Origin of the sequence: Halomonas beimenensis, from assembly GCF_002549795.1 — a bacterium.
Classification (GTDB): domain Bacteria; phylum Pseudomonadota; class Gammaproteobacteria; order Pseudomonadales; family Halomonadaceae; genus Halomonas; species Halomonas beimenensis.
Genome location: NZ_CP021435.1, coordinates 1,004,108 through 1,057,887, shown reverse-complemented (window position 1 = coordinate 1,057,887; position 53,780 = coordinate 1,004,108). Strand labels below are relative to the sequence as shown.

Annotated in this window: 62 protein-coding genes (2 of these 62 running past the window's edge); 28 read left to right on the top strand and 34 right to left on the bottom strand. The window is 68.9% G+C overall.

Going from position 1 to position 53,780, the window contains the following annotated elements; translation table 11 throughout:
* The 4 genes from BEI_RS05005 to BEI_RS04990 form a co-directional block, all read right to left on the bottom strand.
* Positions 1–322: the 5' portion of a YqcC family protein gene (locus BEI_RS05005; protein ID WP_097788483.1), read on the bottom strand. Its footprint begins 11 nt before the window's first position; the window shows 322 of its 333 coding nt (coding positions 1–322); its start codon is at positions 320–322; its stop codon lies beyond the left edge, outside the window.
* A 66-nt stretch (positions 323–388) separates the two neighbouring features.
* Positions 389–1,144, bottom strand: a complete 756-nt coding sequence (locus BEI_RS05000; protein WP_097788482.1) for an amino acid ABC transporter ATP-binding protein — start codon at positions 1,142–1,144, stop codon at positions 389–391.
* Positions 1,141–1,815: an amino acid ABC transporter permease gene (locus BEI_RS04995; RefSeq protein ID WP_097788481.1), complete on the bottom strand. Its 675-nt coding sequence runs from the start codon at positions 1,813–1,815 to the stop codon at positions 1,141–1,143. The genes BEI_RS05000 and BEI_RS04995 overlap by 4 nt, the downstream gene beginning before the upstream one ends.
* An 18-nt stretch (positions 1,816–1,833) precedes the next feature.
* Positions 1,834–2,592 carry an amino acid ABC transporter substrate-binding protein gene (locus tag BEI_RS04990; protein ID WP_097788480.1) on the bottom strand — a complete coding sequence of 253 codons (759 nt, stop codon included), beginning with the start codon at positions 2,590–2,592 and terminating at the stop codon, positions 1,834–1,836.
* A gap of 329 nt (positions 2,593–2,921) precedes the next feature.
* Here BEI_RS04990 and BEI_RS04985 point away from each other — a divergent pair, with 329 nt between their 5' ends.
* The 4 genes from BEI_RS04985 to BEI_RS04970 all read left to right on the top strand — a co-directional run bounded on the left by BEI_RS04985 (position 2,922) and on the right by BEI_RS04970 (position 5,869).
* The gene (locus BEI_RS04985; RefSeq protein WP_097788479.1) at positions 2,922–3,965 is read left to right on the top strand and encodes a DUF3549 family protein; all 1,044 of its coding nucleotides are present in this window, start codon (positions 2,922–2,924) and stop codon (positions 3,963–3,965) included.
* Between the two features lie 4 nt (positions 3,966–3,969).
* The gene (locus BEI_RS04980; RefSeq protein WP_097788478.1) at positions 3,970–4,407 is read left to right on the top strand and encodes an ATP-dependent zinc protease family protein; all 438 of its coding nucleotides are present in this window, start codon (positions 3,970–3,972) and stop codon (positions 4,405–4,407) included.
* A gap of 27 nt (positions 4,408–4,434) precedes the next feature.
* Complete coding sequence (gene rimK / locus BEI_RS04975; RefSeq protein WP_097788477.1) at positions 4,435–5,343, top strand: 30S ribosomal protein S6--L-glutamate ligase; 909 nt, start codon at positions 4,435–4,437, stop codon at positions 5,341–5,343.
* 79 nt (positions 5,344–5,422) lie between these two features.
* The gene (locus BEI_RS04970; RefSeq protein WP_097788476.1) at positions 5,423–5,869 is read left to right on the top strand and encodes a DUF2383 domain-containing protein; all 447 of its coding nucleotides are present in this window, start codon (positions 5,423–5,425) and stop codon (positions 5,867–5,869) included.
* Here BEI_RS04970 and BEI_RS04965 read toward each other — a convergent pair.
* The 7 genes from BEI_RS04965 to BEI_RS04935 all read right to left on the bottom strand — a co-directional run bounded on the left by BEI_RS04965 (position 5,790) and on the right by BEI_RS04935 (position 12,653).
* On the bottom strand, positions 5,790–6,503 hold the full coding sequence (locus tag BEI_RS04965) for a SanA/YdcF family protein (RefSeq protein WP_097791001.1): 714 nt from the start codon (positions 6,501–6,503) through the stop codon (positions 5,790–5,792). The two genes, BEI_RS04970 and BEI_RS04965, sit on opposite strands and share 80 nt — an antisense overlap.
* A gap of 56 nt (positions 6,504–6,559) precedes the next feature.
* Positions 6,560–7,132 carry a putative Fe-S cluster assembly protein SufT gene (gene sufT, locus BEI_RS04960; RefSeq protein ID WP_097788475.1) on the bottom strand — a complete coding sequence of 191 codons (573 nt, stop codon included), beginning with the start codon at positions 7,130–7,132 and terminating at the stop codon, positions 6,560–6,562.
* Positions 7,133–7,140: 8 nt separating this feature from the next.
* A complete protein-coding gene (locus BEI_RS04955) occupies positions 7,141–8,382 on the bottom strand; it encodes an aminotransferase class V-fold PLP-dependent enzyme (RefSeq protein ID WP_097788474.1) in 1,242 nt (413 codons plus the stop codon).
* A gap of 4 nt (positions 8,383–8,386) precedes the next feature.
* Entirely contained in the window at positions 8,387–9,736 is a 1,350-nt protein-coding gene (gene sufD / locus BEI_RS04950; protein WP_097788473.1) for a Fe-S cluster assembly protein SufD, read from the bottom strand.
* The gene (sufC, locus tag BEI_RS04945; protein ID WP_097788472.1) at positions 9,733–10,485 is read right to left on the bottom strand and encodes a Fe-S cluster assembly ATPase SufC; all 753 of its coding nucleotides are present in this window, start codon (positions 10,483–10,485) and stop codon (positions 9,733–9,735) included. The genes sufD and sufC overlap by 4 nt, the downstream gene beginning before the upstream one ends.
* A gap of 193 nt (positions 10,486–10,678) precedes the next feature.
* Positions 10,679–12,121, bottom strand: a complete 1,443-nt coding sequence (sufB, locus tag BEI_RS04940; protein WP_097788471.1) for a Fe-S cluster assembly protein SufB — start codon at positions 12,119–12,121, stop codon at positions 10,679–10,681.
* Positions 12,122–12,191: 70 nt separating this feature from the next.
* Complete coding sequence (locus BEI_RS04935; protein ID WP_097788470.1) at positions 12,192–12,653, bottom strand: SUF system Fe-S cluster assembly regulator; 462 nt, start codon at positions 12,651–12,653, stop codon at positions 12,192–12,194.
* 392 nt (positions 12,654–13,045) lie between these two features.
* Here BEI_RS04935 and BEI_RS04930 point away from each other — a divergent pair, with 392 nt between their 5' ends.
* The 8 genes from BEI_RS04930 to BEI_RS04900 all read left to right on the top strand — a co-directional run bounded on the left by BEI_RS04930 (position 13,046) and on the right by BEI_RS04900 (position 19,734).
* Positions 13,046–13,711: an ABC transporter permease gene (locus BEI_RS04930; RefSeq protein WP_097788469.1), complete on the top strand. Its 666-nt coding sequence runs from the start codon at positions 13,046–13,048 to the stop codon at positions 13,709–13,711.
* A gap of 37 nt (positions 13,712–13,748) precedes the next feature.
* Positions 13,749–14,909: an ABC transporter ATP-binding protein gene (locus BEI_RS04925; RefSeq protein ID WP_097788468.1), complete on the top strand. Its 1,161-nt coding sequence runs from the start codon at positions 13,749–13,751 to the stop codon at positions 14,907–14,909.
* Positions 14,910–14,913: 4 nt separating this feature from the next.
* On the top strand, positions 14,914–15,645 hold the full coding sequence (locus tag BEI_RS04920) for an ABC transporter permease (protein WP_097788467.1): 732 nt from the start codon (positions 14,914–14,916) through the stop codon (positions 15,643–15,645).
* A 73-nt stretch (positions 15,646–15,718) separates the two neighbouring features.
* Positions 15,719–16,600, top strand: coding sequence for a glycine betaine ABC transporter substrate-binding protein (locus BEI_RS04915; RefSeq protein ID WP_097788466.1), 882 nt, complete (start codon positions 15,719–15,721; stop codon positions 16,598–16,600).
* 79 nt (positions 16,601–16,679) lie between these two features.
* Positions 16,680–17,990: an MmgE/PrpD family protein gene (locus BEI_RS04910; protein WP_097788465.1), complete on the top strand. Its 1,311-nt coding sequence runs from the start codon at positions 16,680–16,682 to the stop codon at positions 17,988–17,990.
* 101 nt (positions 17,991–18,091) lie between these two features.
* Complete coding sequence (locus tag BEI_RS19385; protein WP_265331683.1) at positions 18,092–18,220, top strand: hypothetical protein; 129 nt, start codon at positions 18,092–18,094, stop codon at positions 18,218–18,220.
* A 53-nt stretch (positions 18,221–18,273) separates the two neighbouring features.
* Positions 18,274–19,116, top strand: coding sequence for a nitrilase-related carbon-nitrogen hydrolase (locus tag BEI_RS04905; RefSeq protein WP_097788464.1), 843 nt, complete (start codon positions 18,274–18,276; stop codon positions 19,114–19,116).
* A 105-nt stretch (positions 19,117–19,221) separates the two neighbouring features.
* On the top strand, positions 19,222–19,734 hold the full coding sequence (locus BEI_RS04900; protein ID WP_097788463.1) for a gluconokinase: 513 nt from the start codon (positions 19,222–19,224) through the stop codon (positions 19,732–19,734).
* Positions 19,735–19,884: 150 nt separating this feature from the next.
* On the opposite strand, the gene BEI_RS04895 is transcribed toward BEI_RS04900, so the two are convergent.
* From BEI_RS04895 to BEI_RS04855, 9 genes are all read right to left on the bottom strand, one after another.
* Complete coding sequence (locus BEI_RS04895) at positions 19,885–20,796, bottom strand: 2-dehydro-3-deoxygalactonokinase (protein ID WP_097788462.1); 912 nt, start codon at positions 20,794–20,796, stop codon at positions 19,885–19,887.
* Positions 20,793–21,449 (bottom strand): 2-dehydro-3-deoxy-6-phosphogalactonate aldolase, encoded by a 657-nt coding sequence (locus BEI_RS04890; protein WP_097788461.1) that lies wholly within the window; start codon positions 21,447–21,449, stop codon positions 20,793–20,795. The genes BEI_RS04895 and BEI_RS04890 overlap by 4 nt, the downstream gene beginning before the upstream one ends.
* 4 nt (positions 21,450–21,453) lie before the next feature.
* Positions 21,454–22,602, bottom strand: coding sequence for a galactonate dehydratase (dgoD, locus tag BEI_RS04885; protein ID WP_097788460.1), 1,149 nt, complete (start codon positions 22,600–22,602; stop codon positions 21,454–21,456).
* A 52-nt stretch (positions 22,603–22,654) separates the two neighbouring features.
* Complete coding sequence (locus BEI_RS04880; protein WP_097788459.1) at positions 22,655–23,956, bottom strand: TRAP transporter large permease; 1,302 nt, start codon at positions 23,954–23,956, stop codon at positions 22,655–22,657.
* Positions 23,956–24,552 (bottom strand): TRAP transporter small permease subunit, encoded by a 597-nt coding sequence (locus BEI_RS04875; RefSeq protein ID WP_097788458.1) that lies wholly within the window; start codon positions 24,550–24,552, stop codon positions 23,956–23,958. The genes BEI_RS04880 and BEI_RS04875 overlap by 1 nt, the downstream gene beginning before the upstream one ends.
* A 57-nt stretch (positions 24,553–24,609) precedes the next feature.
* Positions 24,610–25,629 (bottom strand): TRAP transporter substrate-binding protein, encoded by a 1,020-nt coding sequence (locus BEI_RS04870; RefSeq protein WP_097788457.1) that lies wholly within the window; start codon positions 25,627–25,629, stop codon positions 24,610–24,612.
* Positions 25,626–26,414, bottom strand: a complete 789-nt coding sequence (locus tag BEI_RS04865) for a FadR/GntR family transcriptional regulator (protein WP_097788456.1) — start codon at positions 26,412–26,414, stop codon at positions 25,626–25,628. The genes BEI_RS04870 and BEI_RS04865 overlap by 4 nt, the downstream gene beginning before the upstream one ends.
* Before the next feature lie 199 nt (positions 26,415–26,613).
* Complete coding sequence (locus BEI_RS04860) at positions 26,614–27,222, bottom strand: TetR/AcrR family transcriptional regulator (RefSeq protein WP_097788455.1); 609 nt, start codon at positions 27,220–27,222, stop codon at positions 26,614–26,616.
* 50 nt (positions 27,223–27,272) lie between these two features.
* Positions 27,273–28,292, bottom strand: coding sequence for a DMT family transporter (locus BEI_RS04855; protein ID WP_193765156.1), 1,020 nt, complete (start codon positions 28,290–28,292; stop codon positions 27,273–27,275).
* A gap of 140 nt (positions 28,293–28,432) precedes the next feature.
* On the opposite strand from BEI_RS04855, the gene BEI_RS04850 reads away from it, so the two are divergent.
* The 3 genes from BEI_RS04850 to BEI_RS04840 all read left to right on the top strand — a co-directional run bounded on the left by BEI_RS04850 (position 28,433) and on the right by BEI_RS04840 (position 31,055).
* Positions 28,433–28,909, top strand: coding sequence for an Lrp/AsnC family transcriptional regulator (locus tag BEI_RS04850; RefSeq protein ID WP_097788453.1), 477 nt, complete (start codon positions 28,433–28,435; stop codon positions 28,907–28,909).
* 230 nt (positions 28,910–29,139) lie between these two features.
* Positions 29,140–30,045, top strand: coding sequence for a complex I NDUFA9 subunit family protein (locus BEI_RS04845; RefSeq protein ID WP_097788452.1), 906 nt, complete (start codon positions 29,140–29,142; stop codon positions 30,043–30,045).
* A 20-nt stretch (positions 30,046–30,065) separates the two neighbouring features.
* On the top strand, positions 30,066–31,055 hold the full coding sequence (locus BEI_RS04840; RefSeq protein WP_227644580.1) for a ribose-phosphate diphosphokinase: 990 nt from the start codon (positions 30,066–30,068) through the stop codon (positions 31,053–31,055).
* Between the two features lie 12 nt (positions 31,056–31,067).
* On the opposite strand, the gene BEI_RS04835 is transcribed toward BEI_RS04840, so the two are convergent.
* Together BEI_RS04835 and BEI_RS04830 are read right to left on the bottom strand one after the other, a co-directional pair.
* Complete coding sequence (locus tag BEI_RS04835) at positions 31,068–32,120, bottom strand: hypothetical protein (protein ID WP_227644578.1); 1,053 nt, start codon at positions 32,118–32,120, stop codon at positions 31,068–31,070.
* A 28-nt stretch (positions 32,121–32,148) separates the two neighbouring features.
* Positions 32,149–32,490, bottom strand: coding sequence for a zinc ribbon domain-containing protein YjdM (locus tag BEI_RS04830; RefSeq protein ID WP_097788451.1), 342 nt, complete (start codon positions 32,488–32,490; stop codon positions 32,149–32,151).
* 132 nt (positions 32,491–32,622) lie between these two features.
* Here BEI_RS04830 and BEI_RS04825 point away from each other — a divergent pair, with 132 nt between their 5' ends.
* Positions 32,623–32,826, top strand: coding sequence for a YjfB family protein (locus BEI_RS04825; protein WP_097788450.1), 204 nt, complete (start codon positions 32,623–32,625; stop codon positions 32,824–32,826).
* Here the strand turns inward: BEI_RS04825 and BEI_RS04820 are convergent.
* Positions 32,817–33,158, bottom strand: coding sequence for an antibiotic biosynthesis monooxygenase family protein (locus BEI_RS04820; RefSeq protein WP_227644576.1), 342 nt, complete (start codon positions 33,156–33,158; stop codon positions 32,817–32,819). The two genes, BEI_RS04825 and BEI_RS04820, sit on opposite strands and share 10 nt — an antisense overlap.
* Positions 33,159–33,276: 118 nt before the next feature.
* Here BEI_RS04820 and BEI_RS04815 point away from each other — a divergent pair, with 118 nt between their 5' ends.
* Positions 33,277–34,221 (top strand): 2-dehydropantoate 2-reductase, encoded by a 945-nt coding sequence (locus BEI_RS04815; protein WP_097788449.1) that lies wholly within the window; start codon positions 33,277–33,279, stop codon positions 34,219–34,221.
* Here BEI_RS04815 and BEI_RS04810 read toward each other — a convergent pair.
* Positions 34,218–35,330, bottom strand: coding sequence for a CapA family protein (locus BEI_RS04810; protein ID WP_097788448.1), 1,113 nt, complete (start codon positions 35,328–35,330; stop codon positions 34,218–34,220). The two genes, BEI_RS04815 and BEI_RS04810, sit on opposite strands and share 4 nt — an antisense overlap.
* Positions 35,330–35,767 (bottom strand): nucleoside deaminase, encoded by a 438-nt coding sequence (locus tag BEI_RS04805; protein ID WP_097788447.1) that lies wholly within the window; start codon positions 35,765–35,767, stop codon positions 35,330–35,332. The genes BEI_RS04810 and BEI_RS04805 overlap by 1 nt, the downstream gene beginning before the upstream one ends.
* 193 nt (positions 35,768–35,960) lie before the next feature.
* Between BEI_RS04805 and BEI_RS04800 the strand changes: the two genes are divergently transcribed.
* Positions 35,961–37,067: a histone deacetylase family protein gene (locus tag BEI_RS04800; RefSeq protein ID WP_097788446.1), complete on the top strand. Its 1,107-nt coding sequence runs from the start codon at positions 35,961–35,963 to the stop codon at positions 37,065–37,067.
* Here BEI_RS04800 and BEI_RS04795 read toward each other — a convergent pair.
* Complete coding sequence (locus BEI_RS04795) at positions 37,064–37,822, bottom strand: VIT1/CCC1 transporter family protein (protein ID WP_227644574.1); 759 nt, start codon at positions 37,820–37,822, stop codon at positions 37,064–37,066. The genes BEI_RS04800 and BEI_RS04795 overlap by 4 nt on opposite strands.
* A 141-nt stretch (positions 37,823–37,963) precedes the next feature.
* On the opposite strand from BEI_RS04795, the gene BEI_RS04790 reads away from it, so the two are divergent.
* Positions 37,964–38,551, top strand: a complete 588-nt coding sequence (locus tag BEI_RS04790; protein ID WP_097788445.1) for an NADPH-dependent FMN reductase — start codon at positions 37,964–37,966, stop codon at positions 38,549–38,551.
* 38 nt (positions 38,552–38,589) lie between these two features.
* Here BEI_RS04790 and BEI_RS04785 read toward each other — a convergent pair whose 3' ends face one another.
* On the bottom strand, positions 38,590–38,922 hold the full coding sequence (locus BEI_RS04785) for a DUF2798 domain-containing protein (RefSeq protein WP_097788444.1): 333 nt from the start codon (positions 38,920–38,922) through the stop codon (positions 38,590–38,592).
* 133 nt (positions 38,923–39,055) lie between these two features.
* Here BEI_RS04785 and BEI_RS04780 point away from each other — a divergent pair, with 133 nt between their 5' ends.
* Positions 39,056–39,982 (top strand): LysR family transcriptional regulator, encoded by a 927-nt coding sequence (locus BEI_RS04780; RefSeq protein ID WP_097788443.1) that lies wholly within the window; start codon positions 39,056–39,058, stop codon positions 39,980–39,982.
* On the opposite strand, the gene BEI_RS04775 is transcribed toward BEI_RS04780, so the two are convergent.
* Positions 39,979–40,383 carry an MAPEG family protein gene (locus BEI_RS04775; RefSeq protein ID WP_097788442.1) on the bottom strand — a complete coding sequence of 135 codons (405 nt, stop codon included), beginning with the start codon at positions 40,381–40,383 and terminating at the stop codon, positions 39,979–39,981. The two genes, BEI_RS04780 and BEI_RS04775, sit on opposite strands and share 4 nt — an antisense overlap.
* 47 nt (positions 40,384–40,430) lie before the next feature.
* Entirely contained in the window at positions 40,431–40,793 is a 363-nt protein-coding gene (locus tag BEI_RS04770; RefSeq protein WP_097788441.1) for a thiol-disulfide oxidoreductase DCC family protein, read from the bottom strand.
* 133 nt (positions 40,794–40,926) lie between these two features.
* Between BEI_RS04770 and BEI_RS04765 the strand changes: the two genes are divergently transcribed.
* Positions 40,927–42,654, top strand: coding sequence for a M14 family metallopeptidase (locus tag BEI_RS04765; protein ID WP_097788440.1), 1,728 nt, complete (start codon positions 40,927–40,929; stop codon positions 42,652–42,654).
* A gap of 83 nt (positions 42,655–42,737) precedes the next feature.
* Positions 42,738–43,688 carry an IS481 family transposase gene (locus BEI_RS04760; RefSeq protein WP_097788439.1) on the top strand — a complete coding sequence of 317 codons (951 nt, stop codon included), beginning with the start codon at positions 42,738–42,740 and terminating at the stop codon, positions 43,686–43,688.
* On the opposite strand, the gene rloA3 is transcribed toward BEI_RS04760, so the two are convergent.
* Positions 43,685–44,248, bottom strand: coding sequence for a retropepsin-like aspartic peptidase RloA3 (gene rloA3 / locus BEI_RS04755; RefSeq protein ID WP_097788438.1), 564 nt, complete (start codon positions 44,246–44,248; stop codon positions 43,685–43,687). The two genes, BEI_RS04760 and rloA3, sit on opposite strands and share 4 nt — an antisense overlap.
* A 271-nt stretch (positions 44,249–44,519) precedes the next feature.
* On the opposite strand from rloA3, the gene BEI_RS04750 reads away from it, so the two are divergent.
* From BEI_RS04750 to BEI_RS04740, 3 genes are all read left to right on the top strand, one after another.
* On the top strand, positions 44,520–44,930 hold the full coding sequence (locus tag BEI_RS04750; RefSeq protein WP_097788437.1) for an archease: 411 nt from the start codon (positions 44,520–44,522) through the stop codon (positions 44,928–44,930).
* Between the two features lie 62 nt (positions 44,931–44,992).
* Positions 44,993–46,423, top strand: coding sequence for an RtcB family protein (locus BEI_RS04745; RefSeq protein ID WP_097788436.1), 1,431 nt, complete (start codon positions 44,993–44,995; stop codon positions 46,421–46,423).
* A 115-nt stretch (positions 46,424–46,538) separates the two neighbouring features.
* Complete coding sequence (locus BEI_RS04740) at positions 46,539–47,498, top strand: zinc metalloprotease HtpX (RefSeq protein WP_097788435.1); 960 nt, start codon at positions 46,539–46,541, stop codon at positions 47,496–47,498.
* Positions 47,499–47,524: 26 nt separating this feature from the next.
* Here BEI_RS04740 and BEI_RS04735 read toward each other — a convergent pair whose 3' ends face one another.
* The 4 genes from BEI_RS04735 to BEI_RS04720 all read right to left on the bottom strand — a co-directional run bounded on the left by BEI_RS04735 (position 47,525) and on the right by BEI_RS04720 (position 51,327).
* Entirely contained in the window at positions 47,525–47,956 is a 432-nt protein-coding gene (locus tag BEI_RS04735; RefSeq protein WP_097788434.1) for a c-type cytochrome, read from the bottom strand.
* A gap of 118 nt (positions 47,957–48,074) precedes the next feature.
* Positions 48,075–48,710, bottom strand: a complete 636-nt coding sequence (locus BEI_RS04730; RefSeq protein WP_097788433.1) for a hypothetical protein — start codon at positions 48,708–48,710, stop codon at positions 48,075–48,077.
* A gap of 134 nt (positions 48,711–48,844) precedes the next feature.
* Positions 48,845–49,750: a ribose-phosphate diphosphokinase gene (locus BEI_RS04725; protein WP_097788432.1), complete on the bottom strand. Its 906-nt coding sequence runs from the start codon at positions 49,748–49,750 to the stop codon at positions 48,845–48,847.
* Positions 49,750–51,327 carry a thymidine phosphorylase family protein gene (locus BEI_RS04720; RefSeq protein WP_097788431.1) on the bottom strand — a complete coding sequence of 526 codons (1,578 nt, stop codon included), beginning with the start codon at positions 51,325–51,327 and terminating at the stop codon, positions 49,750–49,752. Before BEI_RS04720 ends, BEI_RS04725 begins: the two co-directional genes overlap by 1 nt.
* Positions 51,328–51,594: 267 nt before the next feature.
* Here BEI_RS04720 and BEI_RS04715 point away from each other — a divergent pair, with 267 nt between their 5' ends.
* The 3 genes in view from BEI_RS04715 to BEI_RS04705 are tightly spaced (at most 37 nt apart) and all read left to right on the top strand, a layout consistent with a single transcriptional unit that may run on beyond the window.
* A complete protein-coding gene (locus BEI_RS04715; RefSeq protein ID WP_097788430.1) occupies positions 51,595–52,260 on the top strand; it encodes an ABC transporter permease in 666 nt (221 codons plus the stop codon).
* 37 nt (positions 52,261–52,297) lie between these two features.
* Positions 52,298–53,443, top strand: coding sequence for an ABC transporter ATP-binding protein (locus tag BEI_RS04710; protein WP_097788429.1), 1,146 nt, complete (start codon positions 52,298–52,300; stop codon positions 53,441–53,443).
* A 3-nt stretch (positions 53,444–53,446) separates the two neighbouring features.
* Positions 53,447–53,780 carry the start of an ABC transporter permease gene (locus tag BEI_RS04705; RefSeq protein ID WP_097788428.1) on the top strand. The gene runs 398 nt beyond the window's last position, so the window shows 334 of its 732 coding nt (coding positions 1–334); the start codon lies at positions 53,447–53,449; its stop codon lies beyond the right edge, outside the window.

Below are 53,780 nucleotides of genomic sequence, written 5' to 3'. Positions count from 1 at the left end.
TGACCAGCCGGTCAATATGCTCGACCACCTTGCACATCAAGACCCGTTCGCTGGTGCGGGCGCCCTCCTGGATCAGGTAGGCGTCGACGGCGGGGGCCACGTCGCAGGTCGCCGGCATGGGAGCACGAGCTTCCACCAGCGCTTCGAGCCGGGCGATGAACACGAAGCGCAACCACTGGGGCAGCGCCATGGTGTCGATGCAGAACGGCTGGGTGCTGTCGAAGGCTTCCGGCTCGGGGCGTTCCATGCGCCACATGTCGGCGGCCTTCATGGTGGACTCGAGCTCCCTCAGCGCCTGCTCGAGTTCCTCGTGAACGGTCATGGGATGTCCCTCCGGTCTGACTGTCCCTTCATTATCCCGCGCGTGCCCCGCCCCTTCCACCCCCGATCAGGTGGAGACGGCGGGTTGAGCGGCCAGTACCTTGCGTAGGAAGTCCCGGGTGCGTGGATCCCGGGGAGCATTGAACAACTGGGAGGGCGGCCCCTGCTCGACGATGCGCCCGCCCTCCATGAACACCACCCGGTCCGCCACGTCACGGGCGAAGCCCATCTCGTGGGTCACCACCAGCATGGTCTGACGTTCCGCGGCGAGCCGCTTCATCAGCGCCAGCACCTCCTCGACCCACTCCGGGTCCAGCGAGGAGGTCGGCTCGTCGAACAGGATCACCTCGGCCTGGGCCGCCATGGCCCGACCGATGCCGACCCGCTGCTGCTGGCCGCCGGAGAGCGATGCCGGATAGGCATCGGCCTTGTCGGCCAGGCCGATGCGCTCGAGGATCTCCCGGGCCCGGGCGTGAGCCTTGGCCTTGGGCCAGCGGTTGACCACGATCAGCCCCTCGGCGATGTTCTCCAGCGCCGTCTTGTTGGCGAAGAGCGCATAGTTCTGGAACACGAAGGCGGTGCGCCGCCGCGCCGCCAGGATGTCGGCCTTGGTGGCGCGGGTGACATCGACGTCCAGGTCGCCGAGGGTCAGCCGACCGGCGTCGGGCCGCTCCAGGAAGTTCAGGCAGCGCAGCAGGGTCGACTTGCCGGTGCCCGAGGGGCCGATCACCACGATGATCTCGCCCTGCTCGATCTCGAGATCGATGCCGTCGAGCACGGTGGTGTCGCCGAAGCGCTTGACGAGATTGGCTACCTTGATCATCTGCGATACGCCTCGTTGAGCCGCCACTCCAGCCGCCGCTGGCACCAGGCCAGCAGCTCGACGATCCCCCAGTAGATCACCGCCACGGTGATGAAGGCCTCGAAGTACAGGAAACTGCCGGCGGCCTCCTTCTGGGTCGCGCCCATCAGCTCGGTGACCCCCAGGGTGAACGCCAGGGAGGTAGCCTTGATCATGTCGATGAAGTAGTTCATCAGGGTCGGCACGGCCACCCGTGTCGCCTGGGGGAGCACGATGCGGCGCATCAGCTGGCCGTTGGTCATGCCGATCGACAGCGCCGCCTCGGTCTGGCTGCGATCCACGCCGACGATGGCGGCGCGGATCGACTCCGCCATGTAGGCGGCGAAGTGCAGGGTCAGCCCCATGATGGTGGCGGTGATGCCGTCGATCTGGGTGAGGAAGGCCAGGACCTGGGGCAAGCCGTAGTAGAAGAGGAACAGCTGAACCAGCAGCGGCGTGCCGCGGAAGAAGGAGATGAACAGCAGGGTCGCGCCGTTCAGCCCCGGAATCCCCAGCACCCGGATCACCGCCAGGCCACAGGCCAGCACCAGGGCCAGCACCATCCCGGCCGCCGCCATGGCCAGCGTCAACGGCAGGTAGCTGAGCAGGATGGGCACCAGCCCCAGCATGTAGTCGAAATCGAGAACGCTCATGTCGGGCGTCTCAGCTCCTCAGGGACGAGTGATGTCGGTACCGAACCAGCGCTGGGAGATCTCGGCCAGGGTGCCGTCCTCGCGCAGGGCGGCCAGGGCCGCATCCACCTCGTCGCGCAGGGCGCGATCGGCCTCGGTGTCCCGGAACGGCAGGGCATTGCGAATCTCGGAGAAGGGCTGGCCGGCGAGCTGCAGGGGCAGGGGCTTCTCCTGGATCACCTGGCTGGCGCTGACCCGGTCCATCACGAAGGCATCCACGCGGCCCAGGGCGGTGTCCTGCTCGATGTTGCTCTCGTAGGTGCGGATGTCGATCTCGTCGGCATAGGGCAGCTCGCGCAGCAGCTGCTCGTAGTTGGACCCCAGGTTGACGGCCACGGTCTTGCCGCGCAGGTCCTCGACGCCCTCGATGGTCTCGTTGCCTGCCTTGACCACCACCTGAGCCCCGTCATAGACGTAGGGCTGGGTGAAGACGTACTTCGCCTGGCGCTCCTCGGTGATGGTGATCTGGTTGGCGATGGTGTCGATGCGGCCGGACTCCAGCATGCCGAAGAGCCCGGAGAAGTTGGCGGTCACGAACTCCACCTCGGCGCCCATCTCCTCGGCCACCGCCTCCATGACGTCGACCTCGAACCCCTTGAGGGTATCCTGCTCGACGAAGGTGAAGGGGAAGTAGCCGCCGGACATGCCGACCTTGATGGTGTCTTCCTGGGCCGAGGCGCCGCCGGCGAAGGCGATGGCGCCGGCGGACAGCATCGTCAGGGCGAGGGAACGTAGCATGAGGGTGCCTCCAGTGGCTGAAAAGAGTGACATGGAATAACCAACACTTCGTGTTATTCCATTTTTACACATACCCTAGGAAAAATCCCGGGGCACGACCAATAGCCGTCAATTATGCCTGCTATAGTCGCCGTGCGCAGGATGTTCATTCACAGCAAGGCTGAACGTCCCTGTGGATAACCCCTGGAAACCTCGTCCGAGGCCGCTGGCCATGGGCGCCGACGAGGATTGATCAGGAATTGATCAACCGTCTCTCCCCGAGGCCCTTGCCGGGCTGACAGGATGCGGGGGGCGCGGTAGAGTGCACGGTCCGAGACAGGGGAGACAGCATGCAGCCGATCCACAGCCTTCATGATTTCTTCGTGCGCACCGGGGCCGAGCTCAGGCTCTACCACCTCGGGCGCCGCGTCGAGCCCTGCGACCTCGCCACCCTGGCGGCGCTGGAGCACGATGCCCAGCCCTGGCCACAGCCCTGGCAGGGCACGGCCCGGCTGGCCATGGTATTTCGCATCGGCGAGCTGACGGACCCGCTGATCTGGTTCCTGGCCCTGCCGCTGGACGAGCAGGGCCGTCTGGATCCGGCGCCCCGCGACGCCTTCCTGCAGCGCCTGCTGGAGACCCTGGGCCGCAACGTCCAGGGCCTGGGGCGGGAAGACGGCGAGGCGGTCGACAACCTGATGAAGGACAACCCCCTGGCGTTCACTCCCGCCCTGCCCTTCCAGGCGGTCCTCCATGCCCGGGCGAACCGCGACCTGGGCCTGCCGGCGAGCCAGCACCTGGAACCGGCGGAAGCCTACCTGGAGGGGCAGCAGGAACTGGACTGGCGGGCCCTCGGGTTGCAGGGCCTGGCCGACTTCGCGGTGCGCATGGACGTCGCCCAGGCGGCACGCCTGGCCGAGCGCCTGCCGTCGCTGCCCGACGAGGTGCTGGCCTCGCTGTGTTACTGTCTGGAACACGTCGCGGTGCCCGGCGTGCTGGCCGAGGCGTTGCGGGCTCGCGGCGAGGCGGCCGCCAGGGCCGGCGACGTCGAGGGCTTCTGCGCCTGCGTGCGGGCCGTGGCCGGTGCGGAGCCCGATCTCGCCGGCGACTGGTTCGACGCCCTGCTGGCCGACCCGGACGCCTGCGGCCCGGACCTGCTGGCGGCGATGGCGGCGCGCGGCTGGCGCCACCTGGAGCACGGCGAGCGGCTGCCTCACTTCCTGACTCGGCTGGCCGAGTCGCCCCAGGCGGACTTCACCGCGGTGGCTCGGGACCTGGCCCTGATCCCGCGGCTGCGCCTGCCGGTACTGATGACGCTGCGCGAGGCGGCCCCGGATTCCGCGATCGGGTGTCGGCTGGCCGGACTGTCACGTCGAGGGTCCCACGAGGAGTGATGAGATGAGGGAGATGCCCTACCAACCCAAGGCGGTGATCGGGCGCCGGGAGATGGTGGCCCTGCCGGAACTCGGCCTGATCCTGTGCGCCAAGGCCGACACCGGGGCGCGCACCTCGGCGCTGCACGCCGAGGACATCGAGTCCTTCGAGGAGGACGGCCACCTCTGGGTGAGCTTCACCACCCGGAGCGGGGGGCCGTCCAGCCCGGCCCATGTGTATCGCCTGCACCTCCACGACCGACGACGGGTCACCAGCTCCAACGGCCAGGCCGAATGGCGCTACGTGATCCGCACCCCCATGCGGCTGGGCGAGCTGGAGTTCCCGGTGGAGCTGACGCTCGCCGACCGTCGCAACATGCGTCATCCCATGCTGCTCGGACGCCGCGCCCTGCGCCGGCTCCTGGTGGCGCCCGGCGCCGGCTTCCTGCACGGCGAACCCTGACCCCCGGCCCACGGCAACGGAGGCCTCATGCATATCGCGCTGCTCTCACGCAATCGCAAGCTCTATTCCACCCGCCGGCTGCTCGAGGCCGCCGAGCAACGGGGGCACACCGCGCGGGTGGTCGATACCCTACGCTGCTACATGAGCATCGCCTCGCACCATCCCTCGATCCACTACAAGGGTGAGGAGCTGGAGCCCTTCGATGCGGTCATCCCGCGCATCGGCGCCTCCATCACCTTCTATGGCTGCGCCGTGCTGCGCCAGTTCGAGATGATGGGCACCCAGGTGCTCAACGACAGCGTGGGCATCACCCGCTCCCGGGACAAGCTGCGCTCCCTGCAGCTGCTGTCCCGCAAGGGCATCGGCCTGCCGGTCACCGGCTTCGCCCACTCCCCGGACGACATCCCCGACCTGATCACCATGGTCCGCGGCGCCCCCCTGGTCATCAAGCTGCTGGAAGGCACCCAGGGCAACGGCGTGGTGCTGGCCGAGACCAACCAGGCCGCGGAGTCGGTGATCCAGGCCTTCATGGGCATGAAGGCGAACATCATGGTCCAGGAGTACATCAAGGAGGCCAGGGGCGCGGATATCCGCTGCCTGGTGATCGGCGACAAGGTGGTCGCCTCCATGAAGCGCCAGGCCGTCGAGGGCGAGTTCCGTTCCAACCTGCATCGCGGCGGCAGTGCCAGCGTGATCCGCATCACCCCGGAGGAGCGCTCCACGGCGATCCGCGCCGCCAAGGCCATGGGGCTGAAGGTGGCCGGGGTCGACCTGCTGCGTTCCAACCATGGGCCGGTGATCATGGAGGTCAACTCCTCCCCCGGCCTGCAGGGCATCGAGACCGCCACCGGCAAGGACATCGCCGGCCTGATCATCGAACACCTGGAGAAGAGCTCGACGCCCCGACGCAAGGTGCCGCCCAAGCCTAAAGGCTAACGCAATTATTTGCCCGGTGGGGGTGGCAAAAGACCGGCGACACCCCCACAATCTGCGTCACCGGAGGAGGTGACCGCCCATGTTTCTCGACAATCGCCAGGTGGCGATGGACAGCGTCCTCGAGGCGCTGGCCGACAGCATCGACTACTTTCAGGACAACCACGAACGCCTGAAACCGACCCTGCGCAAGGCCCTGCAGCCTTACTTCGAAGCGCGGGCGGCGTCGATGCGCGAGTTGCAGGAACTGGCCCGCAAGCACCTGGATCTCCTCCCCCGCGACGCCGACGTCGAGCGCGACGACTACATGTGGCTGTGGAGCCGGCTGAAGAGCTTCGTCGGCGACGACAGCCAGGTGCTGATCAACGAACTCCTGGAGCAGGAACGGGTGCTGATGCAGGCCCTGTCGACCCTGTTCACCCATCCCCTGCCCGAGCCCATCGAGCCGGTCATCGAGGACTGCTGGAAGAACTGTCGCGCGTTGATTCGCGAGCTGTACCGCCAACAGAAGAAGCACCAGCGGCGTTGACGGCTTCCGGCAGGATCTCAAGCGGCTCCTGCGGCCCCAGGAAATGGGGCTCGCGCCCCCACAGGTAGAGATCCCCCAGGGTCGCCACCCGCGCGACCCATTCCCGTGCCCGCAGCCACAGGGTCCCTTCCGACGGCCGTTCGGGCGCCGCGCAGCCGCGGGTCTCCAGGCCCAGCGCCCGGGCGATGAACAGCGCCCGGGGCAGGTGCCAGGACTGGGTGATCAGCAGGGCCTCGTCCACCTCGAAGACGTCCCGTGCCCGTGCCAGGGTATCGAAGGTGCTGAAGCCGGCGTAGTCCAGGGTCATGGCGGCGTCCGGCACCTGACGCCCGCGCAGGTCCCGCCACATGGTCACCGGTTCGTTGTAGTAGCGGGTGCTGTTGTCGCCCGAGAGCAGCAGGTGCGCCACCCGACCTTCCAGGAGCAGCCAGGCCGCGGCCTGCATGCGTCCCTCGAAGTGCGGGTTGCGAGTCCCGCGGCGGGTCCAGTGGGAGGTACCGAAGACGATCCCCACCCGTTCGGGACGACACGTCTCGAGGCGATGATCGATGCGGCCGCGGGTCTCGGCGAGGACCCAGACATTGCCGCCCACGAACAGCAGCGTCGCCAGGAGCGCGAGCGCTCCCAGCGACATCAGCATCCACCTGGCGGCTTGCCACAGCGTCCTGGTCAATCGACCTCCCCGCCCACCTAGAACATTCCGAGCTCGAGCTTCGCCTCGTCGGTCATCATCTCGCGGCTCCAGGGCGGGTCGAAGACGATCTCGGTGTGGACCTGGCTGATCTGGGGGGCCCCGAGGATCTTGTTGCGGGCATCGGCGGCGATGACGTCCCCCATGCCACAGCCCGGGGCGGTCAGCGTCATGCGGATGGTGACGATGCGCTCGCCGGTGATCAGCCGCTCGATGCGACAACCATAGACCAGCCCCAGGTCGACGATGTTGACCGGGATCTCGGGGTCGAAGCAGGTCCGCAGCTGATCCCAGACGAACCGCTCGATCTCCTCCTCGGAGGCGTCCTCGGGCAGGGTCGGCCGGGGCAGGGCCTCGAGGCCCAGGGCATCGAGATTGCGGCCCTCGATGAGGTAGAGCCGTCCCTCGTGGCCCACGCTCACCGAGCTGCCCTTGGCCTGCATGACGCTGACCTCGCTGTCCTCTGCCAGCGTCACCGTCTTGCCGAAGGGAATGGAGATGGCCTCGACGTCGCGCTGCAGGGGCAGGGTCTGCCCCTTGTGCAGGGTCGCCAATGGATCCTTGTCGCTCATGAGACTCCTTATCGCAGCATGCCCACGACGCGCTCGAGGCCCTCGACGAAGACATCGACTTCCTCGGGGGTGTTGTAGGCGGCGAAGGAGGCGCGGCAGGTGGCGTCCACCCCGAACGAGGACAGCAGCGGCTGGGCGCAGTGGTGCCCGGTACGGATCGCCACGCCGAGCTGATCGATCAGCAGCCCGATGTCCTGGGCGTGGGCACCGTCGACCACGAAGGACAGCACGCCGGCCTTGTCCGGCGCGGTGCCCAGGATACGCAGGCCATCGATGCCGGCCACGCCTTCGGTGGCGTGCTGGAGGAGCCGCGACTCCCAGGCGGTGATCAGCTCCAGGCCGATCTCGCCCACCCACTGCAGTGCCCGGCCCAGGGCAATGACCTCGGCGATGGCCGGGGTGCCCGCCTCGAACTTGTGGGGGATGTCGGCGAAGGTGGTGGGCGTCTCGAAGGACACCATCTTGATCATCTCGCCGCCGCCCTGCCAGGGCGGCATGGCCTCGAGCAGCTCGGCGCGGCCATAGAGCACCCCGACGCCGGTGGGCCCGTAGACCTTGTGGCCGGAGAAGGCGTAGAAGTCGGCGCCGATCTCACGGACGTCGATCGACTGATGCGGGGCCGCCTGGGCGCCGTCGACCAGGATCAGGGCGCCGTGTTCGTGGGCCACCCGGGCCATCTCGGCCACGGGGTTGATGGTCCCGAAGGCGTTGGAGACGTGATTGACCGCCACCAGCCGCGTGCGCTCGGAGATCAGGTCGCGATAGGCCGCCTGGTCCAGGACGCCGCGCTCGTCCACCGGGATCACCTTGAGAGTGAAGCCCAGCTCGCCGGCCAGCAGCTGCCAGGGCACGATGTTGGAGTGGTGCTCCATGCGCGAGATCAGGACCTCGTCGCCGGGCCCCAGGTTCGCGCGCCCCCAGCTGTTGGCCACCAGGTTGATGGCCTCGGTGGTGCCGCGGGTGAAGACGATCTCCCGGGTCTCGGCGGCATTGAGGAAGGACCGCACCGTCTCCCGGGTCCCCTCGAAGGCCGCGGTGGCTTCGTCGGCCAGGGTGTGCAGCCCGCGATGGATATTGGCGTTGTAGCGGCCATAGTAGTCGTCGAAGACCTCGATCACCTGGCGCGGCGTCTGGCTGGTGGCCGCATTGTCGAGGTAGACCAGCGGCTTGCCATGGACCTCCCGATCGAGGATCGGGAAGTCGCGACGGACCCGGACCACGTCCAGCAGCAGATCGCTGAAATCGGCCATGGGCTTATTCCTCGTTGAGGGCCGCGGCGGTCTCCACCAGCCCGGCCAGGTTGAAGCGCTCCGGCAGCTTGCCGGCCACGGCGAGCTCCACGCGTTCGGCCACGGCGTCGAGGTCGACCAGCTCCATCGCCGCGCCGGCGAAGGCCAGGGTCAGCAGGCCACGGGCGGTCTGCTCGTCGATGCCCCGGGTGCGCAGGGCGTAGACCGCCTCCTCGTCGAGCTGGCCGGTGGTGGCGCCATGGGCGCACTTGACGTCGTCGGCGTAGATCTCGAGCTCCGGCTTGGTGTCGACCTCGGCGCGGTCGGAGAGCAGCAGGTTGGCGTTGCTCTGCTCGGACTCGATCTTCTGGCTGTCGCGCTTCACCACCACCCGGCCGTTGAAGACGCCATGGGCACGATCGTCGAGGATGCCCTTGTAGTTCTCGCTGGACCGGGTATGGGGGGCGTTGTGGTTGACCAGGGTATGGTTATCCACGTGCTGGCGGCCCTGGCCGTAGAAGAGGCCATGGAAGGCGGCCTCGGCGCCCTCGCCGTTGAGGTCGCTGATCAGGTCGGTGCGCACCAGGCCGCCGCCCAGGTTCAGGTTGAAGGAGGTATAGCGGCTGTCGCGGGCCTGCTCGACGTGAATGCTGGCCACGTGGCGATCCCGGAGCGGGGCTTCCTGCAGCTTGTAATGGGTCAGGATGGCGCCACGGTCGAGGATGACCTCCTCCACCAGGTTGGTGAAGTTGGCGGCCTCGCCCTCGCCCACGTGGTGCTCGATCAGGGTGGCTTCGCTTCGGCCACCGGCCTCGACCAGGATGCGCGGGTGGCTCATCACCTCCCGCTCGCCGGACCGGGACAGGAACTGCAGCACGATGGGCTTCTCCACCACGGTGCGTGGCGCCAGCCGGACCACGGCCCCCTCCTCCATGAAGGCGGTGTTGAGGGCGGCGAAAGGCGAGAACTCGACGCCGGTCAGCCGGCCGAGCGGGCCGCCCACGGCTTCGTGGTTGTCCTCCAGCGCCTGGGACAGCGGCAGCACCTGCACGCCGGCCGGCAGGTCGCCGAGATCCGACAGGGCGGGGGCGTAGACGCCATCGACGAAGGTCAGCCGATGGGCCTCCAGCGGCAGGGTCAGGGCCGCCGCGGTGGCCGGGGAGAAGTCGGCGTCGTCGGCCAGCACGAAGTCGCCGGAGGCGATGTCGCGCACGTCGGTGTACTTCCATTCCTCGATGCGCCGGTGCGGGAAGCCGAGCGCCTCGAAGCGGGCGGCGCCGGCCTGGCGCCGGGCGGCGATCCAGGTCGGCTCGGGGCCGCGGGCGGCCGCGGCCTCGGCCAGGCGGTCGAGGAAGCGCTGCACGTCTTCGTTCATGCCGCGGAGCCCTCCAGGAGCCAGTCGTAGCCACGATCTTCGAGTTCGCGGGCCAGGTCGGCGTCACCGCTCTTGACGATGCGGCCGTCGACCAGGACGTGCACACGGTCCGGCACGATGTAGTCGAGCAAGCGCTGGTAGTGGGTCACCAGCAGGATGCCGCGGTCCTCGGCGCGCAGGGAGTTGACGCCCTTGGCGACCACCTTCATGGCGTCGATGTCGAGGCCGGAATCGATCTCGTCGAGCATCGCCAGCTTCGGCTGGAGCACCAGCATCTGCAGGATCTCGTTGCGCTTCTTCTCGCCGCCGGAGAAGCCCTCGTTGACGGCACGCTGCAGGAAGCTGGCGTCCATCTTCATGAAGGCGATCTTCTCCTTGATCAGCTTCATGAACTCCGGGGCCGGGATCTCGCCCAGGCCTTCGGCCTCGCGCTTGGCGTTGAGCGCCGCCTTGAGCAGGTAGATGTTCTTCACCCCGGGAATCTCCACCGGGTACTGGAAGCCCAGCAGCAGGCCCTTGCGCGCCCGCTCCTCGATCTCCATCTCGAGGACGTCCTGGCCCTCGAAGGTGATCGAGCCCTGGGTCACCTCGTAGCCGTCCTTGCCGGCGATCACCGCCGACAGGGTCGACTTGCCGGCCCCGTTGGGACCCATGATGGCGTGCACCTCGCCGGCGCCGATGGTCAGGTTGAGGCCCTTGAGGATCTCGGAACCCTCGACCGTGACGTGCAGATCCTTGACTTCGAGCATCTTGATTACCCTTGATTCGTGATGAGCCGCCGCCGCGACTCCTTGAAAGTTGTGACCTTTTCGCGAATCCGGAGAAACGCGCGAGCGGCGCCTGAACAAGGCGGAAGCAGGTGAGAGAAGCGGAGTTTACGACCGTAAATGAGCATTCTCGATCCTGCTTCCAACGCCGTGCAGGCGTCGCGCAGCCGTTTCCTCAACCAACGGCGCCTTCGAGGGTGACATTCAGCAGAGCCTCGGCCTCCACGGCGAACTCCATCGGCAGCTCCTGGAAGACGTCCTTGCAGAAGCCGTTGACGATCATGTTCACCGCGTCCTCCTCGGAGATGCCGCGGCTCTGGCAGTAGAACAGCTGGTCCTCGCCGATCTTGGAGGTGGTGGCCTCGTGCTCCACCGTGGCCGAGCTGTTGCGGATCTCCTGGTAGGGGAAGGTGTGGGCCCCGCAGGTGTCGCCGATCAGCAGCGAGTCGCACTGGGTGTAGTTGCGGGCGTTGCGCGCCCGGGGGCCCACCTTGACCAGGCCGCGGTAGGACTGGTCGGAGCGGCCGGCGGAGATGCCCTTGGAGACGATGGTGGAGCGCGAGCCCTCGCCGATATGGATCATCTTGGTGCCGGTGTCGGCCTGCTGGCGGCCGTTGGTCACCGCCACCGAGTAGAACTCGCCCACGCTGTCCTTCCCGCGCAGCATGCAGGACGGGTACTTCCAGGTGATGGCCGAGCCGGTCTCCACCTGGGTCCAGCTGATGTGGGAGCGGTCGCCGCGGCAGTCGCCACGCTTGGTGACGAAGTTGTAGATGCCGCCGCGGCCTTCCTCGTCGCCCGGATACCAGTTCTGCACCGTGGAGTACTTGATGGAGGCATCCTCCAGGGCCACCAGCTCGACCACCGCCGCGTGCAGCTGGTTCTCGTCGCGCTGGGGCGCGGTGCAGCCCTCCAGGTAGGACACCTGGGCGCGGCTTTCGCAGACGATCAGGGTGCGCTCGAACTGGCCGGTGTTGGCGGCGTTGATGCGGAAGTAGGTGGACAGCTCCATGGGGCAGGTCACCCCTTCCGGGACGAAGACGAAGGAGCCGTCGGTGAAGACCGCGGAGTTGAGCGCCGCGAAGTAGTTGTCGCCCTGGGGCACCACGCTGCCCAGGTACTGCTTGACCAGTTCCGGATAGTCGCGGATCGCCTCGGAGATGGAACAGAAGATCACCCCGGCCTCGTGGAGCTTCTCCTTGAAGGTGGTGGTCACCGAGACGGAGTCGAAGACCGCGTCCACCGCCACCCCGGCCAGCGCCGCCCGCTCGTGCAGCGGGATGCCCAGCTTCTCGTAGGTCTCCAGCAGCTTGGGGTCCACCTCGTCGAGGCTCTGGGGCTTGTCCTCGTCACGCTTGGGCGCGCTGTAGTAGGAGATCGCCTGGTAGTCGATCGGCGGGTAGTCCAGGTGCGCCCAGGAGGGCGGCGTCATCTTCAGCCACTGGTGGTAGGCCTTGAGACGCCACTCCAGCATCCACTCGGGCTCGCCCTTCTTCTTCGAGATGAAGGCGATGGTGCTCTCGTCCAGACCCGGCGGTACCGTATCGCTCTCGATGTCGGTCACGAACCCTTCCTTGTATTCGCGACGGACAAGCTGTTCCATTTCCTGACTTGCCATGATGTGTCCCCCTCCCGGGCTGGTTGGGTCGGCGAGCGGCGCTCGCCTCGGGTGGTGAATCCGCGGGTGATCAGGCCTCGGCGGCCAGGCTCACGCTCTGAATGGGCAGCTGCACCGGCAGCTTGATCGGGGTGGTGTCGGCCAGGTGGGCCAGGGTCACGCTGTCCAGCAGGGCGCGCACCGCCAGCGACACCCGCTGCCAGTTGTCGGAGACCCCGCAGGTGGCCACCAGGTCGCAGTCGCCCTCCGCCTGGCTGCACTCGGTCATCGCCACCGGCCCCTCGATGGCCGAGATGATGTCGCTGGCGGTGATCTGCGACGCCGGCCGGGCCAGGGAGTAGCCCCCCTGGGCGCCACGCCGGGACTCCAGCAGGCCGGCACGCACCAGCATCTTCAGGGTCTTGCTGACCGTCGGATGCGGCAGCTGCACCGCCTCGGCGAGTTCGGCCGCGGCGTGCGGCTGCTCCGGATGGCGGGCGATCTGCGCCATCACCACCGCCGCGTAGTCGGTCAGTCTGGACAGCTTCAGCAAGGCGGGCCTCCCCGGGAACACCCCTGATGATCGATTGCGGACCATTTTAGTCCTGTATGCCGGCGATGTGAACCCTCTGCCTGTCGGTTTCAACGCCCGGGGAGCGGACTTCGCGACACGATCGCCGCCATTCACATACAAAATCCAATCATTCTCATTTGAGTCGACGATCCTCCCAACTCCCCGCCACCGCACATGTATCAGGGGCCTCAATTCGCCTCATTGCGCTTTCTCATGCTCGGAAAAACAAATAGATAGGAAGCTTTGGTAAGCTTGCGTCCGCTTCACGGGCCCCGCGCCCTTCATCACGCCCGCTGCCGAGCAGCTTGCCTCATCAACGCAAGCAAGCGGCTATGCTTTCTTCGGCATGGTACCTGCAAGGAGATAGGGATTTGGAACTCATTCAATATGCCCTCGACAACCTCGACCTGCTGCTCTCGCGAACGATCGAGCACATCGCCCTGGTCGGGGTCGCCGTGGGCATCGCCACCCTCACCGGCGTGCCCATCGGCATCGCCATCACCAAGAACGAACGCCTGGCCAAGGCCGTGCTCTACGTGGCGTCGATCATCGTCACCGTCCCGTCCATCGCCCTGTTCGGCATCATGATCCCGGTGCTCTCGCTGATCGGCCAGGGCATCGGCTACCTGCCGGCGGTGATCGCCGTGCTCCTCTACTCCCAGCTGCCGATCATCCGCAACACCTACACCGCCATCAACAACGTCGACCCCGCGCTTCGCGAGGCGGCCCGGGGGATCGGCATGAGCCAGAACCAGCGCCTGCGGATGGTCGAGATCCCGCTCGCCGTGCCGGTGATCATGGCCGGCGTGCGCACCGCCGTGGTGCTCAACATCGGCGTCATGGCCATCGCCGCCTACATCGGCGCCGGCGGCCTGGGCACCTTCATCAGTCGCGGCATCTCCCAGTCCGATCCCCGCCAGCTGATCCTCGGCGCCCTGGCGGTCAGCCTGCTGGCGATCCTCGTCGACTATTCGCTGCTGGCCCTGCAGAAACGCCTGACCCCCAAGGGCATGGAACGCGCCGCCTTCGCGGAATGATTCGCTCGCCTTCCCCATGACAAGAAAGGATTTCCGCATGATTCGACTCGACAACCTGACCAAGGTCTTCGACACCCCCAAGGGCGCGGTGACCGCCGCCGACCACATCACCATGGAGGTGCCCGCCGGCGAGATCTGCATCCTGCTCGGCCCCTCCGGCTGCGGCAAGACCACCACCCTGAAGATGATCAACCGCATCGTGCGCCCCACCTCGGGCAAGGTCTTCATCGACGGCGAGGACACCACCGACCTGGACACCCAGGAGCTGCGCCGCAACATCGGCTACGTGATCCAGCAGATCGGGCTCTTCCCCAACATGACCATCGAGGAGAACATCGCGGTGGTGCCCAAGCTGCTGGGCTGGGACAAGGCGAAATACAAGGAGCGCGCCCGGGAACTGATGCGCATGATCGCGCTGGAGCCGGACGCCTTCCTCAAGCGCTACCCCAGCGAGCTCTCCGGCGGCCAGCAGCAACGCATCGGCGTGGCCCGGGCGCTGGCCGCCGATCCGCCCGTGATGCTGATGGACGAGCCCTTCGGCGCCATCGACCCCATCAACCGCGCGGTCATCCAGGACGAGTTCCTCAAGATGCAGCAGGAACTCAAGAAGACCATCATGTTCGTCAGCCACGACATCGACGAGGCGATCAAGATGGGCGACCGCATCGCCATCTTCCGCGCCGGCCGGCTGGAGCAGTACTCCCGGCCCGACGAGCTGCTGGCCAACCCCAAGGACGACTTCGTCGAGTCCTTCCTCGGCGAGGACCGAGCGCTGAAGCGCCTCAACCTGGTCAAGGTGCGCGACGTGGTCTCCGACGAGATCGGCACGGTCTCCCCGGGGGACACCCTCGAGACCGCCCTGGCCAAGATCGACGACTTCGGCTACCAGAACTCCATCCTGGTGGTGAACGATCGACGCCAGCCGGTGGGCCTGATCACCCGCGCCCAGGCACGCACCACCAAGGGCTACTGCCGGGACCACTTCCAGAACGTGCCCGCCACGGTGTCCCTGGACGACGACCTGCGCAAGGTGGCCTCGCTGATGTTCTCCAACGACACCACATGGCTGCCCTGCGTGGACGAGTCAGGCCGGGTCTGCGGCCAGATCACCCAGCGCGCCATGACCCATCACCTGGGCTCGCGGTTCCGCCCCAGCGAGGAGGCCGCTTCCGCTCCCGACCTGGCCACCAAGGAGTAAGCCGATGCCGATTCAGAGCCTGAAAGGGGCCCTGCGCATTGCGCTGCTGGTCGCCATCTTCTTCGCCGGCGTATGGAGCCAGTCCAGCGGGGTCATCGAGGACTTCATCTTCTATCTCCCCGACGTGCAGTTCCTGGCCGTCCAGCACCTCTGGCTGACCGCCATCTCCGGCGGACTGGCGATCCTGGCGGCCATCCCGCTGGGTATCCTGTTGTCCCGGCCCAGCATGGCCCGCTTCGCCGAGTCGGCCATGCAGGTGCTCAACGTCGGCACCACCATCCCCACCCTGGCGGTGCTGGCGCTGTCCATGAGTTTCCTCGGCATCGGCACCGTCCCGGCGGTGTTCGGCCTGTTCGTGGCCACCCTGCTGCCGATCGCCCGCAACACCTACGCCGGCCTCAAGGGCGTGTCGCCGGCCTTGATGGAGGCCGCCGCCGGCATCGGCATGTCGCCGGCCCAGCGCCTGCTCAAGGTGGAGCTGCCCAATGCCCTCTACGTGATCTTCGCCGGCATCCGCACCGCGCTGACCATCAACGTGGGCACCGTGCCGCTGGCCTTCTTGATCGGCGCCGGCGGCCTCGGCGAGCTGATCTTCACCGGCATCGACCTCTACGATCCGGTGATGATGCTGGCCGGCGCCATTCCCACCGCCCTGCTGGCGATCGTGGTCGATGCCATCGTGGCCACGACCGCCTTCCTGGTGGTGCCCCGCGGGGTCAACCCGTCGCGGGCCTGATCCCTTCGATACCGACATTCACGGCCGCCCTTCCGGCGGCCCCGGTAACGCGGCAACAAGAGGAGAAGCACCCATGAAACGCTTGATGATGACCCTGTCCGGCCTGGCCCTAGCGGGCTCCCTGGCCACCGCCCAGGCCGACGAGATCGTGGTCGGCGGCAAGAACTTCACCGAGCAGCAGATACTCGCCAGCATGACCACCCAGTACCTCGAGGGCCTGGGCTACGACGTGGAAAGCCGGGCCGGCATGGGCTCCGCCGTGCTGCGCCAGGCCCAGGAGAACGGTCAGATCGACCTCTACTGGGAGTACACCGGCACCTCGCTGATCAACTACAACGACGTCACCGAGTCGCTGTCCCCGGAGGAGACCTACCAGCGGGTCAAGGAGCTGGACGCCGAGAAGGGCCTGGTGTGGCTGGAGCCCTCCGCCGCCAACAACACCTATGCCCTGGCCATGCGCGAGGAAAGCGTCGAGGAGACCGGCATCGACAGCCTCTCCAAGCTGGCCCAGGCGGTGAACGACGGCGAGGAGCTGAGCTTCGCCATGAACGCCGAGTTCTACGCCCGCGAGGACGGCTGGCGCCCGCTGCAGCAGGCCTATGACTTCCGCGTCGGCCGCGCCGACGTCAAGCGCATGGACTCCGGCCTGGTCTACCAGGCGCTGCGCGACGGCCAGGTCGACGTGGGCCTGGTGTTCGCCACCGACGGCCGCATCCCGGCCTTCGACTTCCAGGTCCTGGAGGACGACCAGAACTTCTTCCCGGCCTACGCCCTGACCCCGGTGGTGCGCGAGGAGACCCTGGAGGCCAACCCGGCGCTCGCCGAGCAGATGAACGCCCTGTCCGCGCTGCTCGACGACCAGACCATGGCCACCCTCAACGCCCGGGTGGACGTGGAGCGCGAGACCATCGAGGACGTGGCCCGCACCTTCCTGGAAGAGCAGGAACTGCTGTAACGCCATGCGTCGCATGCCCAACCCGAAGGCCGCCCCTGGGCGGCCTTCGCCGTTTCTCCCCTGCCCCTGAGCCCGAGACATGACCCCGTCCACCGCCACTCTCGACTGGATCCTCGACGCCGACCAGCTCCCCGATGCCGACCTGGTCGCACAGGCCAAGCGCTGCCTGCTCGACCTCGCCGGCGTCGCCGCGGGGGCCACCCGTACCGACCTGGCCGGCCATGCCCGCCGCTTCGCCATGTCCCAGCACGGCGGCGACCGGCCGCTGTTGTTCGCCGATGGCCGGGCCTCGCCCAGCGGCGTGGCCCTGCACGGCGCCTGGCTGATCGACGCCCTGGATGCCCATGACGGCCAGGTGCTGACCAAGGGACATGCCGGGGTCGCGCTGCTGCCCGGCCTGCTCGCCCTGCCCGAGGTGGAAGGCTTGTCCGGCCGCGACGTCCTCGGCTTGCTGACGCTGGGCTACGAGATCGCCACCCGAGCCGGCATCGCCCTGCATGCCGTCAGCCCGGACTATCATACCTCCGGCGCCTGGAACGCCCTGGGCGTGGCCGCCATGGCCGGTCGGCTGATGGGGCTCGACGCCGAGCGCCTGCACCATGCCCTGGGCATCGCCGAATTCTATGGGCCACGCAGCCAGATGATGCGCTGCATCGACCACCCCACCATGCTCAAGGACGGCTCCGGCTGGGGCGCCATGACCGGCGTCTCCGCGGCCCTGCTGGCTCGGGACGGCTTCACCGGGGCGCCGGCGCTGACCGTGACCGACCCCGTGGTCGACGAGATCTGGGCCGACCTCGGCCACCGCTGGTACCTGCACGAGCAGTACTTCAAGGCCTACCCGGTCTGCCGCTGGGCCCAGCCGGCGGTGGAGGCCGTGCTGTCGCTGCGCGAGGGCATCGGTGCCCCATGCGACGTCACCCGGATCGAGATCATCACCTTCCATGAAGCCAGGCGGCTGCATGTGATCCATCCCTCGAGCACCGAACAGGCCCAGTACAGCCTGCCCTGGTCGGTGGCCTCTGCCCTGGGGCGCGGCACCCTGGACGCCGAGGCCGTCACCCTCCTCGAGGCGCCGGACCTGCGGGACCTGGCCTCCCGGGTCGAGATCCACGAACGCGAGGCCTTCAACGCGCGCTTCCCCGCCGAACGCTGGGCCTCGGCGCGACTTCACCTGGCCGACGGCCGAGTGCTGGAGAGCGAACCCTGCGAGGCCCGCGGCAATCCCCACAACCCCCTGTCCGACGCCGAGCTCACGGCGAAGTACCGGGCCCTGGCCGAGCCGATTCTCGGCCCCCGCGCCGAGCGGCTGCGCGAGACGATCATGACCCTCGAGGATCGCCCGGCCGGGGACCTGCTAGCCTTGCTCCGCTCTCCCCGGTGCTCCTGATGACGGACGATGCGAGGGACGCGTTGCCTCCACCGCGTCTCTCGCATCGACGCCTGGCCAGGGCCTCGGTAGCATGTCGCAAACCCTGCGGAGACTGCCCGATGACGACGTCCTTCCTCCTGCTGATGGGAGCCTCGCTGATCGTGCTGGCGGCCCTTCACTGGCTGGTGTTTCGCCTGGTCAAGCGGGCCATGAGCCGCTCGGCGGGTGACGACCGAGCCGATCACTGACACGGCGGGCTCCCCTGCCTTTCCCCACGGCCCAGCCCCATTGAGAGCGTGATATGCACTACCAGGATGAACTCCATGTCGCCGCCGCCCAGGTCAACGCCGAGCTCGGCGCGGTCGACGCCAACCTCGAGCGCCACCTCGCGGTCATCCGCGAGGCCGCCCACCGCGGCGTCGAGCTGCTGGTCTTCCCCGAACTCTCGCTGACCGGCTACGGCCTCGGCGCCGACGTCATGCAGCTGGCCATGCCCGTCGAGGACCCGCGCCTCGCCCGCCTGGCCGAGGCCTCCGGCGCCATGCAGACCGTGGTCGGCTTCGTCGAGGAGGCCAGCCCCGGCGAGTACTACAACGCCCTGGCCATCCTCCAGCACGGCGAGATCGTCGCCGTCCACCGCAAGCTCAACCTGCCCACCTACGGCGGCCTCGAGGAAGGCAAGTGGTTCACCCACGGCAGCGAGCTGACCCTCGCCCAGGTGCGCCCGGGCTGGTCGGCCACCCAGCTGATCTGCGCCGACCTCTGGAACCCCGCCCTGGTCCATGCCGCCCTACTGCCCCGCCCCACGGTGCTCTGCGCGCCGATCAACTCCGCCTCGGGCATCGTCAGCGAGGACTTCTCCAACGAGCAGAACTGGCTGCTGAACGTGCGCTTCTACGCCATGACCTACGGCACCCCGGTGATCATGGCCAACCGCTACGGCCCGGAGGGGGCCAGCCATTTCTGGGGCGGCTCGCGCATCCTCGGCCCCCGCGGCGAGGTGCTCGCCGAGGCCGAGGATCGCGAGCAGCTGATCACCGCCACCCTGTCGCGCACCGCCATCGCCAGGGCGCGCTTCGAGCTGCCCACCCACCGCGATGCCGACACCCCGCTGATCCGCGAGCTGATGGCGGGCTATCGCTGATTCCCGGGCACCCTCTCCGGGTGCCTGGATTTCCCCTCCTTCTTTTGCAAAAAAATGCTAGAATCTTCGCCATCCATTTGGCGAAATAACCCAGAAGATTCTCGCATGAAGGATTCCCTCAACAGCATCCTGGTCATGGGCGTTTCCGGATCAGGAAAGTCTCATATCGGACGTCGCCTCGCCGAAACCGTCGGGGCGACCTTCATCGATGCCGATGACCACCATAGTCCGGAAAATATCGCCAAGATGGCTCGCGGGGAGCCCCTGAACGACGAGGATCGCGCCACCTGGCTGGCGACCCTGGCGGACCTCTACCGGGACTACCGCGCCCGGGGTCGGCCCCTGGTCATCGGCTGCTCGGCCTTGAGGCATCGCTACCGGGACATCTTGCGACGGGGCGCGCCGGACCTGGCGATCCTCTATCTGGCGGGCAGTCGCGACGTGCTGCTGGAGCGACTGGATACCCGGGGGGATCACTTCTTCGCCGGCGCCCATATGCTCGACAGCCAGCTCGCCACCCTGGAGCCCCCCGGGGATGACGAGGCCATCAGCATCGATATCCGCAAGTCTCCCCAGGAGATCATCGACGAATTCCTGGCACTCAACAGCGAAAAATAAGCCGCCGACCGCCGACAAATTGACACGAAAAAGGCGGCGCACATCCCCACGCTGTCGTCGCTAGCTTTCCCGAAAAAAAAGCCGTACTGAATCATCGACTTTACGTCTCGTTGGGGCCATGACTCCCCGCGTCATGACGGCCCCTTCCTCCTACGGCTTCCTCCCTGTCTCGTGACGTTCGGCGAGCGCCACGATGCCGGCGAGGGTCGCGCGATCGCTGTCCACCTCGATCACCGGCACCTCATGAGCCTCCAGGGCCAGGCGATACAGGGTATTCAGCGACGGGCTCCCCACCAGGATGACCTCGTCCTCGTCCCGGCCGAGCCGAGCGAGCACTTCCGAGCCGATCAGCACCCCCGAGAGGAAGCCCGCCACCGACTCGGCGCCGAGTCCGCCATGCAGGTGCCGGCTGCGTGCCTCGAACAGGGCATGCAGCAGCCCCGCCGGGTGGCGGGCCGCGGCCAGGCCCTGCCGGAAGCCCCCCTCGTCGATTCCCTCCCGGCCCCGCGACGGCTCGCCGACCAGGGTGTGATAGCGCACCGCGTGGTAGAGCTCGCCGGTCATCATGGTGGTGAAACCGACCAGGCGCCCCCGTGCCAGCCGCGCCCACTTGCTGTGGGTGCCGGGCAGGCAGCAGACAGCCCGGGTGGTCCCCTGCAGCGCCAGGGCGCCGAACGCCTGGATCTCCTCGCCTCGCATCACGTCCAGGTGGTCGTCGCCGAGCGTCTTGAGGCCGGGCACGATCCAGGCCTGGTCCAGTCCCGGGGCCGGCACCAGCTGCCCGGCGAGGTCCTCGAGGCCGGCGGGAGTCTCGAGCTGGGGCGCCTCGCACCAGCCCCGCGCCGAGCCGACCATGCCGGCGAGATACACCGGTACCCGGCCGCCGTCCCGCCAGTCCCTGAGCTGGGCCGCGCAGTAGTGCGGAAACTCGTCGGCCGACAGCGCCCGCAGCCCGGCCTCCGACCGGCGGCTGTCCAGGCACTCGCCGGTCTTCCGATCCACGAGGAAGGCCCGGAAGTTGCTGGTGCCCCAGTCCACGGCGATCAGTCGATGTCCCGTCATGCGCCCCCCTCCCCCTGCAACCGGTCCCACTCGGCGACGAGCTGGCGCGCGACGCGCCCGACCTCGTCGGCGGACCGGCCGGGGCGGTAGAGGTTGCCGCCGAACCCGAAGCCGTCGATGCCCGCGGCGTGCCACTCGGCCATGTTGGCCCGCTCGATGCCTCCCACCGCGAGCACCGGGATCCGGGGCGGCAGGATGGCGCGGATGTCCCGAAAGTAGCCGGTCCCGAGCCGGGCGGCCGGGAACAGCTTGAGACCCCGCGCCCCGGCGCGGGCCGCCGCGAGCGCCTCGGAGGGTGTCATGCAGCCGATCAGCGGGACCAGGTCATGGGCCCGACCGGCGGCGATGACCTCGGGATCCGTGTTCGGGGTGACCAGCAGCGGGGTGCGCCGCTCGGCCAGGCGGGCGGCGTCCGCCGGCTCGAGGACCGTGCCGGCACCCACCAGGACGCCCGCCGGGCAGCGGGCCGCGGCGCGCTCGATGCTGGTCCAGGGCTCGGGGGAGTTGAGCGGGATCTCGATCAGCCGGAATCCCGCCGCCACCAGGGCATCGACGACGGGCGCGACCTCGTCGGGGGTGATGCCGCGCAGGATGGCCACCAGCGGCCGGGTCGCCAGGATCTCGTCGAGGAGCCTCTCTTGGGCGTCGTTCATGGCATCACCACTCCGCCACCGAGCCGTCCTCATGGGTCCACACCGGGTTGCGCCAGCGATGGCCCACCCGGGCCCGCTCCTCGACGAAGTGCTCGTCGATCTCGACTCCCAGGCCCGGTCCCTCGGGGATGGCACAGAAGCCGTCCTCGATGGCCAGCGCGGACTTGTCCACCAGGTAGTCGAGGACGTCGTTGTCGCGGTTGTAGTGGATGCCCATGCTCTGTTCCTGGATGAAGGCATTGTGGCTCACCGCATCGACCTGGAGGGACGCCGCCAGGGTCAGCGGCCCCAGCGGGCAGTGGGGCGCCAGCGCCACGTCATGGCAGGCGGCCAGGGAGGCGATCTTGAGTCCCTCGCTGATCCCCCCGCAGTGGGAGAGGTCCGGCTGGACGATGTCGACCATGCCGTCGGCGAGCAGGTCACGGAACGCGAAGCGGGTGTGCAGCCGCTCGCCGGTGGCCAGGGGATAGCCCAGGCCGCCCGCGATATGCGGAAGGCTGGGCAGGTGCTCCGGCGCGACCGGCTCCTCGACGAACATCGGGTGGAAGGGCTCCAGCTCGCGCAACAGTGCCTTGGCCATGGGCCGGTGCACCCGGCCATGGAAGTCGATGGCGATGCCCACGTCCGGCCCCACGGCCTCCCGGGCCTCGGCCACCCGGGCCACGGCCTCGTCGATCTTGCGATGACTGTCGACGATGGCCATTTCGGGGGTGCCGTTCATCTTGAAGGCGGTGAAGCCCTGCTCGACTAGCGCCCGGGCCCCGGACGCCACCTCGCTCGGCCGGTCGCCACCGGTCCAGGCGTACATGCGCATCCGGTCACGTACCCGGCCGCCCAGCAGCTGGTGGACCGGTACGCCCAGGTCGCGCCCCTTGAGGTCCCAGAGCGCCTGGTCGATGCCGGCGATGGCGCTCATGAGGACGGGACCGCCGCGATAGAAACCGCCGCGGTAGAGGACGTTCCACAGGTGCTCGATACGGTGCGGGTCCTGGCCGACCAGGTAGTCGGCGAGCTCGTGAACCGCCGCCTCCACCGTGGCCGCCCGGCCCTCCACCACCGGCTCCCCCCAGCCGTAGGCGCCCTCGTCGGTCTCGATCTTGAGGAACAGCCAGCGGGGCGGCACCTGCCAGGTCTTCAATCGGGTAATCTTCACGTGTCACCTCTCGGGAATCGGGGAAGCGGCGCCGGCCCGGGCCGGCACCGGGTCAGACCAGCCACATGGCCAGGTCGGGCCAGAACAGCAGGGCGAAGAGCACGCACAGCTGCAGGGCGATGAACGGCAACAGCGAGACGAAGATGTCCTTGAGGCTGACGCTCGCCGGGGCGACGCCCTTGAGGTAGAAGGCCGCCGGGCCGAAGGGCGGCGAGAGGAAGGACACCTGCATGTTCACCGCGAAGAGGATGCCGAACCAGATCGGGCTGTAGCCGAGCTGCTCGACGATGGGCACGAAGATCGGCAGGGTCAGCATGGCCACGCCGATCCAGTCCAGGAACATGCCCAGCACCAGCAGGATGGCCATCATCACCAGGATGATCACGATGGGCGCCACCTCCAGGTCCATGATCATCCCCGAGATGAAGCGGTTGCCGCCCATCAGGTTGTAGACCCCCACCAGCGCCGCGGCGCCGATGCCGATCCAGATGATCATGCCGCAGGTGGTCAGCGTCTGGCCCAGGCTCTCGTGCAGGGTCTTCAGGGAGAACTCGCCACGGGCGACCACCGCCAGCAACACGCCGAACACGCCCATGGCCGCCGCCTCGGTCACCGAGGCCACGCCGCCGTAGATCGAGCCCAGCACCATCACCGCGATCAGCCCGGGTACGATGACCGCCTTGAGCGCCTGCCAGCGGTTGGCGAAGCCCTCGGTGCGATCGGCCTCGGTCATCGGCGGGCCCATCTCGGGGTTGCGCAGGCAGCGCACCAGCACGTAGCCGATGTAGGAGAGCATCAGGATCACCGCCGGGGTGATGGCCGCGGTGAACAGGTCGGCGATCGACTCCGAGGCGATCAGGCCGTAGATGATCAGCACGATGGACGGCGGCATCATGGTGCCGAGCGCCCCGCCGGCGCAGACCACGCCGATCGACAGGTGCTTGTCGTAGCCCAGGCGCAGCATCTGGGGCAGCGCCAGGATGCCGAGCAGCACGATCTCGCCGCCGATGATCCCGGACAGGGCAGCCAGGAAGAAGGCCACCACGACGGTCTGCACCGCCACGCCGCCGGGCAGGCGGCCGGCGAAGACCCGCATGGCGTTGAACAGGTCCCGGGCGATCCCCGATCGGTCGAGCAGCGAGGCCATCAGCACGAACATCGGTACCGCTACCAGGGAGTACTCGGTGACGAAGCCGTATACGCGGCTGGTGACCAGCGGCAGGGCATTGGGGCCGAACCAGCCGAAGGTGAAGGCCAGCGCCACCAGGCCGGTGATGAAGGCCAGCGGCAGGCCGGTGACCAGCAGGGCGAAGATCAGCCCCACCAGCAACATGGTTCCGTGGGCGATATCCATCAGGCGACGTCCTCCACGTCGGCGGGGGCTGGCGCGGGCTTGCCGCGCAGCGACTGGATCAGATGCAGCAGGGCCTGGACGCACATGATGGCCAGCGCCAGCAGGATCATGCCCTTCACCAGGGCCGGGAACGGCGGGTTCCAGGCGGTGCCGGAGCGCTCCAGCTGCCACTCGCCCAGGGGATTGTGGGTGGCCCCCCAGAACATCACGTAGCCGGCATAGCTCATCCCCAGGCAGAAGCCGAAGGTGACCAGGTCGTTGAAGCGGTCGAGCCACAGCCTGGCCCGGGGGCCGACGCTGTCGTAGAGCACCCGCACCCGGATGTGGCGGTTGCAGGCCAGCGTCGCGGGACCTCCCAGGGAGAAGCTCACCGCCACCAGCATCACCACGGTCTCGTGGACCCAGGAGGTGGGGGAGCCGAAGGCATAGCGCATGATGACCTCGAAGACGCTGATCGCCATGGCGACGAAGACCAGCCAGGCGGCCACCCGCCCGCCGGCCATGACGCCGCGATCGAAGGCATTGCGCACCGGATCGGCCGGTCTCGCCTCATCGGCGGCCGCGCCGCGATCGGGGCGAGAAGACGCTTGAGTCATGGGACTACCTCGAGACAGGCGGACGGGCCATGTCCCCATGGCCCGCCCGGATGGGGCTTACAGCAGGTTGTGGTTTTCCAGGTAGGCGACGACGGAGTCGTAGAACTCGGCGGTGATCTCGTTCTTCTCCGCCCACTCGGCCCATTCCTGCTTGGCGATGTTGCGGAACCTGGTGCGTTCCTCGGCCGGCAGGTCGATGATCTCGATGTCCGGATCCTGGCGGGCCTCGCGCACCGCCTCCAGGTCGCGGGTCTTGAGCTCGGCGACCATCTCGTAGGCCAGGTCGTCCACCGAGGTCTCGAGGATCGCCTGCAGGTCCGCCGGCAGGCCGTCCCAGATCTCCTTGTTCAGCGAGACGGAGACCATCGGCAGGGAGTGGAAGCCGGGATAGAGCGGATAGGGGGCGAACTCATGAAGGCCCTGAGCCTGGTTGGTGGCGAACACCGTGTAGTCCGCGGCGTCGATAACGCCCTTCTCGAGGCCGGTGTAGACCTCGGAGCCCGGCAGGTTGACCGGGGTGGCGCCGGCGGCCTCGAAGATGTTGTAGACCATGCCCTCGGGGGCGCGCAGCTTGAGGCCCTGCATGTCCTCGACGGAACGGATCGGCTTGGTGGAGGGCAGCGACTCCAGGCCGGTGGCGGCGGCGCCGATCAGATGCAGGCCATAGGGCTCGACGAGCTCGTTGTAGAGCGCCTCGCCGCCGGCGTTGTTCATGTAGTCGAGGAAGTCGTAGGGATCGCTCCAGGCCCCCACCAGGTTGCCGATCATGCCGAAGGCCGGGTCCTGGCCGGTGAAGTAGCTGGGATCGGTGAGATGCCCCTGGAGGATGCCGGACTGGACGGCCTGCAGGGTCTGGTTGGCCTGGACGACGGCGCCCACCGGCAGGATCTCGATGTGGATCCGACCGTCGGACATGCGCTCCACGTTCTCCGCCCAGGCCTTCTTCATCTCGAACTGGGGCTCGCCCGCGGTCTCGGAGGTCTGGAAGGTCCATTCGTAGTCCGCGGCCTGGGCGTTGACGGCCAGAGCGCCGAGGACGGCGGCGGTGAGGGTCTTGAGTGGCATGCGTGCGTTCATGTGGCTTCCTTATCGCGGTTTGTTGTTGAGGCGTCGAGAGTGGGTAGCGCGGAGATCAGGCCTTCGAGGCCGAGATCCCGGCCGGTGCGTTCCAGCACCCTGAGGGCCGCCGCGGCGGCCTCTTCCGGCTGACGCAGGCGGATCGCCTCCATCACCCGGCGATGGCGCTCCATGCTGTCGTGAAGCTCGTGGGCGCTCTGGTTGGACGTCTCCACCAGCAGCGCGATGGCGGGCTTGAGCACATGGCTGATCTGCGCCCAGACCAGGTTGTGCGAGGCGCTGAAGATGGCCTCGTGGAAGGCCACGTCGTGCTCGTTGTGGGACTTCCCCTGCCAGTGCAGGTCGTCCTGTTCCAGGGCGCGGATCATGCCTTCGTAGGCGGACTCGATGGCCAGCAGGTCCGCCGCGGTGGCGTGCTCCGCCGCCAGCCGGGCGACGAAGGGCTCCACGGCGACGCGAAAGGCGAAGATCTCCCGCTGGATGCGCGGGTTGGGCTGGGCGAAGCGGGCCATCCAGCCGCTGACCCTGGGATCGAGGAGGTGCCATTCCTGCAACGCCCTGACCCGGGTGCCCTGCCCCGAGATGCGGGTCAGCAGGCCCGCCGCCACCAGGGTCTGCAGCGCGCTGCGCACGGTACTGCGACTGACGCCGAAGCGTTCGCAGAGATCCAGCTCCTTGGGCACGAAGTCCCCCGGCGAATACTCCCCGCTGAAGATGGCCTCGGCGAGGACGTCGGCGATATCGGGACGCGCCGTGCGGCGGTCGGTGTCGGTGGATCGAGACATGGTCGGCTTCCGGAATGTGGCGGCCCTTGTCGGACTCTATGTCATCTATGTCGGACATAGGGTCGAATAAAATCCGACTTAACGCCTTTAGACTTTCGTCTCGCGACTGCGTCGCTGTGGAAGCCTCCATGACGGCCGGGGCGCCGCCATATTGCGCCGACCGGGGGGGAGCCCCGCTATCTCTCCGGAGCGAGGACGCTCACTCGTCCCAATTCAGCCATCGGGAGAGCCGCTTCAGGCGTCGATGCAGGAAGTGCCGCGTGTCATGCTGATCCGGGCTGGTGTCGTGTTCCCAGACCCTCAGGGTGGCGAGGAAGAGCGCCGTCAGGACGACCTCCTCCCGTCGGGCGCGACGACTGCCGTAGGGGGCCTCGAGACGGGCGGCCTGGCGCCACCACTGGATGAGGCGCGACAGCTCGACGATCATCGGGATCCAGGTATGGGGGTGCGGTGGATGCGCCTTGGTGCGCAGCATCTGGGCGGTGATCGTGCGGTGGGGGGCCAGGGCGTCGAACCAGCCCAGCAGGCAATGCGCCAGGCGATCGCGGGTCGGCCAGTCGGCGAAACCGCCGGGCGGGTCGGCGAGCATGGCCGCCAATCCCCGAAGGAACCAGGCATCGGCCACGGCATCGAGGTCGCGATAGTGGACCAGCAGGCGGCTGGCGGGGACGCCCAGCCGAGCCGCCACCTCGGTGAGCCTCACCGCCTCCCAGCCCCGCTCCTCGGCGATGATCAGGGCGGTCTCGAGGATGGCCCCGGCGAGATCCGGGGTCGCCTCGGGGCCGGCGTGCACGGGAATCATGGCCATGATGCTCCCTCCGATACTCGGTCATGTCGCCGCCGGGGTTCCGGAGGCCCCTATCTCAGGATAGACCCCGACTCGGGCCTCTCCCCCCTTCCCTCCATGGCCATTCGGGAAGCGGCGGCCCGGCGAGCCTGATCGCGCCTGGGCTCGGTGGCGCGCTCCGGCCAGCCACTGGCGGCGACGACGCCCAGGGTCACCAGGGCGAGTCCCATCAGGGTGGCCGGCGTGACCGTCTCGTCGAGCCATCCCCACGCCAGCAGGGTGGCGCACACCGGTGTCAGGGAACCCAGCGCCGAGGCCGCCTCGGCACCCAGGCCACGGACGGCCAGCCCGACCATCAGGCCGGAACCGAGGCCCACCAGCAGCCCCTGCACCACCAGCTGGGGCAGCCAGGCCGCCACGGGCAACCCCGGCAGGGTCGTCTCGCCCAGGCCCGCCAGCAGGTAGAGCCCCGCGGCCAGGCCGTTGGGCACCGTGACCACGGCGGTGGCTTCCAGGGGCGACAGGCCGCTCTGACGCACGCTAAGGGTGAAGATCGCCCACATCAGGCTGGCCCAGAGGAACATCAGCTGCCCCAACCCCAGGGCGGCACTCTCCCGCCAGCCGCTCCACAGCAGCCCGACCACGCCGACCAGGATCGTCGCGAGGCCCCAGCGTCGCCAGCGACCCAGCGGCTGGCCGAACACCGCCACCGCGATGCCGGTGACGAACAGGGGCGCCGTTCCCGGAATCAGGGTGCTGCCCTGGGCCACCGGCGCCCAGGCCATGCCCACCACACCGAGCAGGAAGAAGGGGATGCCGGCGCCGAACACCATCCCCGCCAGCCATAGCGGATGCACGCGACGAATCGCCGCCCGGCGACGCACCAGCAGCGGCAGCAGCAGCAGTCCGGGCACGCTGTAGCGGAACAGTGTCAGGTCGAGGCGCCCCAGGGGCGACAGGGCGCCCTGGCGCAGCGACAGGAAATAGACCGACCAGATCAGGACGGCGGTCAGGGCGGCGGCGACGCCGCCCAGACGGCGCAGGCGACCGGCTGGCAGCGGGACAACGTGAAGCGGGTTCGAGGCGGACATGGCGGCGCTTGGGGTCGGGGGATGGATGACCATTGTCCGTCATCATGATGGGGTATTGCCGGCAAAGAGCCGTCCCGGGATGCTGGATATTGGCTATCCATGCCAAGATATGTCCACAATATGCCGATTCGAGCCATTTCATGCCCGACACCCGTCTCGACCGTATCGACCGCCGCCTGCTCGACGCCCTCCAACGGGACGCGCGGCTGACCACCGCCCAGCTCGCCGAGCGGGTCGGGCTCTCCCCCTCGCCCTGCGCCCGACGCATCCGCCGGCTCGAGCAGGAGGGGTGGATCACCGGCTACCGAGCCAGGCTGGATCGACAGCGCCTGGGGCTGGGCATCACCATCTTCGTGCAGGTGCGGCTCAGCCAGCACCAGGACACCCTGGTGGAAGAGTTCGAGGCCGCGGTCCGCGAGATGCCGGAGGTCATCAACTGCCATACGGTGTCCGGCGGCTTCGACTATCTCCTGCAGGTGGCGGCCCAGAACCTGCCGGCCTACGAGGGCTGGGTTCGCCGCCTGCAGAAGCTGCCCATGGTCAATACCGTGGACAGCAGCTTCGCGATCCGCGCGGTGAAGGAGGACGGCCCCCTGTCGCTGGTCGGTACCGCCTAGGGCAGCCACCGACCGCCGGGGCCGCTTTTCGCGAGGGCCTCGGGCGAGGCAGGATCAACGGCCGCAGGCCTCTCCCATCCGCGTCCGGGCCCTCAAGGCCCGCCAGTCACGACAGGCCGGCCATCGGGCGATCTCGCGAGGCTCCCAACGTGAGGTCGACGACGTTTGCGGCCCGGGGCCAGTCAGGCACAATCGGCGATGACCTTGGGCAACCCGACAGGATCATCGACATGCCGGATCGACCCGTCACAGTCTTCGGCGGCACCGGCTTCCTCGGCGCCACCCTGGTGCGCGAGCTGGTGGAAGCCGGACGCCCGGTACGGCTGGTCGCCCGACGACCGGCACGGCCGCCCTGGGCCGAAGACACGGACCCTCTGGAGCTGGTCGCCGCCGACATCCGCCATGACGACGAGGTGGCCAGGGCGCTGGAGGGCGCCGGGGCGGTCGTCAACGCGGTCAGCCTGTACGTCCAGACCCGCCGGCTGAGCTTCGAGGCCATCCACGTGGAAGGCGCCGGCCGGCTGGCTCGGCTGGCCCGGGAGGCGGGCATCACCCGGCTGGTGCAGATCTCGGGCATCGGCGCCGACAGCGGCTCCCCGTCGGCCTATGTGCGAGCCCGGGCCCGGGGCGAGTCGGCGGTACTCGAGGCGCTGCCCAAGGCCATCATCGTCCGGCCCAGCGTGCTGTTCGGCCCCCATGACGCCTTCCTCGGCACCCTGGCGAAGCTCACCCGGCTGCCGGCGATCCCGCTGTTCGGCCACGGCGAGACCCTGCTGCAGCCGGTCCATGTGGTGGACGTGGCCCGGGCCCTGGTCCACCTGACCACCGGGACGGCGCCCCGCCGCCGGCTCTTCGAGCTCGGCGGCGGCGACGTGTTGCGCTACCGGGAGATCCTCGAGCTGGTGATGGCCCAGTTGCACCGGGACCGCCCCCTGGTGCCGGTGCCCTTCCTCGCCTGGCGGGCCCTGGCCCTGCTGGCCTCGCCGCTGCCGTCCCCGCCGCTGACCCGAGACCAGGTCATCCTGATGGAGCACGACAACCGGGTCGGCGAGGGGGTGGGCACCTTCGCCGACCTGGGCCTGACGCCCCGCTCCCTGCGCGAAGGCCTGCCGGACAGCCTGCCCGCCGACGGCTGAAGACACCGACGGGAGCGGCTATGCTGCAAGGCATGAAACTCTTCACGCTAGAGGCCAGCCGCGCCTTCGGCGAGAAGGTGGCCGCCGAGCTGGGCATCACGCTGGCCGCCCACGAGGAGCGCGACTTCGAGGACGGCGAGCACAAGGCGCGTCCGCTGGAGAGCGTGCGCGGCGAGGATGTCTACGTCCTGCAGAGCCTCAACGGCGAGCCCGGCCAGGGCCCCAACGACAGGCTGTGCCGCCTGCTGTTCTTCCTGGGCGCCGTGCGCGAGGCGGGCGCCGGGCGGGTCACCGCGGTGATGCCCTACCTGGCCTACGCCCGCAAGGATCGCCGCACCAAGACCCGCGACCCGGTGACCTCCCGCTATCTGGCCATGCTGCTGGAGACCATGGGTGTCGATGCGGTCATGTCCCTCGAGGTCCACAATCCCGCCGCCTTCCAGAACGCCTTTCGCTGCCGGGCCTACCACCTGGACACCTACCGGCTGTTCGCCGAGCGCATCCTTCCCCACTGCGGGGACGCCCCCCTGGTGGTGGCCTCCCCCGATCCGGGCGGCGTCAAGCGGGCTCAGGGCTTCCGGGAACTGCTCGAGGCCCGGGCGGGACGGGAGATCGGGGCCGCCTACATGGAGAAACGCCGCAGCGAGGGAAAGGTCAGCGGCACCCTGCTCGCCTGCGAGGTCGACGGCGCCACCGTGCTGGTCATGGATGACCTGATCAGCTCGGGGGGCACCCTGCTGCGTGCCGCGGAGGCCTGCCTGGACCGCGGGGCCCGGCGCGTCTTCGGCCTGGCGGCCCACGGCCTCTTCGTCGGAGACGCCGAGCGGGTGATCGCCGACCCGCGGCTGTCGAAGGTGCTGGTCACCGACAGCCTGCCGCCGAGCCGGCTGCCTCCCCGGGTCGTCGAGCGCCACCTGGAGGTGGTCGGCGCCGCGCCGCTCTTCGCCGAGGCCATCCGCCGCCTCCATGAGAACGGCTCGCTTACCGAGCTGCTCGGCGAGCCGGCCTGAGCCGGACGCGGATCAGTCCGGCATCGCCCGTCGGGCGGCCGGCTCCGCCAGGGCCAGGTAGTCCCGGGCCAGCGGCTCCCAGGTCTCGGGATCCCGGGGATCGGGTTCCAGCAGGTGGGAGAGCGCCAGCCGCGCCCGGAGGCAGGCGCGATAGGCGCGATAGAAGGCCAGCACTCGCGGATCGGGGCTATCCCCCAGCCGTCGGCCGACCCGCCGCCGCAGGCGCTCCCCGATCCAGGCGGCCCCGAGCCGCTCGCATTCCAGCGCCAGCAGGCTCAGCTCGTCGAAGGGATCCACCAGGCGAAGGAAGCGATTGAACTCCAGACAATCGATGACCACGGGCGGTTCGACCAGGCAGACATGCTCGGGACGCAGATCCCCATGCCCTTCCCTGATGTGGCCCTCCCGGGCGCGCCGGCCGAGACGCTCGGAGTCCTCGTCCAGCAGGCGATCCAGGCGATCCAGCACCGCCGTCACCCTGTCCCCGGGCATCGCGAAGCGGCGGTCGGTCATGACCTCCCGGTTCTTCGCCTGCTCCCGGACGAAGTGGGCGACATAGGCCTCGGGCGGCAGATCCTCGGCGACGAGCCCCGCGTAGAAGCGCCCCAGCAGGTCGGCGAGCGCATCGATCCGGTCCGGGGCGACGTCGCCCCGGGTCACGGCCGCGTCCAGCAGGCAATCCTCGGGCAGGCGGCGCATCACCACCAGCCAGTCGACGATCCCCTCGTGACGCGACAGCGCCAGCGCCCCCTCGGCATCTCGGCCCAGGGGCTCGACCCCGAGGTAGACGTCGGGGGCCAGGCGGCGGTTGAGCCGCACCTCCTCGCGGCACAGGAACTCCCGGGAGGCCAGCCGGTGACAGTCGCGGTGACGGTACTCGACCGGCTTCTTGAGCTTGTAGACGCGCTCTCCCACCAGGAAGACGAAGGCCATGTGGGTTTCCTTGACCTCCACGTCCCCGTCGAAGTCGGGGTAGGCCTGGGGCCGGGAGAGGTGCGCGACCTTGTCGTCCAGCGGCACCGTCCCGCTCCCGTCGTCGACACCCTCGCGTCTCGGCTTGGCCATCGCGTACCTCCGGTGTGGCGCTGGAGCCTCACGCCTTCTTGACGAACTCCGACTTCAGCTTCATCGCTCCGATGCCATCGATACGGCAATCGATGTCGTGGTCGCCGTCGACCAGGCGGATGTTCTTGACCTTGGTGCCCACCTTGACCACCGAGGAAGAGCCCTTGATCTTGAGGTCCTTGATGACGGTGACGGTGTCACCGTCGGCCAGGGGGTTGCCGTTGGCGTCACGGATCATCGGCGCGTCCTCGTCGTTGCCGGCGGACGCCTCCTTCGACCACTCATGGCCGCATTCGGGACAGACGAACTGCAGGCCGTCATCGTAGGTGAATCCGGAGGCGCATTCGGGGCACTGGGGCATATCACTCATGGTAGGGGACCTGTGGCGGGTTAGGGAGCGGGCAAGCCTACACCCTCGGGCCCGAGGGCTCCACCGCGGGCTTCCCGCCCCTCGGGGAAGCTGCTAGGGTGACATCCACGTTCCCTTCTTGAGGAGATGACGATGGACACTTCCGTCAACAACGTGGTCGCCCAGTCCCGGGTGCTGGAGCAGTTCCAGACCGCCCAGCAGGCCCAGATGCAGGTCTTCAAGGAGGCCCTGGACACCCAGCAGCAGCAGGTCACCGCCCTGGTGGAATCGGCCTCCGCCGAGCCCCAGCTGGCGCAGGACGGCAGCCTCGGCACCCGGCTCAACACCTACGCCTGACCGTCGAAGCCGTACTCGCGCTCCACTCGTGCAATCCTCACCCGGTAGCGCGAGTACCAGGCCTCCCGCCCCAACCGCTGGGCCTCCTGGTGCTCCATCTGGGCCTTCCAGCGGCGGATCGCCTCGAGGTCCGACCAGTAGGACACCGTGATCCCCAGGGCCTCGCGGGCCGACTCCACCCCCAGGAATCCCGGCTGCTCGGCGGCCAGCTCCAGCATACGCGCCGCCGTGGCCGCATAGCCGGCGTCGACCTCGCTGCGTTGCGAGGAAAAGATCACGACGTAGTAGGGGGGCGTCGGGGTATCGGCGAGCATCGCGGCCTCCAGGGACATCGGCTGGGTCCGATTGAACCCCGCCACCGCCTCCCGCGCAAGGCGACGGTCGCCGGAAGGCCGGCACCGCGTTATGCTCGGGGGCCTTCCCTCACCCCGGAAAGCGGAGAGAGCGACGATGCGACTGGCGATCATGGGCAGCGGCGGCGTGGGCGGCTATTTCGGCGCCCGCCTGGCACAGGCCGGCGAGGACGTGACCTTCATCGCTCGAGGCGAGCACCTGAACGCGATGCGCCGCGGTGGCCTGCACGTCTCGAGCCCCCAGGGCGACCTGGACCTGGCGCCGGTCACGGTGACCGACGACCCCGCCGAGGTGGGCACGGTCGATGCCGTGATCGTGGCGGTCAAGGCCTGGCAGGTCCCGGCCGCGGCCGAGGCCATCCGCCCCATGGTCGGCCCCGACACCCTGGTGCTGCCGCTGGAGAACGGCGTGGAGGCGACCGACCATCTCGCCGAGGCGCTCGGGGAGGCGCCGGTCCTGAACGGCCTGTGCGGCATCCTCGCCTGGCGCGAGGCCCCGGGACGGATCCGCCACGCCGGCGTCGACCCCTTCGTGCGCTTCGGCACCCGGCTGCCGGGCCAGCGCGCCGCGGCCGAGCGGCTCAAGGCGGCCTTCGACCGCGCCCCGGGGGTCGAGGCCGAGATGCCCGAGGACATCGAGGCGGCGGTGTGGAGCAAGTTCCTGTTCATCTGCGCCATGAGCGGGATCGGCAGCCTGACCAGGGCGCCGCTCGGGGTGACCCGGCGCCTCCCGGAGACCCGCCGGCTCACCGAGCAGATCCTGATCGAGATCGAGGCGGTGGCCCGAGCGAGGGGGGTCGACCTGCCGCCGGACGCCGTGGAGCGCGCCCTGGCCTTCATCGACGCCTTGCCCGCCGAGAGCACCGCGTCCATGCAACGAGACATCATGGCGGGCCGCCCCTCGGAGCTGGAGGCCCAGAACGGCGCCGTGGTCCGGCTGGGCCGGGAGGCCGGGGTCGCCACCCCGGTGAATGCCATGATCCATGCCGCCCTGCTGCCCCAGGAGAATGCCGCCCGCGGCCTGGAGGCCGGCACCGACTAGTCCTGCCAGTCCAGTACCAGCCGCCCGCTGTCATCGAGCCGCACCCGGCTGCCCAGAGGGCGGCTCTCACGGTCGAGCACTCGGCACAGCCAGCGGGCGGCCTCGGCGTCGGCCCGCTCGAGGCGGAATCGACGCATTCGCATGGGGACCATCGTCAGCGATCGCAGCCGGCCGTCGGCTCGATCCAGTACGGGGAAGTACAGCAGCGTCAGCTCGCCCCGGTAGGTCTCGTGACCACCGATCCCCTCGTAGTCGTTGAGCAGGTCGCCACAGCCGTAGAGGATCAGCCTGCCGCGATGGACCTCGATGCCGAGCGGGTGGTGGGCGGAATGTCCCCAGACCAGGTCCACGCCGGCATCGTCGATCAGCCGATGGGCAAAGGCGCGATGCTGGGCGGGAAGCGCATAGCCCCAGTTGCCGCCCCAGTGCAGGGAGACCACGGCCAGCTCCCCGGGCGGCCGCCGCCGGACGAGACGCGCGACCTCGCGCACCCCGGCATCGCCCGGGCGACGCAGCAGGTTCACCCCGGGCCGGGAGGAGGTGGCTTCCCAGCGCTCCGGCACGCCGCTGCTCGGCAGCCCCAGGGCCAGGAGACGAACCCGTCCCCCCGGCGACGGCAGGCTGAGCGGCGCGCTGGCCTCGTCCCGATCGCGCCCGGCCCCGACATGCCGCAGCCCCGCGGCCTCCAGGGCCTCGAGGGTCTCCAGCAACCCGGCGACGCCCCAGTCCAGCACGTGATTGTTGGCCAGCACGCAGGCCTCCACCCCGGCGGCCGTCAACACCGGCAGGTTGTCGGGATGCATCCGGTAGTGGATGCCCTTGGGCTCCGCGTCCTCGCTGACGGTGACCGCCGTCTCCAGGTTGATCAGTCGCAGGTCCGGGGCTAGCTCGTCCAGAACGGCCAGGGCCTCGCCCCAGACGTAGGAGAAGTCCACCGGGTAAGGGATGGGCCCGTTGACCGACTCGGCCAGGCGAACATACCCCAGGGCCGAGTCCATGTAGCCCTCGTGCAGACGGGGATCGCCCGGATGGGGCAGGATCTGGTCGATGCCGCGGCCGGTCATCACGTCCCCGGCCAGCCACAGGCAGACGTCGGACCGGGTCGCCATCAGTCGCCGATATCCTCGTGCCAGAGAGCGGGGGAGTCGGCGATGAAGCCTTCCATCAGGGCGATGCACTCCGGGTCCTGGAGCACCTCCACCTCGACGCCCCGCTCGCGCAGCAGGGCCTCCTCACCCCGCATCGAGCGAGTCTCGCCGATCACCACCCGGGGAATGCGGTAGAGCAGGATGGCCCCGCTGCACATGGCGCAGGGCGTCAGGGTGGTATAGAGGGTCGACTCCCGGTAGATCTCCGGGGGCTGACGCCCGGCATTCTCCAGCGCATCCAGGGCCCCGTGCAGGATCGCGCTGCCGAGCTGCACCCGCTGGTTGTGGCCTGAGCCGAGGATCACCCCGCGATGCACCAACACCGCCCCGACGGGCACGCCGCCTTCCGCCAGGCTTTCCCGCGCCGCCTTCAACGCCGCCTTCATGAAGTGCTCCATGCCGCCCACTCCTCGGGTGTTCTCTCGACAGCCTATGCCCCCGGCCCCGGCGACCGCCAGCCCCGGGTCACCTCCACCGCGGCCGATCGCGGTCCGACAGCGTCGTCGCCCCACGCCAACAGCCCCGTCTCGTCAGCGGCTATGCTGTAGCCAGCAGCCTTCCCTGCCGCCCTGCCGACCGGGAGTCGATACCATGACCGACCAGCCCCGCGTGATCGCCTTCTACGACGAGCGGATGCTTGCCCATCAGCCGGACATCGAGGTGCCCTTCCTGCCCAACCGCATGGATCGCCGCATCCGCCAACTGCTCGCCGGCCTCGGTACCCCCTGGAAGTATCCCGAGCACCCCGCCCGGCTGACGGCGATCCGGCAATTGCTGGAACGCGAGCCGATCGACGGCGTCCGCTTCGAAGCCGGCCGGCAAGCGACCCACGAGCAGCTCGCCCGGGTCCATACCGCCTCCTACCTGCGCGACCTATTCAGCCTGGAAGGCGCCAATGCCTGGCTGGACGTGGACACCACCGCCGTTTCCCCGGGCAGCATCGAGGCCGCTCGCGTCGCGGCGGGCACGTCCATCGCCGCCGTCGAGGCGGTGGTCTCGGGCCGGGCCGACAGCGCCTTCGCCCTGGTGCGCCCGCCGGGCCGTCACGCCGAGCCGGTGCGCGCCCGGGGGTTCTGCCTGTTCAACAATGCGGCGGTGGCCGCCGCCCATGCCCAGGCGGCCCTGGGCTGCCGGCGGGTGTTGATCGTCGATTGGGATGCCCATCACGGCAATGGCACCCAGCAGATCTTCTGGGCCTCCCCGGACGTGATGTTCTTCGACATCCACCGGGCCTCGCCCTTCTATCCGGGATCGGGCCAGCTGGAGGAGATCGGCGCCGGTCTCGGCGAGGGCACCACCGTCAACGTGCCGGTCCCGGGCGGGACCGGCGACGAGGCCTACCTGACGGCCTTCCGCGAGATCCTGGTGCCCGCGGCGGAGTGGTTCCGGCCCGACCTGATCCTGGTCTCGGCGGGATTCGACCCCCACTGGCATGACCTCGCCCTCAACGTCTCCTACGAGGGGTTCGGGGCGCTGACCGGCATCCTCCAGGACCTCGCCGCCCGCCTCTGCGGCGGAAGACTGGCCTTCGTGCTCGAGGGCGGCTACAACCTGGAATCCCTCTCGCGGGGCGCGCACAGCGTGCTCTCGGTGCTGGCCGGCGCGACGCCTCCCGAACCGGGAAGCTGCGGCATGGCCGAGGTCAAGGCCGCGGCGGCCTTCCATCGCGATGCCTTCATGGAACCGGGAGAGAGCTAGACCGCCACGCCGAACAGCGTCTGCGCCAGGTAGCCGGTGAGGAAGGCCAGGCCGGCGGCCGCGCCCCCCATCAGCAGGGTACGCAGCCCCGACTGCCAGACCGACCGGTGGTATACCAGGCTCTTGAGCATGCCGATCAACAGGAACATCATCGCGGCGATCGCCAGGCTCGCCAGGAACTGGTGCAGGGGAGCCAGCCCGGGGACGGCATACGGCAGCAGCGGCATGGCCCCCACCACCAGGAAGGCCAGGAAGGTCACCCAGGCCGAGCGCCAGGGGCTCAGGGCGCCCCGCTGCAGGCCATGCTCCTCGGTGAGCATCGTCTCCACCCAGACTTCCCGGTTGCGGCTGATGGTTTCCACCACCTGCTCCAGGAGCTCGCCGGCCAGCCCCTTGCGGGCGTAGATCTGACGGATTTCCTCGCGTTCCCCCTCGGGCACCAGGTCGATGTGTTCGTGCTCCCGCTCCCGGGCTCGTTCGACGTGCTCCCGTTGGGCCTGAACCGCCTCGTAGTTGCTGATCGCCATGCTGAAGCCGTCGGCCAGCAGGTTGGCGAAGCCCAGGACCAGCGCGACCCGGGACGAAAAGCCGGCGCCGAAGGCCCCGGAGACCACCGCGAAGGTGGTCACGCAGCCGTCGATGCCCCCGAGGATGGCATCCGGCATGCTCTCGGGCGGCGCCGGGTGTTCCAGGCGTTGCCGGATGGCCTCGGGCCGGTGATGTTCCCTGAGTTCCTCGCGCTTGCTGCGGGTCACGTCGACCTCCTCAGGCGGAGCCGCGGAATCCTCCGTCTCGTTCACTATGGTGCCCGATGCCGCCCTCGGCCAGCGAGGCTTGAGCCGTGGCCACCATTGCCGCGATCATCATGGCCACCACCGATCCACAAGGAGAGTTCCATGACCGACCGCCAGCCCCCTCGCATCCTGGTCTTCGCCGGCAGCGCCCGGAAGGCATCCTTCAACAAGCGCCTGGCCCGCCTGGCCGCGGCGCGGCTCGAGGCCCAGGGCGGCCACCCGACCTTCATCGACCTGGCCGACTATCCCCTGCCGCTCTATGACGGCGACCTGGAGGCCGAGCAGGGCCTGCCCGACAACGTCCTGGCCTTGCGTTCGTTGCTGGCCGAGCACCAGGGACTGATGATCGCCTCGCCGGAATACAACGGCTTCATCACGCCGCTGCTCAAGAACACCATCGACTGGCTCACCCGCCCCCATGAAGGGGAAAGCGGACTCGCCCTCTTCCAGGGCCGCCTGGCCGCGGTGGTCTCCGCCTCCCCGGGCGGTCTCGGGGGGATCCGCAGCCTGGCGCTGATTCGTCAGCTGCTGGGCAACATCGGCGTGACGGTGCTGCCGGATCAGCTTGCCGTGGCCAGGGCGGGAGACGCCTTCGAGGACGATGGTCGGCTGGCCGGCGACGCCTACCGGGACAAGCTGGATGCCATCTGCCGGCGCCTGGTGGACGACCTGGCACGCCTGCACGGCTGAACCGGGCGAGGCGATGGCCCGACATCCGCCGGCCCGGACTAACGGGCTTCCTGCTCCGAAGGTCCGGCCGGCCTCGCGTCCTCCGAGCGGGCCGTCTCGGCCACCGTGAGCCGAACCAGGCGGGTCACCAGGGGCCGAATCAGCAGCACCCCGAGGAAGGCCACCGGCATGGCGCGGACATAGGCCTTGGCCACCGTCTCGAGGTAATGGGGCCCCCAGCCCCCCGTCACCGCCGTGATCACCAGGCACATCAGCAGGGTCATCAGCGCCGACATGTAGAAGGCGAAGACGACGGGCGCCCAGCGCGGAGGCAGCCCCCGGCGGCGCCGAGGGGCCGAATGCGAGGACCGGGACGAGGCAGGGGGCGACATGGGGCGTCTCCTTGTCGAGGGTTCAGGAACGACGCCAGGCTACCCTCGACCGACCTCTCCCGGTAGCGGCTGGCGCCTTGAATAACTATTAAGCAATAATTACGAATCCTTGCAGCAATTCATCGAGATCTCCATGGACACCCTCCGTGCCATCGACAGCTTCGTGAAAGCGGTGGAAGCCGGCAGCATCGCCGGGGGCGCCAAACGCCTGGGGATCAGCGCCGCCGCCGCCAGCCAGGGCATCGCGCGACTGGAGGCCTCGCTGGGCGTCCGACTGCTGACCCGCACCACTCGCAGCATGAGCCTGACCGACAGCGGGACCGTCTACTACGAGCACGTCCGGCACATCGCCCAGGACATCGAGCGGGCCCATGGCGCCATCGCCGCCCTCCAGGCGGAACCCCGGGGCCGGTTGCGGGTGGCCTCCACCGCCACCTTCGGCCGCCATGTCCTGGCGCCGCTGATGCCCGGCTTCAACGCCCGCTATCGCCAGCTGTCGCTGGAGCTCATCACCACCGACCGCAGCGTCGACCATATCCGGGAGACCGTGGATGTCAGCATCCGCTTCACGCCCCAGCTCGAGGAGGGGCTGGTCGCCCGGCGCATCGCCTCCATCCCCTTCCTCCTCTGTGCGGCCCCGTCCTACCTGGAACGGGCCGGGCATCCCCTGGGGCCGGAGGACCTGGCCCGGCATGACTGCCTCGCCTTTCGCTTCCCCAAGGACGGGCGCTTCATGACCTGGGGCTTCCTCCGCGACGGGGTCCGCTTCGAACCCGAGATCCGGCCGGCCATGATCAGCGACGACATCGACGTGCTGGCACAGATGGCCGTCCAGGGCGGCGGCATCACCCGCCTGGCGGCCTTCATCGCCCGGCCTCACATCGACGAGGGCCGGCTGGTGCCGCTGTTCGTCGAGGAAGGCGACACCCGGGTCCACGCCGTCTCGGAGCCCATGGACATCTACCTGTGCGTGAGCGAGCGCCACGACCTCACGCCCAAGGTGCGCGCCTTCATGGACTACCTCGTCGAGCGGCTGCCGGCGGCGTGGCGACCGCGCTAGCCACCCGGGCCGGTGATGAACGCCTGCCAGACGATGTACAGACAGGCCGCCATCCCCAGCCCGTAGACGCCGGATCGCCACCAGGCCAGGTTGGCGGCATAGACCACCGGATGGACCAGCCGGCAGGCCAGGAATAGCCAGGCCGCGGCATCGAGGCGAGCCGGGTCCGTCCCGGCTCCCACGGCGATGATGCATACCGCGGCGAATACCGCCAACGACTCCCAGGCATTGGCCTGGGCGGCGTTCACCCTGGCCCCGAGACCGGTCAGGCGGGCCTGCTGAGCCCGCGGATGGTGGTTGTCCAGGTGACCGAACTGGCGCACGCGAAGGATCGCGCCCACCCAGGCCAGCAGGATCGGCAGCAGGGAGACGAGGAACAGCACCAGGAGGAGGACGGGCATGGGGCGGGCGATCCCTGCACTGGGGGAAACGGAACCGGCGGCCGGCCTCAGAGACGCCCCTGCCGGGCCAGGCGACGCCTCACCCAGCGACGATACCATCCGGCCAGCGCCGGCTTGAGAACCGGCAGGCCGATCACCCAGGCCAGCGGCCGCAGCAGGGGCACGCGCCGCATCAGCAGGATATAGGCGTCCAGCCCATCATGAAGCTCACCGCCCTCGTCCTCCACGTGAAGCGACAAGAGGGCATCCCGGGGCTCGATGCCCCGCTCACGGAGGCGATCCGCATGGCGCGTGACATCGATCCATTCCACCGCTTCGCGACCGGCCAGGCGCTCGTAGCGCCGGCGCTCCCGGCGACAGACGGGGCAGGCGGCATCGTAATAGACCTTCAGGGTCGGCGGATCGCTCATGGGACCTCTCGCGGGCAACCGGCTGAAGGCAGCATAGCAGGCCCGTCGCGGCGAGCGTCACCCGGGGGCGAGACGGCCGGTGGCGCCTCCATGCACCATACTGACGACAAGAGGCCGTCACGGGAGCCACGCCATGGCCGATCTGGAGGCGGAGCCCGCCTTTCGCCGGGAGTACCTGAACCACAAGTCCCTGAGCCGGCAACTGCATGACTGGGCGGATACCCACCCCGAGCTGGCGCGCCTGCAGAGTCTCGGCACCACCCCGGAGGGACGCGAGATCTGGCTGCTGACCATCGGGCCGGAACCCGATAGACGGCGCCCGGCCGTGTGGGTCAACGGCAACCTGCACGGCACCGAACTGGCCGGTTCCAACGTCGCCCTGGCGATCGCGCAGGCGGCGTTGGCCCTGCACCTGGCCCCCGAGACCCTGCCTGGCGACTGGCCGGCGCACCAGCTGGACTTCCTCCGGGAGGTGCTCTTCCTCGTCTGCCCGCGGGTCTCGCCGGATGGGGCCGAGCGGGTGATCGCGCAGGGGGGCTTCGTGCGTTCGGCCCCACGACATTCCCCGGGAAGCCCCGAGCGGTGCCGCTGGTATGCCCGAGACCTGGACGGCGACGGCCGGTGTCGCTACCTGCGCCGGCAAGACCCCGCCGGGGACTTCGTCGCCGCGCCTCGCCACCCCGGCCTGATGCTGCCGCGGCGGGTGGACGACCCTCCGCCCTACTGGCGGCTCTATCCCGAGGGCGCCATCGAGCACTGGGACGGGGAGACCATCCCCGAACCGGACTGGCTTCAGGACACGCCCGACCTCAATCGTCAGTTTCCCTGGCACTGGCGCCCGGAGCCGGACCAGGTGGGCGCCGGCCCGGCCCCGGGCCAGGAGCCGGAGGCCCGGGCCCTGATCGATCTGGCCCTCGCCCGACCGAACCTCTTCGCCTGGCTGGACCTGCATACCTTCGGCGGCGTCTTCATTCGTCCGCTCACCGACGGACCGGACGCCCGAATGGATCAGGGCGACCTGGCCCTGTACCGGCAGCTGGCCGACTGGGGACGTCGCTGTCCGGGCTATCCGACGGTGAGCAGCTTCGAGGAGTTCAGCTATGAGCCCGACACTCCCTTGCACGGGGCCCTGATCGACTTCGCCTATCATCAGCGCGGCTGCCTGGCGATCGTCTGCGAACTCTGGGACCTGTTCCGCCAGGCTCGCCTGCCCTGGCCGGAGCGCTTCATCGATCACTATACCGCCCTGGACCGCCGGACCATGAAGCGGCTCGCCCGCTGGGACGCCGAGCAGAACCAGGGGCGGGTGTTCGGGGACTGGTCACCCCTCGACCATCCCCAGCTCGGCCCCGTGGAAGTCGGCGGCATGGATCCGGTGCAGGGAATCTGGAACCCGCCGCCCGAACACCTCCCCGACCTCTGCGACCGCATGGCGAGTTACTGGCTCCGGGTCGCCTCGCTGCTCCCCCGCCTGGTCATCGAGGCCGTGCGGATCAGCCCGCTGGGGACAGGCTGCCACCTGCTCGAGGTGACGGTGGCCAACCACGGTTACCTGCCCACTCATGGCGTGCAGGCCGCCCGGGAACGTCCCTGGAACGCCGGGATCGAAGCCCGGGCCAGCCCCCTGGGGTGTCGCCTGGTCGAGCCCGCCCGGGAGCGCCAGCGTCTGGGCCACCTGGAGGGCTGGGGCCGCGGCGCCGGGGACATGGCCCAGATGCCCTGGTTCCAGCGCTCCCGGGGCAACGGCCATCAGGCCCGGGCGCGCTGGCTGATCGAGGGGGAAGGCGAGGTGACCGTTCACGTCGGCAGCCCCCGGCTGGGCGAGCTGACGCGCACCGTCGAGGTACAGGGAGGCTGCTAGGTGTGATCTCTCGGTAGGTTGTTCATCCGGAACCTACCCGGACAATTGGAGGTGCGACCCAAACCAACCTCCAGGAGGCCCGGATGAACACCCATAAGAATGCCCGTCTCACAGTGCATGGTCGAGCCCTGCTGGTCCGCCGAGTCATCAGGGAAGGGCTTCGGCCAGCGGAGGTGGCCCAGGCGCAAGGCGTCAGTGTGCGGACGGTCTACAAGTGGGTACGCCGTTACAGGGACGAGGGCGAGGCCGGTCTCCTGGACCGTTCTTCTCGCCCATGCCGTTGTCCTCATGAGACCCCAGACGCGATCCGCGCGCAGGTCATCGCACGCCGCCGGCAGCGCCAGACCTACCGCCAGATTGCCGAACAGGTGGGCATCGGACACAGTACGGTCGCGCGACTCCTTGAGCGCGAGGGGCTGAATCGTCTCTCGGTCTTGGCGCCCGCTCCTCTCGAGAACCGCTACGAGCATGACGCCCCGGGAGAGCTCCTGCACCTGGACATCAAGAAGCTCGGCCGCTTCGAGCGCCCAGGGCATCGTGTCACCGGCAATCGCCAGCAGAACACACGAGGCGCTGGCTGGGAGTACGTCCATGTGGCCATCGACGACCACTCGCGAGTGGCCTTCAGCACCATCCTGCCGGATGAGACCAAGTGGAGCGCTTGCCGTGCGCTGCTGCAGGCCGTGCGGTACTACAGGCGTCTGGGGGTCCACTTTAGCCGGGTACTGACCGACAATGGCGGATGCTACAAGTCCAAGCCATTCCGCCGCCTGTGCCGCCGATTAGGGCTGAAACGCAAGCGCACTCGCCCCTTTACGCCCCGTACCAATGGCAAGGCAGAGCGGTTCATTCAAACCGCCCTGCGCGAATGGGCCTATGCCTGGTCTTATCAGAGCTCAGAGCAACGAGGCGAGCATCTGCCCGCCTGGCTCCACCAGTACAACTGGCATCGGCCACATGCCAGTCTGAATTATCAGCCTCCGATTAGTCGGCTGGGACTTTCCGTGAACAACCTGGTGGGTTTACACAGCTAGGCGCCGATGTCCTCGTCGTACTCCTTGTCCGCATGCCGGCGCAGCGGCGAGTCCTCGTCGCAGCGCGGCTCGTGAAGGAAGGTGCGGGTGACGTCCAGCTCCCCGAGGTCCTGCAGGGTACGCCGGCCGAGCAGCACCGGATAGATGAGGTCGTCGCGATCCTCGAGGCTGAACTGCTCCTCGTAGCGGGTATCCCCCAGGCAGAGGGTCATCAGCACCACCTGGCGACGATCCACGCCGCCGGCCCCGGTCACCCTCAGACGCCGGAAGACTTCCCGCTCGAAGGTTCGCTCCACGACCTCGCCGGTGCGCTCGTCCTCCACCTCGACGACGAAGCGGACCCAATCCTCGCCGTCGCGCTCGAATTCCTCGATGTGCTCGGCCTGCATGGACGAGGTGAGAGCCCCGCTGTCGAGCTTGGCCTTGACCTCCACGCCCCAGGGCTCGATCCGGGTCATCTCCACCCAGCCATAGGCCTCGGGCTCGCCGGCCAGGGCGGTCGTGCCCATCAGGCCGGCTCCCAGCAAGGGAACCAACGCCCGGTAAAGGAAGTTGTGCATGCCGTCTCCTCCAGCGAAGTGATGAGCAGGGGGCGCGGCAGGCTCCATGCCGCGCCGGTACCCAAAGGGTCGCATGAGACAGCGGCCGACGGCACGGGTTCCCCCGGCGGCTCGGCGAGGATCCCGCGGGATCGCCGGTCCCCTCGTGTTGTGACGCAGGAGGCCGCGAAGCGTTGTCTCACCAAGGGAGACGCCCTGCCATACTTCAGTGGCGGCAGCCGCGCAAGTGCCGGACATCGTCGACGACCGACCGACGGACAGCGAGGCGTCAATGTGGTCCCATTTCCCTCATGGCGCCGACATCGGGATACGCGGTACCGGCGCCACCCCGGCCGAGGCCTTCGAGCAGGCCGCCCTGGCCATGACGGCGGTCATCACCGTGCCGGCCAGGGTGCGTTGCCGTAAGCCGGTAACGGTGAGCTGCCGGGCCCCCGACTGCGAACTGCTGCTGGTCGACTGGCTCAACGCCCTCGTCTACGAGATGGCCACCCGGAAGATGCTGTTCGGCCGCTATCGGGTCGAGCTGGACGGCCTCTCCCTGGTCGGTACCGCCTGGGGCGAGGCCATCGATATCGGCCGCCACCGGCCGGCCGTGGAGATCAAGGGCGCCACCTATACCGAACTGGCGGTCCGCAAGGTCCGGCCGGGCCGTTGGTACGCCCAGTGCGTGGTGGATGTCTGAGGGCGTCGCCGGGCGAGCCGGCCCGGCTCCCATGCTCCCGAACGCCTGCGAGGTGATGCACGATGAATCCTTCTAGCCTGACTCGCCTGGATGACTTCACCTGGCGCATCGAACCCAGCGGCAGGATGCGGGTCCCCGGCGTGCTCTACGCCAATGAGGCTCTGGTTGGGGCCATGGACGACAAGGTCCGCGAACAACTGGTCAACGTGGCCTCCCTGCCGGGGATCGTCCAGGCAGCCTATGTCATGCCCGATGCTCATTGGGGCTACGGCTTCCCCATCGGCGGGGTGGCGGCCTTCGATGCCGACCGGGGCGGGGTGGTCTCCGCCGGCGGGGTGGGCTTCGATATCTCCTGCGGCGTGCGCTGCCTGCATACCGGCCTCAAGCGTGACGACCTCCCATCGCTCCAGTCCCGCCTGGCCGATGAGCTCTACCGCCACATCCCGGCTGGGGTCGGCAGCCGCGGGCGGATCCACCTGGACGAGGCCGGCATGGAGGCGATGCTGGCCGGCGGCGCCGAGTGGGCGGTGGCCCCGGGCTGGGGCAGGCCGGCGGACCTGGAACGCATCGAGGAGCGGGGGCGCATGACCGACCCACGGCCGGAGGCGGTCTCCGACAAGGCCAAGCGACGCCAGCGCGACGAGATGGGCACCCTGGGCTCCGGGAACCACTACCTGGAGGTCCAGGAGGTCGAGACGCTCCACGACCGCGCCACCGCCGAGGCCTTCGGCCTGGCCGAGGGCGACGTGGTGGTGTTCATCCATTGCGGCTCCCGCGGCCTGGGGCACCAGGTCGGCACCGAGTTCCTGCGGGCCATGACGCTCGCGGCCCCGGAACATGGCCTCGAGCTGCCGGACCGGGAGCTCGCCTGTGCCCCCATCCGCTCCGAGCTCGGCCAGACCTACCTCGGCGCCATGCGCGCCGCCATCAACTGCGCCCTGGCCAATCGACAGATCCTGACCCAGCTCACCCGGGAGGTCTTCGCCGAGCTGTGCCCCTCCGCCGACCTACGCTTGCTGTTCGACGTCTCCCACAATACCTGCAAGGTCGAGGAGCATGTGATCGACGGGCAACCGCGACGGCTCTACGTGCATCGCAAGGGGGCGACCCGCGCCTTCGGGCCGGGCCATCCCGACCTGCCCGACGCCTACCGCGAAGTCGGCCAGCCGGTGCTGATCGGCGGCTCGATGGGCACGGCGTCCCATGTGCTGGCCGGCAATCGCCAGGCGGGCATCCAGGCCTTCGCCTCGGCCTGTCATGGCGCCGGCCGCGCCATGAGCCGACGTCGGGCGCTCAAGTCGTGGCAGGGACGACAACTGATCGACGAGCTGCGCGGTCGCGGCATCCTGGTGCGCAGCCCCTCCTCGAAGGGCGTCGCCGAGGAGGCCCCGGGGGCCTACAAGGACGTCGACGCCGTGGTCGATGCCGCCGAGGCTGCCGGCCTGGCCCGCCGGGTCGCCTGGCTCCTCCCCCGCGTCTGCATCAAGGGCTGAGGCCCCAGCGGTTCTTGGTCAACCACCGGGGCGAGCGCCCCTTGCCCAATGAGTCCTATCGGGGGCATACACCATCGGCTAGGGTGGAGGGGCAAGGCTCGAGGAGGGCTCTCTCATGGCACTCAGGCAGGACCGGCTCACCCGCAACCGCCTGACCAACGGGCTGCAGACGCTGCTCATCATGATCGGACTCGCGCTGTCCCTGTCCGTGCCGGGCTACCTGCTGGCCGGGATCGCCGGCGTGCTGGTGTGCCTCTCGGCGGTGCTGTTCGCGACGCTGATGACCAGCTGGATGCCGGCCCGGCTGATCCTGGCCCAGGCCGGCGCGGGGCGCCTGGCCCCCCAGCATGCCCCGGAGCTCTACCGGGTGCTCGCGCACCTCTACGAGCGGGCCGGGCTGCAGCTCACGCCGCAGCTCTACTATGCCCCCTCCCCGGATCTCAACGCCTTCGCGGTGGGCACTCGGCATGACGGCGGGATCGCCGTGACCGAGGGGCTGCTGCGCTCGCTCTCGCTACGCGAGCTCGCCGGCGTGCTGGCCCACGAGGTGAGTCACCTGCGCCATGGCGATACCCGGGTGATGTCGATCGCCGCGGCCATGACCCGGCTGACGCTGTGGCTGACCACCGCCATCCAGCTGGCCATCCTGATCAGCCTGCCGCTGGTGCTGGCGGGACAGGTCACGATGCCGTGGCTCACCCTGCTGGTGGTCGCCTTCACGCCCACCGTCAGCACCCTGTTGTCCCTGGCCCTGTCCCGCAATCGGGAGTACACCGCCGACATGGAAGCGGCGGCCCTCACCGGGGATCCGGAGGGCCTGGCCTCGGCCCTGGCGGTGCTGGAACGTCATCATGGTCTCTGGCTGTCGAGCCTCTTCGGGCGCCATCGGCCCGTGGAGATCGAGTGGCTGCGTACCCACCCTTCCACCCGCGAGCGGATCCGGCGCCTCGCCGAGATCGACGATGATCGCCGGCGCCGGCATCATCCCAGCCTGAGACCACCCCATAGCCCTCACCCGGTCGTGCGCCAGCGGCCGGCGGCCTTGCGCCACCGGGACTGGCTCAGGCGCCGTTAGCCGGCCCAGGGGGAAGGCGACGGGGGCTATTCCTCCGTTTCCTGCAAGGTCGACAGGTAGGCGATCAACGCCAGGATGCGGGAGCGCGTGTAGGCCTCGCGCCCCATCATCATCTCGCCCACCAGGCCCATCTCCAGGGCATCGGCGTTGTAGCGATCGCCCCAGATGGGCATGTCGCGGGGGCCATGGGCTCGCACCTCCTCGCGTCCATCGATGACCTGGTAGACGCGCTCGAAGGGGAAGACCCCGCCGTTGCTCGCCTGGAGCCGGGTCAGGTCGGGCACCGATACCGTCAGCAGTTCCGCGTAGGGACCGCCCCCCTTGCCGTCCAGGCCATGACAGCTGGCACAACTGGACTCGAACTCCGCCTGCCCGACGCCGACCTGCTGGGCGCTCGCCGACATGGCGGCGAGCGACAGGGCCAGACCGGACAAGCACGCCTTGGTAGATCCTTTCATCACGCCCCCTCCGCCCGAATCGCGACTGGCCGCCCGTCCGGATGCCGGGCCAGGCCTCGTCCTTAAACACTTAGCCGCCGCGATGGTCGTCGGCAAGCCGCGCCCGCCATTCGATGCCCTACACCGGGGCGCCGCGCAGGGCGGCGAAGTCCTCGTCGCTGACCTCGTGGCGCTCGGCATCGAGGATCCTGCCGCCGATCGCCGCCACCGAGCGGGTGAAATCGATCAGTGCATCGGGACTGTTGGCAACCCGGCGCTTGTTGCGGAAGTGCACCAGGATCGAGATGCCGTCCACGATCGGATGCTCCCCCTCCTCATGCAGCGGTGGCAGCCCTCCGGGCGGGGAACTGTTGGCCACCACCATCCGATAGCCGGTACGCGGAGGACGCACGTTGTAGACCCGCTGCTTGGGATCATAGACCGCCCCGGCCTCCTCCAGCAGCTTGTTGAGCCGCCGGTTGGTATCGAGCCCGGGCCAGTCGAGCACCACGAAGAGGCACTGCTTGACCTCGCCGCCGGCGCTCACCCGGAAACGATGGGCCGCAGAGGGGCGTTCGTCGGAGGGCGCGGGGGCAGCAGACGGCGGAGGTGCCGGAGCCGGGGGAGCCGCCGACCGCTCCCGGACCGGAGGCGCGGCCGCCGGCTCGGACGGCTCGCCGTCCCCGCGGCGAAGGTAGAGGAAGAGCCCCAGGGCCAGCAGTGCCATGGCCAGGGCTCCCCCGGCCAGCAGCATGACACCCTTCGTCATGTCCATTCCGACTCTCCGTGGTGGTTCCGATGATGATCCATCAAGAAACCACGGGGCGACGCCCCCCGCAACGCCGCCATCGAGGGAACAAGAGGCTCAGGACCCGCCAATTCCGGGTTTAGCGCACGGTAAACGAAGACCTAACGCAGCGCGGGCAGCAACCCTTCGAGGGCCTCGGCCAGCACCGGCGCCATGGGGATGACATTGCTGGAGTGGGAGATGCAGTCGGTGCTCCATATCTCGCCGACCCCGGCGGCGCGGATGACCTCCAGGGCATCGCCGGCGAAGAGCGCATGGGTCAGCGCCACGTCCACGGAGGCGGCACCGGCGGCCATCAGGGCCTCAGCGGCGCGGGCCACGGTGTGACCGGAACTCGCCACGTCGTCCATCAGCACTACCCGACGGCCGGTCACGTCGAGCGCCGGCAGGGCGATCGCCACGTCCCTGTCGCCGTTGCGGGTCTTGTGGCAGACGTCGTACTCGAAGCCGGTGACGGCGGCGGCGCCCTGCACCCACTGACGGGCCTCGGCGTCGGGGCCGATCAGCAGCGGGTCCTCTCGCCGCTCGGCGATCAGCTCGCCGAGCCGGGGAGCGCCGGACAGGGCGATGGCGTGCTTCAGGGGGATCGCCTGCTCCAGTCGATCGATCCGGTGCAGGTGGGGATCGACCGTGATAACGGCATCGAACAGCTCGGCCAGGAAGCTCCCGATCAGCGGCTGGCTGACGACCTCCCCCGGGTGGAAGGCGATGTCCTGGCGCATGTAGGCGAGATAGGGCGCCACCAGCACCAGGTTACGCACGCCCTGCTGGCGGGCATGGCGGGCGATCAGCAACAGCTCCACCAGCTTGTCGTTGGGCCGGTCGAGGCTGCGGTAGACCACTAGGGTATCGGGGAAGTCGCCGGCCTGGCGGAAGGGCAGCGTCAGGCACAGCTCCTCGTCGGGGAAACGGTGACGGCTCAGCTCCCGAGCCTCCAGGCCGGCGGCCTCGGCCAGTCGACGGGCCGCGGGGGCCTCGTCCTCGCAATGCAGCACCACGGGCGTCATCAGCACTCCACGTTGAGTCGGGTGATCTGATCCGGCTGGCCGATGGCGATGCCGCTGTCGCGTTCGCTGGCCTGGCGGGCGAAGGTGAGCTCGTTGGGGAAGGCGGCATAGACGCGATACAGCGGCTGGCCGGCGGCCACCGTATCGCCGATGCGCACCTGCATGTCCACCCCGGCGCCGATGGCCCGGGGCGCGCCGGCGAGCCGGGCGATCCGGGCCAGTTTCAGGTTGTCGATGGCGGTCACCACGCCTTCGGAGTGAGCGGTCACCTCCACGACATGCGGCGCCAGCGGCGGGTTCTCGGGATCGAAGGGACGCGCCCCCTGGGCCTGGATGATGGCCTGCATCTTCTCGAACGCACGGCCGGCGTCGAGGATGTCCCGGGCCAGGCCGAAGCCGTCCCCGCCTCGGATGTCCGGATCGAACTCCAGCATGCGACCGGCCAGGCGCAGGGCCTTCTGCCGCAGGTCCATCGGGGCCTCGGGGTGGTTGGTGAGCACTCGCATCACGTCCCGGGCCTCCAGCACCGGACCGATGCCCCGCCCGATCGGCTGGCTGCCGTCGGTGATCACCACGTCCAGGGTCAGGCCCATGCGCCCGGCCACGAACTCGAACAGCTTGCGCAGCCGGCGGGCCTCGGGCATGGAGCGCACCTTGGCGTGGGGGCCGATGGGCAGGTCCAGCAGCAGGTGGGTGGAGCCGGCGGCGACCTTCTTGGACAGGATCGAGGCCACCATCTGGCCGGGGGAATCCACCGACAGCGGGCGCTCCACCGAGATCAGCACGTCGTCGGCGGGCGAGAGCTCGCTGGTACCGCCCCAGGCCAGGCATCCGCGGTGAGTACGTACCAACTCACCCAGTTCCTCGAAGGGCAGGTCGACCTTGGCCAGCACCTCCATGGTGTCGGCGGTGCCCGACGGCGAGGTGATGGCTCGGGAGGAGGTCTTGGGACACAGCAGCCCATGGGCGGCGACGATGGGCACCACCAGCATGGAGGTGCGGTTGCCGGGGATGCCGCCGATGCAGTGCTTGTCCACCACGGGGTGCTCGTGCCAGTCCAGGCGCCGCCCGACCCGGCTCATGGCGTCGCTGAGGTAGAAGACCTCCTCGCGATCGAGCTCGTTCTGGTCGCAGGCCACCACGAAGGCGGTGAGCTCAATCTTCGAATAGCGACGCTCGGCGATGTCGCGGATGATGTGGCGGAAGTCGTCCCGGCTGAGGCGCTCCCCGGCGATCTTGCGATGCAGGGCGGGGATCGAGGCCGGCGGCTCGGCCTGGAGGATGCTGACCTGGTAACCCTCCGCCACGCCCAGGGTGGCGAAGGCGTCCTCCGAGAGCCCCAGCTCCTCGCAGCCGACGATGGCGGGATCGTCGACGACGTTCAGGGTGGCCAGGATGCGCTGGCCGTTGGCGCGCACCTCCACCTTGGCCAGCGCCTGGAAGCCCTCGGCCCGATAGCGGTCGCACTCGCGATGCATGTAGGCCACGTTCTCGCGGTAGGTATCGATGCCGACTCGCTTGAGCTTCAGCGGCGACAGGCGATCCTCCGTAAGCGCGGCCTCGGAGGCTTGCGTCATCTCCTCGTCCCTGCATGGCGCCACCCCCGGACACGCGTCGCATCCTGCCGGTGACGGAATGGTGTCATCCTAGCAGCCCCCGCCGAGCAGCGTCATTCGCCCGGCCCTCCCCGCCGCGGCGACGAATGCCGCGTTTCGCGCACGGCGTCACCATGACCGGTTCCTGCTGTTATCCGTCGTCTATTTGTCGGTCGTCGGCGCCCGCGCTCTCTAGCCTAGTGCCTCACGCGCTTTCTCAATAATCACAACGCTACGCGAGGCTCTTGCATGGATTGGATCCAGTACGCGGTCGGGAACATCGACCTGCTGCTCTCACGAACGATCGAGCATATCGCCCTGGTCGGGGTCGCCGTGGGCATCGCCACCCTCACCGGCGTGCCCATCGGCATCGCCATCACCAAGAACGAACGCCTGGCCAAGGCCGTGCTCTACGTGGCGTCGATCATCGTCACCGTCCCGTCCATCGCCCTGTTCGGCATCATGATCCCGGTGCTCTCGCTGATCGGCCAGGGCATCGGCTACCTGCCGGCGGTGATCGCCGTGCTCCTCTACTCCCAGCTGCCGATCATCCGCAACACCTACACCGCCATCAACAACGTCGACCCCGCGCTTCGCGAGGCGGCCCGGGGGATCGGCATGAGCCAGAACCAGCGCCTGCGGATGGTCGAGATCCCGCTCGCCGTGCCGGTGATCATGGCCGGCGTGCGCACCGCCGTGGTGCTCAACATCGGCGTCATGGCCATCGCCGCCTACATCGGCGCCGGCGGCCTGGGCACCTTCATCAGTCGCGGCATCTCCCAGTCCGATCCCCGCCAGCTGATCCTCGGCGCCCTGGCGGTCAGCCTGCTGGCGATCCTCGTCGACTATTCGCTGCTGGCCCTGCAGAAACGCCTGACCCCCAAGGGCATGGAACGCGCCGCCTTCGCGGAATGATTCGCTCGCCTTCCCCATGACAAGAAAGGATTTCCGCATGATTCGACTCGACAACCTGACCAAGGTCTTCGACACCCCCAAGGGCGCGGTGACCGCCGCCGACCACATCACCATGGAGGTGCCCGCCGGCGAGATCTGCATCCTGCTCGGCCCCTCCGGCTGCGGCAAGACCACCACCCTGAAGATGATCAACCGCATCGTGCGCCCCACCTCGGGCAAGGTCTTCATCGACGGCGAGGACACCACCGACCTGGACACCCAGGAGCTGCGCCGCAACATCGGCTACGTGATCCAGCAGATCGGGCTCTTCCCCAACATGACCATCGAGGAGAACATCGCGGTGGTGCCCAAGCTGCTGGGCTGGGACAAGGCGAAATACAAGGAGCGCGCCCGGGAACTGATGCGCATGATCGCGCTGGAGCCGGACGCCTTCCTCAAGCGCTACCCCAGCGAGCTCTCCGGCGGCCAGCAGCAACGCATCGGCGTGGCCCGGGCGCTGGCCGCCGATCCGCCCGTGATGCTGATGGACGAGCCCTTCGGCGCCATCGACCCCATCAACCGCGCGGTCATCCAGGACGAGTTCCTCAAGATGCAGCAGGAACTCAAGAAGACCATCATGTTCGTCAGCCACGACATCGACGAGGCGATCAAGATGGGCGATCGCATCGCCATCTTCCGCGCCGGCAACCTGGAGCAGTACTCCCGTCCCGACGAGCTGCTGGCCAATCCCAAGGACGACTTCGTCGAGTCCTTCCTCGGCGAGGACCGGGCGCTGAAGCGTCTCAACCTGGTCAAGGTGCGCGACATGGCCAGCGAGGACGTCGGCACGGTGGCACCGGACGAGGACCTCCAGGCGGCCCTCATGCGCATGGACGATCACGGCTACCCGGGCTCCATCATGATGGTCAACGACCGCCGCCAGCCGGTCGGGGTCGTCCAGCGCTCGGTGGCCCGGACCACCAAGGGCTACTGCCGCGATCATTTCGACACCCTGCCCGCCGTGGCGCGCCTGGACGACGACCTGCGCAAGGTGGCCTCGCTGATGTTCGCCCATGACATGACCTGGCTGCCCTGCGTCGACGACGAGGGGAGGCTGTGCGGCCAGATCACCCAACGTGCCATCACCCACCACCTGGGGTCGCGCTACCGCGTCCAGCAGGCCGAGCCCGTCGCGGAGGTGTGAGCCATGCCATTGCAGAACCTGCGAGGCGTCCTGCGCCTCTCGCTGATCGGCTTCGTGTTCGCTGCCGGCGTCTGGGTCCAGGCCAGCGGCACCCTGGACGAGCTGCTCTTCTACCTGCCCGACGTCCAGTACCTGGTGGGTCAACACCTCTGGCTGACCGCCATGTCCGGCGGCCTGGCCATCCTGGTGGCCATCCCCCTGGGCATCGTGCTGTCCCGGCCCAGCATGGCGCACCTGGCCGAGTCGGTCATGCAGGTGCTCAACGTCGGCACCACCATCCCCACCCTGGCGGTGCTGGCGCTGTCCATGAGCTTCCTCGGCATCGGCACTTTGCCGG

Coding starts and splice junctions, on each gene's coding strand:
- BEI_RS04880 (WP_097788459.1), bottom strand. CDS start 23,956: ATGGATATCGCCCACGGAACCATGTTGCTGGTGGGGCTGATCTTCGCC.
- BEI_RS04925 (WP_097788468.1), top strand. CDS start 13,749: ATGATTCGACTCGACAACCTGACCAAGGTCTTCGACACCCCCAAGGGC.
- BEI_RS04750 (WP_097788437.1), top strand. CDS start 44,520: ATGTGGTCCCATTTCCCTCATGGCGCCGACATCGGGATACGCGGTACC.
- BEI_RS04835 (WP_227644578.1), bottom strand. CDS start 32,120: ATGGCCAAGCCGAGACGCGAGGGTGTCGACGACGGGAGCGGGACGGTG.
- sufC (WP_097788472.1), bottom strand. CDS start 10,485: ATGCTCGAAGTCAAGGATCTGCACGTCACGGTCGAGGGTTCCGAGATC.
- BEI_RS04860 (WP_097788455.1), bottom strand. CDS start 27,222: ATGGCCATGATTCCCGTGCACGCCGGCCCCGAGGCGACCCCGGATCTC.
- BEI_RS04745 (WP_097788436.1), top strand. CDS start 44,993: ATGAATCCTTCTAGCCTGACTCGCCTGGATGACTTCACCTGGCGCATC.
- BEI_RS04715 (WP_097788430.1), top strand. CDS start 51,595: ATGGATTGGATCCAGTACGCGGTCGGGAACATCGACCTGCTGCTCTCA.
- BEI_RS04775 (WP_097788442.1), bottom strand. CDS start 40,383: ATGCCCGTCCTCCTCCTGGTGCTGTTCCTCGTCTCCCTGCTGCCGATC.
- BEI_RS04965 (WP_097791001.1), bottom strand. CDS start 6,503: ATGTCGCTGGGAGCGCTCGCGCTCCTGGCGACGCTGCTGTTCGTGGGC.
- BEI_RS04895 (WP_097788462.1), bottom strand. CDS start 20,796: ATGACGGGACATCGACTGATCGCCGTGGACTGGGGCACCAGCAACTTC.
- BEI_RS04980 (WP_097788478.1), top strand. CDS start 3,970: ATGAGGGAGATGCCCTACCAACCCAAGGCGGTGATCGGGCGCCGGGAG.
- BEI_RS04805 (WP_097788447.1), bottom strand. CDS start 35,767: ATGGAGCACTTCATGAAGGCGGCGTTGAAGGCGGCGCGGGAAAGCCTG.
- BEI_RS04870 (WP_097788457.1), bottom strand. CDS start 25,629: ATGAACGCACGCATGCCACTCAAGACCCTCACCGCCGCCGTCCTCGGC.
- BEI_RS04995 (WP_097788481.1), bottom strand. CDS start 1,815: ATGAGCGTTCTCGATTTCGACTACATGCTGGGGCTGGTGCCCATCCTG.
- BEI_RS04915 (WP_097788466.1), top strand. CDS start 15,719: ATGAAACGCTTGATGATGACCCTGTCCGGCCTGGCCCTAGCGGGCTCC.
- BEI_RS04850 (WP_097788453.1), top strand. CDS start 28,433: ATGCCCGACACCCGTCTCGACCGTATCGACCGCCGCCTGCTCGACGCC.
- BEI_RS04760 (WP_097788439.1), top strand. CDS start 42,738: ATGAACACCCATAAGAATGCCCGTCTCACAGTGCATGGTCGAGCCCTG.
- BEI_RS04910 (WP_097788465.1), top strand. CDS start 16,680: ATGACCCCGTCCACCGCCACTCTCGACTGGATCCTCGACGCCGACCAG.
- sufD (WP_097788473.1), bottom strand. CDS start 9,736: ATGAACGAAGACGTGCAGCGCTTCCTCGACCGCCTGGCCGAGGCCGCG.
- BEI_RS04855 (WP_193765156.1), bottom strand. CDS start 28,292: ATGTCCGCCTCGAACCCGCTTCACGTTGTCCCGCTGCCAGCCGGTCGC.
- BEI_RS04800 (WP_097788446.1), top strand. CDS start 35,961: ATGACCGACCAGCCCCGCGTGATCGCCTTCTACGACGAGCGGATGCTT.
- BEI_RS04820 (WP_227644576.1), bottom strand. CDS start 33,158: ATGTCCCTGGAGGCCGCGATGCTCGCCGATACCCCGACGCCCCCCTAC.
- BEI_RS04985 (WP_097788479.1), top strand. CDS start 2,922: ATGCAGCCGATCCACAGCCTTCATGATTTCTTCGTGCGCACCGGGGCC.
- BEI_RS04740 (WP_097788435.1), top strand. CDS start 46,539: ATGGCACTCAGGCAGGACCGGCTCACCCGCAACCGCCTGACCAACGGG.
- BEI_RS04875 (WP_097788458.1), bottom strand. CDS start 24,552: ATGACTCAAGCGTCTTCTCGCCCCGATCGCGGCGCGGCCGCCGATGAG.
- BEI_RS04990 (WP_097788480.1), bottom strand. CDS start 2,592: ATGCTACGTTCCCTCGCCCTGACGATGCTGTCCGCCGGCGCCATCGCC.
- BEI_RS04920 (WP_097788467.1), top strand. CDS start 14,914: ATGCCGATTCAGAGCCTGAAAGGGGCCCTGCGCATTGCGCTGCTGGTC.
- BEI_RS04780 (WP_097788443.1), top strand. CDS start 39,056: ATGGACACCCTCCGTGCCATCGACAGCTTCGTGAAAGCGGTGGAAGCC.
- BEI_RS04830 (WP_097788451.1), bottom strand. CDS start 32,490: ATGAGTGATATGCCCCAGTGCCCCGAATGCGCCTCCGGATTCACCTAC.
- BEI_RS04810 (WP_097788448.1), bottom strand. CDS start 35,330: ATGGCGACCCGGTCCGACGTCTGCCTGTGGCTGGCCGGGGACGTGATG.
- BEI_RS05000 (WP_097788482.1), bottom strand. CDS start 1,144: ATGATCAAGGTAGCCAATCTCGTCAAGCGCTTCGGCGACACCACCGTG.
- BEI_RS04970 (WP_097788476.1), top strand. CDS start 5,423: ATGTTTCTCGACAATCGCCAGGTGGCGATGGACAGCGTCCTCGAGGCG.
- BEI_RS04720 (WP_097788431.1), bottom strand. CDS start 51,327: ATGACGCAAGCCTCCGAGGCCGCGCTTACGGAGGATCGCCTGTCGCCG.
- BEI_RS04825 (WP_097788450.1), top strand. CDS start 32,623: ATGGACACTTCCGTCAACAACGTGGTCGCCCAGTCCCGGGTGCTGGAG.
- BEI_RS04730 (WP_097788433.1), bottom strand. CDS start 48,710: ATGGACATGACGAAGGGTGTCATGCTGCTGGCCGGGGGAGCCCTGGCC.
- BEI_RS04735 (WP_097788434.1), bottom strand. CDS start 47,956: ATGAAAGGATCTACCAAGGCGTGCTTGTCCGGTCTGGCCCTGTCGCTC.
- BEI_RS04900 (WP_097788463.1), top strand. CDS start 19,222: ATGAAGGATTCCCTCAACAGCATCCTGGTCATGGGCGTTTCCGGATCA.
- BEI_RS04710 (WP_097788429.1), top strand. CDS start 52,298: ATGATTCGACTCGACAACCTGACCAAGGTCTTCGACACCCCCAAGGGC.
- BEI_RS04785 (WP_097788444.1), bottom strand. CDS start 38,922: ATGTCGCCCCCTGCCTCGTCCCGGTCCTCGCATTCGGCCCCTCGGCGC.
- sufB (WP_097788471.1), bottom strand. CDS start 12,121: ATGGCAAGTCAGGAAATGGAACAGCTTGTCCGTCGCGAATACAAGGAA.
- BEI_RS04845 (WP_097788452.1), top strand. CDS start 29,140: ATGCCGGATCGACCCGTCACAGTCTTCGGCGGCACCGGCTTCCTCGGC.
- BEI_RS04865 (WP_097788456.1), bottom strand. CDS start 26,414: ATGTCTCGATCCACCGACACCGACCGCCGCACGGCGCGTCCCGATATC.
- rloA3 (WP_097788438.1), bottom strand. CDS start 44,248: ATGCACAACTTCCTTTACCGGGCGTTGGTTCCCTTGCTGGGAGCCGGC.
- BEI_RS04770 (WP_097788441.1), bottom strand. CDS start 40,793: ATGAGCGATCCGCCGACCCTGAAGGTCTATTACGATGCCGCCTGCCCC.
- sufT (WP_097788475.1), bottom strand. CDS start 7,132: ATGAGCGACAAGGATCCATTGGCGACCCTGCACAAGGGGCAGACCCTG.
- BEI_RS04725 (WP_097788432.1), bottom strand. CDS start 49,750: ATGACGCCCGTGGTGCTGCATTGCGAGGACGAGGCCCCCGCGGCCCGT.
- BEI_RS04840 (WP_227644580.1), top strand. CDS start 30,066: ATGCTGCAAGGCATGAAACTCTTCACGCTAGAGGCCAGCCGCGCCTTC.
- BEI_RS04815 (WP_097788449.1), top strand. CDS start 33,277: ATGCGACTGGCGATCATGGGCAGCGGCGGCGTGGGCGGCTATTTCGGC.
- BEI_RS04905 (WP_097788464.1), top strand. CDS start 18,274: ATGCACTACCAGGATGAACTCCATGTCGCCGCCGCCCAGGTCAACGCC.
- BEI_RS04790 (WP_097788445.1), top strand. CDS start 37,964: ATGACCGACCGCCAGCCCCCTCGCATCCTGGTCTTCGCCGGCAGCGCC.
- BEI_RS04765 (WP_097788440.1), top strand. CDS start 40,927: ATGGCCGATCTGGAGGCGGAGCCCGCCTTTCGCCGGGAGTACCTGAAC.
- BEI_RS04890 (WP_097788461.1), bottom strand. CDS start 21,449: ATGAACGACGCCCAAGAGAGGCTCCTCGACGAGATCCTGGCGACCCGG.
- rimK (WP_097788477.1), top strand. CDS start 4,435: ATGCATATCGCGCTGCTCTCACGCAATCGCAAGCTCTATTCCACCCGC.
- BEI_RS19385 (WP_265331683.1), top strand. CDS start 18,092: ATGACGACGTCCTTCCTCCTGCTGATGGGAGCCTCGCTGATCGTGCTG.
- BEI_RS04955 (WP_097788474.1), bottom strand. CDS start 8,382: ATGGCCGATTTCAGCGATCTGCTGCTGGACGTGGTCCGGGTCCGTCGC.